General features: G+C 66.1%; 59 protein-coding genes. 20 read left to right on the plus strand and 39 right to left on the minus strand.

Going from position 1 to position 52,669, the window contains the following annotated elements; translation table 11 throughout:
• From ACFYOW_RS32525 to ACFYOW_RS32535, 3 genes are all read right to left on the minus strand, one after another.
• Positions 1-196 (minus strand): DUF397 domain-containing protein (locus ACFYOW_RS32525; RefSeq protein ID WP_387293904.1); only part of this gene is annotated, 196 nt, incomplete at its 3' end.
• Between the two features lie 17 nt (positions 197-213).
• A complete protein-coding gene (locus ACFYOW_RS32530; protein WP_387293905.1) occupies positions 214-417 on the minus strand; it encodes a DUF397 domain-containing protein in 204 nt (67 codons plus the stop codon).
• Complete coding sequence (locus ACFYOW_RS32535) at positions 414-1,292, minus strand: helix-turn-helix domain-containing protein (protein ID WP_387293906.1); 879 nt, start codon at positions 1,290-1,292, stop codon at positions 414-416. The genes ACFYOW_RS32530 and ACFYOW_RS32535 overlap by 4 nt, the downstream gene beginning before the upstream one ends.
• Before the next feature lie 358 nt (positions 1,293-1,650).
• Between ACFYOW_RS32535 and ACFYOW_RS32540 the strand changes: the two genes are divergently transcribed.
• The 4 genes from ACFYOW_RS32540 to ACFYOW_RS32555 are packed head-to-tail and all read left to right on the plus strand — an operon-like array spanning position 1,651 to position 4,701.
• The gene (locus ACFYOW_RS32540) at positions 1,651-2,025 is read left to right on the plus strand and encodes a hypothetical protein (RefSeq protein ID WP_387293907.1); all 375 of its coding nucleotides are present in this window, start codon (positions 1,651-1,653) and stop codon (positions 2,023-2,025) included.
• Positions 2,022-2,654 carry a DUF3558 domain-containing protein gene (locus tag ACFYOW_RS32545; RefSeq protein WP_387293908.1) on the plus strand — a complete coding sequence of 211 codons (633 nt, stop codon included), beginning with the start codon at positions 2,022-2,024 and terminating at the stop codon, positions 2,652-2,654. The genes ACFYOW_RS32540 and ACFYOW_RS32545 overlap by 4 nt, the downstream gene beginning before the upstream one ends.
• Before the next feature lie 2 nt (positions 2,655-2,656).
• Entirely contained in the window at positions 2,657-3,994 is a 1,338-nt protein-coding gene (locus ACFYOW_RS32550) for a hypothetical protein (protein WP_387293909.1), read from the plus strand.
• Positions 3,991-4,701 (plus strand): ESX secretion-associated protein EspG, encoded by a 711-nt coding sequence (locus tag ACFYOW_RS32555; RefSeq protein WP_387293910.1) that lies wholly within the window; start codon positions 3,991-3,993, stop codon positions 4,699-4,701. The genes ACFYOW_RS32550 and ACFYOW_RS32555 overlap by 4 nt, the downstream gene beginning before the upstream one ends.
• 325 nt (positions 4,702-5,026) lie before the next feature.
• On the opposite strand, the gene ACFYOW_RS32560 is transcribed toward ACFYOW_RS32555, so the two are convergent.
• From ACFYOW_RS32560 to ACFYOW_RS32575, 4 genes are all read right to left on the minus strand, one after another.
• Positions 5,027-5,791 carry a hypothetical protein gene (locus tag ACFYOW_RS32560; RefSeq protein WP_387293911.1) on the minus strand — a complete coding sequence of 255 codons (765 nt, stop codon included), beginning with the start codon at positions 5,789-5,791 and terminating at the stop codon, positions 5,027-5,029.
• Entirely contained in the window at positions 5,788-6,336 is a 549-nt protein-coding gene (locus ACFYOW_RS32565; protein ID WP_387293912.1) for a hypothetical protein, read from the minus strand. Before ACFYOW_RS32565 ends, ACFYOW_RS32560 begins: the two co-directional genes overlap by 4 nt.
• Before the next feature lie 492 nt (positions 6,337-6,828).
• Positions 6,829-7,617: a hypothetical protein gene (locus ACFYOW_RS32570; RefSeq protein WP_387293913.1), complete on the minus strand. Its 789-nt coding sequence runs from the start codon at positions 7,615-7,617 to the stop codon at positions 6,829-6,831.
• Between the two features lie 40 nt (positions 7,618-7,657).
• A complete protein-coding gene (locus ACFYOW_RS32575) occupies positions 7,658-8,950 on the minus strand; it encodes a D-alanyl-D-alanine carboxypeptidase family protein (RefSeq protein ID WP_387293914.1) in 1,293 nt (430 codons plus the stop codon).
• 127 nt (positions 8,951-9,077) lie between these two features.
• Here ACFYOW_RS32575 and ACFYOW_RS32580 point away from each other — a divergent pair, with 127 nt between their 5' ends.
• Positions 9,078-10,622: an MFS transporter gene (locus ACFYOW_RS32580; protein WP_387293915.1), complete on the plus strand. Its 1,545-nt coding sequence runs from the start codon at positions 9,078-9,080 to the stop codon at positions 10,620-10,622.
• The gene (locus ACFYOW_RS32585) at positions 10,612-11,217 is read left to right on the plus strand and encodes a TetR family transcriptional regulator (protein ID WP_387293916.1); all 606 of its coding nucleotides are present in this window, start codon (positions 10,612-10,614) and stop codon (positions 11,215-11,217) included. The genes ACFYOW_RS32580 and ACFYOW_RS32585 overlap by 11 nt, the downstream gene beginning before the upstream one ends.
• Positions 11,218-11,238: 21 nt before the next feature.
• Here ACFYOW_RS32585 and ACFYOW_RS32590 read toward each other — a convergent pair whose 3' ends face one another.
• From ACFYOW_RS32590 to ACFYOW_RS32600, 3 genes are all read right to left on the minus strand, one after another.
• A complete protein-coding gene (locus ACFYOW_RS32590; RefSeq protein ID WP_387293917.1) occupies positions 11,239-11,910 on the minus strand; it encodes an ester cyclase in 672 nt (223 codons plus the stop codon).
• 131 nt (positions 11,911-12,041) lie between these two features.
• Positions 12,042-12,935 (minus strand): phenylalanine 4-monooxygenase, encoded by an 894-nt coding sequence (locus ACFYOW_RS32595; protein WP_387293918.1) that lies wholly within the window; start codon positions 12,933-12,935, stop codon positions 12,042-12,044.
• A gap of 127 nt (positions 12,936-13,062) precedes the next feature.
• The gene (locus ACFYOW_RS32600) at positions 13,063-13,623 is read right to left on the minus strand and encodes a DUF4396 domain-containing protein (RefSeq protein ID WP_387293919.1); all 561 of its coding nucleotides are present in this window, start codon (positions 13,621-13,623) and stop codon (positions 13,063-13,065) included.
• Positions 13,624-13,741: 118 nt separating this feature from the next.
• Here ACFYOW_RS32600 and ACFYOW_RS32605 point away from each other — a divergent pair, with 118 nt between their 5' ends.
• The gene (locus ACFYOW_RS32605) at positions 13,742-13,945 is read left to right on the plus strand and encodes a type II toxin-antitoxin system VapB family antitoxin (protein WP_063038892.1); all 204 of its coding nucleotides are present in this window, start codon (positions 13,742-13,744) and stop codon (positions 13,943-13,945) included.
• 6 nt (positions 13,946-13,951) lie between these two features.
• On the opposite strand, the gene ACFYOW_RS32610 is transcribed toward ACFYOW_RS32605, so the two are convergent.
• On the minus strand, positions 13,952-15,469 hold the full coding sequence (locus ACFYOW_RS32610) for an alpha/beta hydrolase (RefSeq protein WP_387293920.1): 1,518 nt from the start codon (positions 15,467-15,469) through the stop codon (positions 13,952-13,954).
• 136 nt (positions 15,470-15,605) lie between these two features.
• Between ACFYOW_RS32610 and ACFYOW_RS32615 the strand changes: the two genes are divergently transcribed.
• Positions 15,606-16,289 (plus strand): RadC family protein, encoded by a 684-nt coding sequence (locus ACFYOW_RS32615; RefSeq protein ID WP_387293921.1) that lies wholly within the window; start codon positions 15,606-15,608, stop codon positions 16,287-16,289.
• A 5-nt stretch (positions 16,290-16,294) separates the two neighbouring features.
• Here the strand turns inward: ACFYOW_RS32615 and ACFYOW_RS32620 are convergent, their stop codons facing one another.
• The 7 genes from ACFYOW_RS32620 to ACFYOW_RS32650 form a co-directional block, all read right to left on the minus strand.
• Entirely contained in the window at positions 16,295-16,627 is a 333-nt protein-coding gene (locus tag ACFYOW_RS32620; RefSeq protein WP_387293922.1) for a GNAT family N-acetyltransferase, read from the minus strand.
• On the minus strand, positions 16,624-16,818 hold the full coding sequence (locus ACFYOW_RS32625) for a hypothetical protein (protein WP_387293923.1): 195 nt from the start codon (positions 16,816-16,818) through the stop codon (positions 16,624-16,626). The genes ACFYOW_RS32620 and ACFYOW_RS32625 overlap by 4 nt, the downstream gene beginning before the upstream one ends.
• Before the next feature lie 4 nt (positions 16,819-16,822).
• On the minus strand, positions 16,823-17,593 hold the full coding sequence (locus tag ACFYOW_RS32630; RefSeq protein ID WP_364346493.1) for a succinate dehydrogenase iron-sulfur subunit: 771 nt from the start codon (positions 17,591-17,593) through the stop codon (positions 16,823-16,825).
• The gene (gene sdhA, locus ACFYOW_RS32635; RefSeq protein WP_387294056.1) at positions 17,593-19,344 is read right to left on the minus strand and encodes a succinate dehydrogenase flavoprotein subunit; all 1,752 of its coding nucleotides are present in this window, start codon (positions 19,342-19,344) and stop codon (positions 17,593-17,595) included. The genes ACFYOW_RS32630 and sdhA overlap by 1 nt, the downstream gene beginning before the upstream one ends.
• Before the next feature lie 30 nt (positions 19,345-19,374).
• Positions 19,375-19,806 (minus strand): succinate dehydrogenase hydrophobic membrane anchor subunit, encoded by a 432-nt coding sequence (locus tag ACFYOW_RS32640; RefSeq protein ID WP_040686830.1) that lies wholly within the window; start codon positions 19,804-19,806, stop codon positions 19,375-19,377.
• An 84-nt stretch (positions 19,807-19,890) separates the two neighbouring features.
• Positions 19,891-20,289 (minus strand): succinate dehydrogenase, cytochrome b556 subunit, encoded by a 399-nt coding sequence (gene sdhC, locus ACFYOW_RS32645; RefSeq protein ID WP_387293924.1) that lies wholly within the window; start codon positions 20,287-20,289, stop codon positions 19,891-19,893.
• A gap of 556 nt (positions 20,290-20,845) precedes the next feature.
• Positions 20,846-21,211: a hypothetical protein gene (locus tag ACFYOW_RS32650; protein ID WP_387293925.1), complete on the minus strand. Its 366-nt coding sequence runs from the start codon at positions 21,209-21,211 to the stop codon at positions 20,846-20,848.
• 419 nt (positions 21,212-21,630) lie between these two features.
• Here ACFYOW_RS32650 and ACFYOW_RS32655 point away from each other — a divergent pair, with 419 nt between their 5' ends.
• Positions 21,631-22,026, plus strand: coding sequence for a cytidine deaminase (locus ACFYOW_RS32655; RefSeq protein ID WP_169814453.1), 396 nt, complete (start codon positions 21,631-21,633; stop codon positions 22,024-22,026).
• Positions 22,027-22,033: 7 nt separating this feature from the next.
• Here the strand turns inward: ACFYOW_RS32655 and ACFYOW_RS32660 are convergent, their stop codons facing one another.
• The 3 genes from ACFYOW_RS32660 to ACFYOW_RS32670 are packed head-to-tail and all read right to left on the minus strand — an operon-like array spanning position 22,034 to position 22,829.
• Positions 22,034-22,303 carry a hypothetical protein gene (locus tag ACFYOW_RS32660; protein ID WP_387293926.1) on the minus strand — a complete coding sequence of 90 codons (270 nt, stop codon included), beginning with the start codon at positions 22,301-22,303 and terminating at the stop codon, positions 22,034-22,036.
• A gap of 8 nt (positions 22,304-22,311) precedes the next feature.
• Positions 22,312-22,554, minus strand: a complete 243-nt coding sequence (locus tag ACFYOW_RS32665; RefSeq protein WP_387293927.1) for a hypothetical protein — start codon at positions 22,552-22,554, stop codon at positions 22,312-22,314.
• Positions 22,555-22,589: 35 nt separating this feature from the next.
• Positions 22,590-22,829 (minus strand): hypothetical protein, encoded by a 240-nt coding sequence (locus tag ACFYOW_RS32670; RefSeq protein WP_387293928.1) that lies wholly within the window; start codon positions 22,827-22,829, stop codon positions 22,590-22,592.
• Between the two features lie 95 nt (positions 22,830-22,924).
• Between ACFYOW_RS32670 and ACFYOW_RS32675 the strand changes: the two genes are divergently transcribed.
• Together ACFYOW_RS32675 and ACFYOW_RS32680 are read left to right on the plus strand one after the other, a co-directional pair.
• Positions 22,925-24,211, plus strand: a complete 1,287-nt coding sequence (locus ACFYOW_RS32675; RefSeq protein WP_387293929.1) for a thymidine phosphorylase — start codon at positions 22,925-22,927, stop codon at positions 24,209-24,211.
• Positions 24,212-24,716: 505 nt separating this feature from the next.
• Complete coding sequence (locus tag ACFYOW_RS32680; protein WP_387293930.1) at positions 24,717-25,814, plus strand: adenosine deaminase; 1,098 nt, start codon at positions 24,717-24,719, stop codon at positions 25,812-25,814.
• Positions 25,815-25,817: 3 nt separating this feature from the next.
• On the opposite strand, the gene ACFYOW_RS32685 is transcribed toward ACFYOW_RS32680, so the two are convergent.
• From ACFYOW_RS32685 to ACFYOW_RS32705, 5 genes are all read right to left on the minus strand, one after another.
• Positions 25,818-27,089 (minus strand): primosomal protein, encoded by a 1,272-nt coding sequence (locus ACFYOW_RS32685; protein WP_387293931.1) that lies wholly within the window; start codon positions 27,087-27,089, stop codon positions 25,818-25,820.
• A gap of 26 nt (positions 27,090-27,115) precedes the next feature.
• Positions 27,116-27,463: a YbaB/EbfC family nucleoid-associated protein gene (locus ACFYOW_RS32690; protein ID WP_387293932.1), complete on the minus strand. Its 348-nt coding sequence runs from the start codon at positions 27,461-27,463 to the stop codon at positions 27,116-27,118.
• A gap of 158 nt (positions 27,464-27,621) precedes the next feature.
• Positions 27,622-27,972, minus strand: coding sequence for a hypothetical protein (locus tag ACFYOW_RS32695; RefSeq protein ID WP_040686879.1), 351 nt, complete (start codon positions 27,970-27,972; stop codon positions 27,622-27,624).
• 20 nt (positions 27,973-27,992) lie between these two features.
• Complete coding sequence (locus ACFYOW_RS32700; protein WP_387293933.1) at positions 27,993-29,117, minus strand: C40 family peptidase; 1,125 nt, start codon at positions 29,115-29,117, stop codon at positions 27,993-27,995.
• Positions 29,118-29,121: 4 nt separating this feature from the next.
• A complete protein-coding gene (locus tag ACFYOW_RS32705; RefSeq protein WP_387293934.1) occupies positions 29,122-29,430 on the minus strand; it encodes a hypothetical protein in 309 nt (102 codons plus the stop codon).
• 154 nt (positions 29,431-29,584) lie between these two features.
• Between ACFYOW_RS32705 and upp the strand changes: the two genes are divergently transcribed.
• Positions 29,585-30,208 carry a uracil phosphoribosyltransferase gene (gene upp, locus ACFYOW_RS32710; RefSeq protein ID WP_387293935.1) on the plus strand — a complete coding sequence of 208 codons (624 nt, stop codon included), beginning with the start codon at positions 29,585-29,587 and terminating at the stop codon, positions 30,206-30,208.
• Positions 30,209-30,360: 152 nt separating this feature from the next.
• On the opposite strand, the gene ACFYOW_RS32715 is transcribed toward upp, so the two are convergent.
• Together ACFYOW_RS32715 and ACFYOW_RS32720 are read right to left on the minus strand one after the other, a co-directional pair.
• Positions 30,361-31,860 (minus strand): phospho-sugar mutase, encoded by a 1,500-nt coding sequence (locus ACFYOW_RS32715; protein ID WP_387293936.1) that lies wholly within the window; start codon positions 31,858-31,860, stop codon positions 30,361-30,363.
• The gene (locus ACFYOW_RS32720; RefSeq protein WP_387293937.1) at positions 31,861-32,640 is read right to left on the minus strand and encodes a purine-nucleoside phosphorylase; all 780 of its coding nucleotides are present in this window, start codon (positions 32,638-32,640) and stop codon (positions 31,861-31,863) included.
• A gap of 482 nt (positions 32,641-33,122) precedes the next feature.
• Between ACFYOW_RS32720 and ACFYOW_RS32725 the strand changes: the two genes are divergently transcribed.
• From ACFYOW_RS32725 to ACFYOW_RS32735, 3 genes are all read left to right on the plus strand, one after another.
• A complete protein-coding gene (locus tag ACFYOW_RS32725; RefSeq protein WP_063038816.1) occupies positions 33,123-33,827 on the plus strand; it encodes an enoyl-CoA hydratase-related protein in 705 nt (234 codons plus the stop codon).
• Between the two features lie 93 nt (positions 33,828-33,920).
• Positions 33,921-35,150, plus strand: coding sequence for a M20 family metallopeptidase (locus tag ACFYOW_RS32730; protein WP_387293938.1), 1,230 nt, complete (start codon positions 33,921-33,923; stop codon positions 35,148-35,150).
• Positions 35,151-35,209: 59 nt separating this feature from the next.
• Positions 35,210-36,409 (plus strand): M20 family metallopeptidase, encoded by a 1,200-nt coding sequence (locus tag ACFYOW_RS32735; RefSeq protein ID WP_063038876.1) that lies wholly within the window; start codon positions 35,210-35,212, stop codon positions 36,407-36,409.
• Positions 36,410-36,462: 53 nt separating this feature from the next.
• On the opposite strand, the gene ACFYOW_RS32740 is transcribed toward ACFYOW_RS32735, so the two are convergent.
• Positions 36,463-36,942: a gamma-glutamylcyclotransferase gene (locus ACFYOW_RS32740; RefSeq protein WP_387293939.1), complete on the minus strand. Its 480-nt coding sequence runs from the start codon at positions 36,940-36,942 to the stop codon at positions 36,463-36,465.
• A 125-nt stretch (positions 36,943-37,067) separates the two neighbouring features.
• On the opposite strand from ACFYOW_RS32740, the gene ACFYOW_RS32745 reads away from it, so the two are divergent.
• The 4 genes from ACFYOW_RS32745 (at position 37,068) to ACFYOW_RS32760 (ending at position 42,161) form a co-directional block, all read left to right on the plus strand.
• On the plus strand, positions 37,068-38,471 hold the full coding sequence (locus ACFYOW_RS32745) for an NAD(P)H-quinone dehydrogenase (protein ID WP_063038809.1): 1,404 nt from the start codon (positions 37,068-37,070) through the stop codon (positions 38,469-38,471).
• 302 nt (positions 38,472-38,773) lie between these two features.
• Positions 38,774-39,760: a hypothetical protein gene (locus ACFYOW_RS32750; RefSeq protein ID WP_387293940.1), complete on the plus strand. Its 987-nt coding sequence runs from the start codon at positions 38,774-38,776 to the stop codon at positions 39,758-39,760.
• Between the two features lie 73 nt (positions 39,761-39,833).
• The gene (locus ACFYOW_RS32755; RefSeq protein WP_387293941.1) at positions 39,834-40,904 is read left to right on the plus strand and encodes a hypothetical protein; all 1,071 of its coding nucleotides are present in this window, start codon (positions 39,834-39,836) and stop codon (positions 40,902-40,904) included.
• Between the two features lie 81 nt (positions 40,905-40,985).
• Positions 40,986-42,161 carry a PLP-dependent aminotransferase family protein gene (locus ACFYOW_RS32760; protein WP_387293942.1) on the plus strand — a complete coding sequence of 392 codons (1,176 nt, stop codon included), beginning with the start codon at positions 40,986-40,988 and terminating at the stop codon, positions 42,159-42,161.
• A 3-nt stretch (positions 42,162-42,164) separates the two neighbouring features.
• Here ACFYOW_RS32760 and glpK read toward each other — a convergent pair whose 3' ends face one another.
• Positions 42,165-43,664, minus strand: a complete 1,500-nt coding sequence (gene glpK / locus ACFYOW_RS32765; protein ID WP_387293943.1) for a glycerol kinase GlpK — start codon at positions 43,662-43,664, stop codon at positions 42,165-42,167.
• A 279-nt stretch (positions 43,665-43,943) separates the two neighbouring features.
• On the opposite strand from glpK, the gene ACFYOW_RS32770 reads away from it, so the two are divergent.
• Positions 43,944-45,677, plus strand: coding sequence for a glycerol-3-phosphate dehydrogenase/oxidase (locus ACFYOW_RS32770; RefSeq protein ID WP_387293944.1), 1,734 nt, complete (start codon positions 43,944-43,946; stop codon positions 45,675-45,677).
• Positions 45,678-45,680: 3 nt separating this feature from the next.
• On the opposite strand, the gene ACFYOW_RS32775 is transcribed toward ACFYOW_RS32770, so the two are convergent.
• From ACFYOW_RS32775 to ACFYOW_RS32815, 9 genes are all read right to left on the minus strand, one after another.
• On the minus strand, positions 45,681-46,949 hold the full coding sequence (locus tag ACFYOW_RS32775) for a sensor histidine kinase (RefSeq protein WP_387293945.1): 1,269 nt from the start codon (positions 46,947-46,949) through the stop codon (positions 45,681-45,683).
• Positions 46,946-47,620: a response regulator transcription factor gene (locus ACFYOW_RS32780; protein WP_387293946.1), complete on the minus strand. Its 675-nt coding sequence runs from the start codon at positions 47,618-47,620 to the stop codon at positions 46,946-46,948. The genes ACFYOW_RS32775 and ACFYOW_RS32780 overlap by 4 nt, the downstream gene beginning before the upstream one ends.
• Before the next feature lie 54 nt (positions 47,621-47,674).
• Positions 47,675-47,893: a hypothetical protein gene (locus ACFYOW_RS32785; protein ID WP_387293947.1), complete on the minus strand. Its 219-nt coding sequence runs from the start codon at positions 47,891-47,893 to the stop codon at positions 47,675-47,677.
• 92 nt (positions 47,894-47,985) lie between these two features.
• Complete coding sequence (locus ACFYOW_RS32790; RefSeq protein ID WP_387294057.1) at positions 47,986-48,567, minus strand: TetR/AcrR family transcriptional regulator; 582 nt, start codon at positions 48,565-48,567, stop codon at positions 47,986-47,988.
• Between the two features lie 62 nt (positions 48,568-48,629).
• A complete protein-coding gene (locus tag ACFYOW_RS32795; protein WP_387294058.1) occupies positions 48,630-49,994 on the minus strand; it encodes an FAD-dependent oxidoreductase in 1,365 nt (454 codons plus the stop codon).
• Between the two features lie 66 nt (positions 49,995-50,060).
• Entirely contained in the window at positions 50,061-50,894 is an 834-nt protein-coding gene (locus ACFYOW_RS32800; RefSeq protein WP_387293948.1) for an MBL fold metallo-hydrolase, read from the minus strand.
• A complete protein-coding gene (locus ACFYOW_RS32805) occupies positions 50,894-51,460 on the minus strand; it encodes a TetR/AcrR family transcriptional regulator (protein ID WP_387293949.1) in 567 nt (188 codons plus the stop codon). The genes ACFYOW_RS32800 and ACFYOW_RS32805 overlap by 1 nt, the downstream gene beginning before the upstream one ends.
• An 87-nt stretch (positions 51,461-51,547) precedes the next feature.
• A complete protein-coding gene (locus tag ACFYOW_RS32810) occupies positions 51,548-52,354 on the minus strand; it encodes a DNA-formamidopyrimidine glycosylase family protein (protein WP_387293950.1) in 807 nt (268 codons plus the stop codon).
• Between the two features lie 30 nt (positions 52,355-52,384).
• The coding region (locus ACFYOW_RS32815) for a hypothetical protein (protein WP_387293951.1) at positions 52,385-52,669 on the minus strand (285 nt) is incomplete at its 5' end.

Genomic DNA, 52,669 nt, shown 5'->3' on the forward strand with positions numbered 1-52,669 from the left:
GGTCGAAGTCGCCGCGGGTTGTTGCGGCGGTGAAGGCTGACCATTCGGCTGGGGTGAATACGAGTGCGGGGCCGGATGGGTTCTTCGAATCGCGAACGCCGACAAGGCAGTTGGGGAGGAAGGGGACTTCGATGCAGTTCGAGTGGGCACCGCTGTGACTGCTCTTGAACCGCTTCGCGTTCGCGTGGTTCGCCATGAGGTGCCCCTCTGGGGTCAGCGGTCGAAGTCGCCGCGGGTTGTTGCGGCGGTGAAGGCTGACCATTCGGCTGGGGTGAATACGAGTGCGGGGCCGGATGGGTTCTTCGAATCGCGAATGCCGACAAGGGTGTTCGGGAGGAAGGCGACTTCGACGCAGTTCGAGCTGCCACCGCTCCGGCTGCTCTTGAACCAGTCGGCACCGGCCAGATCGATGTTCATGTGTACTCCTTCGCCACCCGTCTGAGCAGAGCACGGCTGGCGTCGGCGTCCATCGCACTGCGCCGCAGGCTCTCGTACGCCTCATGGTACCGCCGGACGGTAGCCGGTTTCGCAAGATACAAATCCCCCGCGAAATTCTCGGTGAAGACCACCGGCGGCTCGAGCACTTGGCCGTGTCTGTCCGTGCCGAACTCCAGGATGACGAACGGGCCGGCGGCGTCCCCGAGCGGAAATCCAGCGCTGAACGGGAGAATCCGAAGGCTGATGTTGGGTCGAGTGCCTATATCGCACAGGTACTTCAGTTGGGTCGCCATGACCTTCGGCCCGCCGACCATCCCACGCAGGACCGACTCGCGCAGGACCACTTCTAGCGTCGCGGGTTGATGCTTGCGGGTGATTCTCAGCTGCCGCCGCATCCGCAACTGCACCCGACGCACGTGCTCCTCGGCACTGTCGTCCGGATAGACGGATCGGATGAGAACACTGGCGTACGCCGGTGTCTGCAACAATCCCGGCACCAGTTCGGATTCATAGGTGGTCAACCGCTGCGCAGATGCCTCCAACCCCACGAAGAAGTCGAAGTTCCCCGGCATGAGATCACCGTACTCGCGCCACCAACTCTCCTCATTGCCTTGTGCCGCAAGCACTTTCATCGCCGCAGTGTGGTCGGGGTCGAAGCCGTAGATCGTGCACAGCGCCGCCAGGTCCACCTCGCGCAGTTGCGCCACGGTGCCCTTCTCGATGCGCTGCAACGTGCTACCGCTGCGTTCGATCAACGCTGCCGCCTGCGCCAGCGTGAATCCGCACCCCTCCCTGCCGTCCCGCAGGTACTTCCCCAGCTGCCGCCGTGCCAGCGTCGATCCATCCTCCGACATGTCCCGCCTCCCATCAGGTTTCACTGTTCGCAACAGGAGAGCACACCGCCATCCCATGTGGAGGCCACATCGTGAATGATCATGCAATCGGGGCATAACCCCAGGAAGGATTGCATCCGGTGACGCTTTCGCGAATCAGATCAACGGCGGCGTATTTCTGTCCGGCGGGTCCGCTCGACCCGGCACGAGCCCCGCCCCGCGCGCTGCTCGGTATGAGTGTCCGCGTCAGGTGCAGCGGATCGGCCTGAACCCGCAGGATCGAAACCAATCGAGAACGTCTTTGCGGCCCAACGGAACCGATTGACCGTTTCACGCGTCCAGTACAGTAAGCGGACGAACAGCGAGGGAGGGATAGCCGATGGAAGTGGGGCAATCGGCCGCAAATGCGCTGTATCAGCAAGCCACCGGGGGAACATTTCGGATGGAGGCCGACGCCGCACGGCGGTGCGCTGAGGTCTACACAAGGTTGGTCGAAACCACACTGGAACCACAGATCAAGCGATCAGCCAACCTGCAGCGGCTGACCGGCTTCGGCGGGTTCGATTCCGCCAAGCAGCTTCAGGATGGATTTTCCGGCAAAGCAGTGCAGATGACCGATGCTCTCACTGGAATGAAAGAGGCGGCATTGAAGATGGCGGCGGCCTACCTGCGAGCCGGTCAGTTGGTGGAGGAAGCCGACGCCATTTACGCGAGATCGATCACCACCGGTACTTCAGGAGTGCAGTCGTCATGATCGGAATCCGCAAAACCTTGCTGGCGCTATTGGCGGTGACCGTCACACCACTCGCCGCGAGCTGCTCATCCAACAGCGACACCACGCACCCAGTTGACTCTGGTCAAACCACCACGTCATCCACAGGCCCACAATCAGTCCGGCCGACGCTCACTAACCCCAAGCTCCAGCCGCCGTCGCAGGACAACAAGTACACCACCAGCACTGGACGCCCCAAGGTGGTCTTCGACCCGTGCACCTGGATCAGCGACGACACATTCCGACGAGCGGGATTCGATCCAGCTACTCGACAGCGACTGGACGACCTCGTGGCAGAGTACAGCTTCCTGACCTGCACTATCTCTTCCCCGACGCGAAATCTGGCTTTGAACTCCGGAAACGCTACCTGGGAGGAAGACCTGGCGAAGGTCGGCTCCTACAGCGAGCCGACAACTGTAAACGGTCGCCAAGCCCTGCTGGTTCGTGATCCCCAAGTGCGTCGCGCCTGCCAGGTCGATGTCCGAACCAAGGTCGGGTTCTTGCAGATGGCGGTCGATCTGACCGACCGCGCCCCGCAAACCCTCAACCCCTGCGACGGCATCACCGACATCGCCTCCACCATCGAACCGGAGATCGGTAAGGACAACTGACGATGACCGGCCTCGACATCAACGATGTTCCTTCGGCGCTCGGTGCATTCGATTCGAGCCGCAAGCCCGATACCACTCAGCCGAGCACGCTCGCGCGTAGTCAGCAGCAGGGTGCGGAGCAGTACGGGACGAAACTCGCTGCCGACGGCCAGGATCCGGCGTACATCACCCGGATGGAGCAGTTCGAGGGCCATACCCATGAGGAGATCTACACCAACGCCCAGCTGATGAGTCCGGGCATCATGCATCAGCAGGCCGATACCTGGATCAGCATCGCTACCGCGCTGAGCGGTGGGCTGTTCGGCGCGAATCTCGCGATTCAGAAGGCATTGGCCTCGGGCATCGAGGGGGCCATGGCCGATGCGGCTCTTGCTGCGGCGCAGACGTTCTATCGGCAGGCAAGTGATGTCGAGCAGGTGATCAATGCCTGCGGGCACCGGATCAAGGGCGTGGCGTCCGCCGCCGAAGTGGTGAAGATGACGGTGCCGCCACCGTCCGCGGCGCAGGGGAGCAGGGGTTCGGCGACCTCGCTGGACCCCGCGCAGGTCATTATTTCCGCGGTCGGCGCGGGACTGGTCGGGGACGGTGACAGCCAGGAGGTCGCCTATCAGCGCGGCATCGAGGCGCTGCATCGCACGGCGATCGACACCATGAACAACAACTACAAACCGTCTTACGGCCCCGCCGGATCAGGAGTTCCGACATTTGTGCCGGTCACGTCGCCGGGCGGCGGAGGCAATGAGGGTGTTACCGGGCCGGGCGGCGGTAGCGGGGGCGGCAATGGCGGCGGCACCACCGGATCCGGCACCGGAAACACCGGCGGTAACAACGGCGAGTCGAACGGGTCGGGGACATCGGGGACCGATCAGGGCACGGTGAACCCCTCGGGTCTCGACTCGAATTCCACTGCCGGACAACAGACCCAGTCCCCGACGACGGCCGCGAGCACCGCCACCTCGCCCGCCGCGACGACCACCACTCAGACGACCTCGGGACATACAGGCGGCTTCGGCGCATCCGGATCGGGCGGTACATCCGGACCCGGCAGCAGCACCACACCGAGTCCAGGTCGCAGTGTCACCGGTCTGCCTACGACCGGAAACTCCGGCACGGCAACGGTTTCCACTGTCGCGACCAGCGCGGCCAGCACCGGCCGCAACGGTATGTCGGGCATGTCGCCCGGCGCGGGACGCAAATCGGGGGAGGACGAGTCGAGCCGCAAGGTTCCCGACTACCTGATCGGCCAGTACGAAGAACTGGTCGGCCCGGACGATCCAGCGGTTCCCCCGTCGATCGGGGCCGACGCGCCCTCGGCCCACCCGAGCGGTGAGCGCGGGTGAAGTTCGAGTTCACGCCCGATGAGTTCATGCACATCTGGCGCGAGACGCGGTCGGATCGCTACCCCTTTCCGTTGCGCCTGATCGCCTCGGTGCGCTGGGAGGACGAATTCGACCAGCTCACCCGCGAATTGGACCGCCGCATGCCGCTGCACGCCAACCCTGACCTCTCTGCCGCCTTGCGCGTGGCAGCAGATCCGCGAATCGCATTGACACTCACCGGAACTCGGCGACGTCCGCTGCGCGCATTCGGCGCGATCGACGCCGACATCGGCGTCACCCTGGTGCAACGGCCAGGCCCCACCCCCGATTTCGGCGGCAATGTAGTGCTCGAGGTCGGTACCGCCGCGATCGTGCCCGCCGTATTCACAGCAGTGCTCGGCGACGTGCCACCCGGCCGTCATCCGGCCGTGGCCGAGGATGCCCAACGCCTGGTCGAAAACCTCGAGTCCTGGACCGGCCTCGAAGAAACAGCATCCGACCGCATCTACCGCCTGCTGCGCGCTGCGCGCTCCGGTTCCGGAACCGTGGAAATCCTTCGCGGCCTGCGCGATTCCCGCCCCGCCCCACCCGAATACCTGAACTGGTTCGACATCGAAGGCGACGGCCGCTACCACTACCGCCACCAATACAACGAATTCCACATAATCCCCTGCGACCAGTCTGCAATCCGCCGCGAAATCACCCGCCTGGCACAACCCATCCCCTGATCCGTCGCTCCCGCGCCGACGGTCGCTTCCAGGTTCGATTGCCCGATGCTGGTTGCCAAAGAATCTGGGCAGCTCGAGCAAGGCCGTCAATTCGAGACTTTTCGCACGTCCGCGCAGAAGCCGAGGCTCGATCTCGGCCGTCTGCCGGGGCCGGTCGACGCGGAACAGCGACGCTGATATCAGAATGGCCTGGCTGGAGGTCTCCGCTCGAGCGAAGCGGTGCTCGCCTCATCGGGGACCGGCCAGTGGCAAATGCCGACGGTGCAATCTGCGGGCCTACGCGATATCCGTCTCGGCCGTCGCGGATGGCCGAGACGACCGATTCCTATTGCGTGTCAGGCTCTTTGTCCAGCGAAGGACGATAGCGCGGATCTTGTTCTATCGCTGCCCGGAAGCGGGGGTGAGCTTGGACGAAGGCGAACCTTTCGTCATAGATGGGGCGGTACGTCACCCGCTGGGCACTCTTGCCGAACAGGTGCATGGCCACCACCAGCCCCAGCGGAATCGAACCCGGGAAGAGCGCGAGTACCAGCGGGATGACCAGAGGATCGACATGCGCCACACTGACTATCACCACAGCGACGAGATTGGCGACCATCAGCCATAGCAGCGAGCGGGCGGCCCAGCGGTATCGCCCGGAGGTGCGGACGCATCGGTCACAGACGGGCCACTCGCCGACGAGGATCGTCGAAACTGGTGCGACCGGCACCACGCCTCCGGTGAACAAGTTCTTGCCGAGGTCTCGTTCTCTGGCTGTGCGATGAAACCGAGGATGTAGATCCGTGTCGTAGAAGCGGGCCCGCACGTGGTTTCGCGACACCGCCGGAAGACCGTGCCCGGGACACAAATCGGGCAGAGGTTGCGCAATTTCCAGTTCGAGTGGTTCGACGCGTAGCCGCCGGGGCGTTTTCCGCCAGAGCGAACCGGTATTCGGCAAAGGGTCCTGACACCGACGCAGCCGGATCGTCACGTCGTCCTCGTGCGTGTACGGCCGCTGATACACCAGTGGATTCGGTGGTAGTGGGGTCGCCTCGAAGCCGTCACCGCTGTTGGGGCGGTAATAGTCACCGGCCAGGCGAGGTAGCCTCACTCGAGCCACCCGCGTTGGTTGCGGTCCTGAAAGTACAGATCGTCGTCGTCCAGGTCGTCGGGTGTGACGATCCGATCACGGTTGGGCTTCCGAGTTCCTGGAATCACATGGCTCGCAGGGTGGTTACCGCTACTTCCGACCTCGGAGGCCGACGTCGACGGTGTTCCCTGGGGAGCGCTGGTCGGCGATTGCTCGGGCGACGAACTCGGGGATGGCTCTGCGGGGGGCGAAGTTTCGGGATCCTGGTTCCGGTAGCTTTCGAGGATCGCGTTTCCCAGTTCGGCCTTTCGCTGGATTTCCTCGGGCGATGTCGCCGCGAAATCCTCTAGCGCCTTGGGGATGACCGCGTCGCCGAGACGCGCGAACGACTCGCTGTGCACGAGATCGCGGATGGTGCCCTTCCCTTGCAGGATCTCCTGCATTTGCGCCTTCAGATCCGGGGCGAGGCCCGGGCTGCCGACAATGATGTTCAGAGCCTTCGCAAGGTGACGTGACATGCCGACATCGCCGCCGGCGAGATCCAGCATCGGTTCCTCGCGATTCATCAGTTCACCCTCGTTTCCGGCTGGGGCGGCATGTCGGACGCGCGTCTACTTGGCCGATCGGTGCGAGAACTCGACCTCGCGGTAGGGAGGTGAGACCCTGGCCGGATTCCGGTGCCAGGGTGCACTTCTCGGGGCAGTGGGGGTAGCAGCCGTCGGCAGTAGAGCGTGGAAGCCGTGGATTTCGGCGCAGAGCCCTACCACCTCGCGTGCCGACCCGCCAACCGTCGAGTCGCCAGTCCACCCTGCCATCGCGGTCGCCCCCCTAGTGAATCGCCGTAAGAATACTTCACGTCGAGCATCCGGCCCAGGTTCCGGACGAGGCCCACCACCCGCGGCGCAGCGGGTGAACTGGCGGAGAACTGTCGCGGCACAAGGCCGTTGGCGGCGGAAAGTCGTTCGGCAGGTAGGTGTTCGGTGGATAGGGAGATGAGGGCTGTTGGGTGCCAGCCGGTTCGCAACTGTAGGGGGCCGCGCTCGCTCGCGGCACCGGTGTCAGCGTGGGTGGGGCGGAAAATGATGTGGCGGCTGGTTGTCGTGCGGGCGGTAGCCCTGCGGCGGAATGTAATTCGGCGAGTAGGCGGGTCCGGAATCCGGTTGCGGCTGGTAGCCGTTGGATGCGGCAGGATTCGGGGGATATTGCGGTGGATACTGTTGGGCGCCTGCCGGATGCGGGATCGGCTTGTGACTTCGCGGCGGGTTCGCCGGTGCGGGACCGTAAACCGGGTACGCGTTCGGCGGTGGCCCATAGCCGGGATAAGCTCGCGGATCAATCTGCGGCTGTGCGGATCCGGATCGCAATGCCCGCACATCGGGCCGCTGCACTGTGACTCGGGCGGGTTCGTGGAGGTCGTAGTCCGGCAGGTCGTTGTCGTCGAAGAAGCAGAAGGCGGTGGCGAATCCGCGCCAGAAGTAGCCGCGGACCAGGTTGCCGAAGGTCGGCCAGCGGCCGTCCTCTCCCCGGATTACCACCAAGCCGAGCAGCGCTTTGCCGATGGTGGCGTGGATGATGCGCTGCACGATGACCGTGTGTACGAACGACAACACCGCGTAGGTCACCATGAAGATGAGGACGACCCACCCGAGCCCCGAGACGGCGGTGTTCGCTACCGCGCCCGCCAATCCGGCATGTAGCGCGATATCGAAGAACGCCGCCGTATTGCCGCGCAGTTCGCGCGGCGAAGGGTAGCGGGGATCATTCTTGTCACCGTGGTACTGCGGCGCGCGTGGCGGGGCCTCCGGAAAGTCGTTGACTCGCTGCACTCCTCGACCGACGATCCCCATATCGACGATCTTGGCATACCTCTGCCGCGAAGCAACTGGTCTATCGGTGACGGCTCATGCGCCGGGCTCTGAGGAGAAGTGCGAGAGCCAGGATGACGCCGCCTATCAGCAATAGCGTGCGGGTGCCCGAGTGGTTGTCGGATTCATCGGTGGGCTGGGCTTCGTGGTCGATGTCTTTCGGAGGCGGAGAGGCAAGTCCCGCAGTGCCTTTCGTGGATGCGGACTTGGTTTCCGGGAGCTTGCCGACGCTGGAGTTCTTCGGCAGGGCGAAACCGTAGTCGAGCAGGCGCGCGGCCTGTTCCCACGGACGTATCGGCAGCACATCGGCTTTCAGTAGGGTCACGACGAGTCTGCGGCCGTCGCGATGGGCAGCGGCGACGAAGGTCTGCCTGGCGTCGTCGGTGTAACCGGTCTTGCCGCCGAGCGCACCGTCGTAGTCGTAGAGCAGGTGGTTGTCGTTGGCGATGGGGAACCCTGGATGGTCTTTGTCGTCAGGGTTTTTCGGATCCTTGGGGTAGCCGGGAAAATCGATTTGCTCGGTGTGGATGAATTCGGCGAACAAGGGAATCGTCATGGCCTCGCGGAACAGCACCGACAGGTCGTAGGCCGAGGTGCTCATGCCGGGGCCGTCCAGGCCGGACGGGCTGGCGGTGCGAGTATCCAAGGCGTACAACGACTGTGCCAGCTCGTTCATCTTCTGCACCGTGGCGGCGTCGCCGCCGAGCTGGGTGGCGATGGCATGCGCGGCATCGTTGCCCGACGCCATGATCAGCGCCTGCATGAGCTGTCGATTGGTGTAGCGGCCGCCGGGACCGATGCCGACGCGGGTGCCGTCGGCGTTCGCGTCGTCCTGGGTTCCGGTGACGGTCTTGTTCAGGTCGAGGCTGCGCAGCGCGACGGTCGCGAGCAGCACCTTGATCGTGCTGGCGGGCCGGTAGCGCCCGTGCGGGTCCTTGGCGGCGAGCACCTCACCGGTATCGAGGTCCGAAATCTGCCAGGCCGTGGCGGAAATCTCCTGCGGCATCGGCGGTGCGCCGCGCGGGATGACGACGCCGCATTCACCCAGGCGTGAGCCGCCGACCGGTGGAATCGGCACGGCCAGCGGGGTCGGCGACGGCTGTCCGGGTTCGGGGACCTCGGATTCGTCGATCGGATTGGGCGGCTTCGTCTTCTGCGGGCAGCTGTCGGTATTCGGGGTGCTGAACGGCGTCGTCGTGGTGGTCGTCGGCGTCGCGTGCGAAACGGTCGCGGCAGGGCCCCAGGTCGCGGCCGAAATGGCCAGTGCAGAACCGAGGCAGAGTGCGACGAGGAGGCGAAGATCCCGGGTGCTCATCGGCTGCGAGCCTACTGACCGGCCGCGCGGTGGGCCGTCATGAGACACGGATGCGCCAAGTATTGACAGGAACTACTAAATGGGAGCTACTATCAAAAAGTTGTAACTATCATTTTCTGGAGGGGCTATGCAGACAGACTCGACTCGCCGCTGGTTGGCGCTGGGGGCGCTGGCCTTGGCAATGCTGACCATCGGCCTGGATATGACCGTGCTGACCGTGGCGCTGCCCACCCTCGCCGTCGACCTGAACGCGAACACCGGCGCGCTGCAGTGGTTCAGCACCGCGTACACACTGGCGCTCGCGGCCGTGATGCTGCCCGCGGGCGCGCTCGGCGACCGCTACGGCCGCAAAAAGCTGCTGCTCGGCGCGCTGGTGCTGTTCGGAGCGGCATCGCTGGCCTGCGCCTTCGCCACAACCGCCGGTCAACTCATCGCGGCCCGCGTGGTACTCGGCATCGCGGCGGCAGTCATGATCCCGCTGTCTATGGCGGTGCTGCCGGTGCTGTTCCCGGATTCGGCGCAGCGGGCCAAGGCTATGAACATCTGGGTCACCTCGACCGCACTCGGCCTGCCGCTCGGTCCGATCCTCGGCGGCTGGCTGATCGATAACTTCTGGTGGGGTTCGGTATTCCTGATCAATGTCCCGATGGTGGTGCTCGGCGTGCTGGCCATCGCGGTCCTGGTGCCGGAGTCGCGGAACCCGGATCAGCGGCCGATGGATCTGCCGGGCGTCGCGCTGTCGATTCTCGGAATGGTCGGCGTCACCTATGGATTCATCCGGCTCGGCGACAAGGGTTGGGGTAATGGGCTCGGTTGGGGTGCGCTGCTCGGCGGCGTCACGGCCGTCGCGGTATTCATCGCGTGGCAGCGGCGAGCGAGCTTCCCGCTGGTCGACCTGGGCCTGTTCGGCAGCCCCGGCTTTCGCTGGGGCGCGGCGTTCACCGTGATCATCACGTTCGGCTTGTTCGGCCTGTTCTTCACCGTGCCGCAGTACTTCCAGGCGGTCCTCGGCGCGGATGCGCTCGGCAGCGGCGTGCGCCTGCTGCCGTTGATCGGCGGACTGCTGATCGGATCGCGGCTGGGTGATCGCTTGCAGCCGAAACTGGGACCGGCGCTGATGGTGGGACTCGGCCTGACGGTGCTCGCGGTCGGCATGGGCTTGGGTGGGCTGACCGAAGTGGGGACCTCGTACTGGTTCGTGGCCGTATGGGTCGGGTTGACCGGCGCGGGGATGGGCCTCGGACTGCCGGCGGGCATGGCGGTCGCGTTGGACAATCTCGAGGTGGCCCGTGCGGGTGTCGGCTCGGCACTGGTGCAGGCGCTGCGTCAGGCGGCGGGCACCATCGCGGTGGCGGTGCTCGGCACCGTCCTGGCTACCGTGTACCGCGGCGATCTCGGTGCATTGAATGTCGATCCGATTCGCGACAGCGTGAATGCCGGTGTGGCAGTTGCGAAGTCGACCGGCAATGCGGCCATGCTGGAGCAGGTGCAGTCGGCGTTCGTCGGCGGGATGAGCGCGATGCTGTGGGTGTGCGCGGCTCTCTGCGCGGTGGCGGTGCCGCTCGCACTGCGGGTGCTGCCGGGGCGGTCCACGACCGCACCGCAACACGAGGAGGCGATACCGGCCGCGCTGGTGCCGGTCGATGGGCCAGAATCGACACATGTCGGTTGAGCTGCCCGCGGACGGGACGGCCGCGCAGAGCCTGCGCGAGCGGAAGAAGGAACGGACCCGCCGGACGATTCGCGAAGTAGCGTTCCGGCTGTTCCGTGAGCAGGGCTACACCGAGACCACCATCGAGCAGATCGCCGCGGCGGCCGAGGTATCGCCCAGCACCTTCTTCCGCTATTTTCCGACCAAGGAACAGCTGGTGCTCGCCGACGATCTCGATCCACTGATGATCGATGCGATACGGGCCCAGCCTCACGACATCGCGCCGTTGACCGCATTTCGCAATGCGACGGCGGAGGTATTCGCGAACCTGCCCGCCGCCGAGCTGGCATTCGAGCAGGAACGTCAGGCGCTGCTGTATCACGTGCCCGAACTGCGCGCGGCCATCGGATTGGAACTGCAACGCGGCATCGACCTGTTGGCGGGTCTGCTCGCCGAGCATATGGGTCGGGATGTGGACGATTTCGAGATACGCGTGACCGCGGGTGCCATGGCCGGAATCGCACTCGGTATCGCGAAGCTCTCCCCGCTCAATGCCGAGAACCTCAATCGCGCAATGGATTTCCTGGAGGCGGGGTTACCGCTCGGCAAGCAGTAGTGCTGCCGAGCGGCCGAAATCCTAGGCGGACTTGGTAACCGGGCACCCGTGTGCCAATGGGCCGAGCAGTTTGTTGTTGTCGTAGAAGTGCTCGAGTTCGAGAATGCGCAGGTCGTCGCTGACCCTGGCGATCGTCACGCCGAACATCTCGATCAATGCGCCGGTGGGCTGGTTGCCCTTGTATTCGCCGTCGTAGCGGCCCCAGTGCCGCCAGCGGAAGGTGACCGCGGGCGGTCCCGCCAGCACCTCGAGCACCTCCCAGAAGAAGCCGTTCGGGAAGGCGGTGTGGAAGGTCTCGTGGGAGGACTCGAAGGTCTCCTGCTCGACCTCGTAGTACGGGTTATCGCCGATCAGGATGTTGTAGCTGCCGATCCTGGCGAATTCCTCGGCGTCCTGCCACGGCCCGCCGTTGACCCGCCCCCGGTAGTGCTCGGCCACCAGCGAAACCCAGGTCGCCGGATCCTTCTTGTGCGAGACCTCCATTTCGAAGACCCGCACCAGGTCTTCGACGACGGCCTCGAGCGAGCCCGCCGCGTGGTCGGTGGTGCGCTCGCGCGGCACGGTTTGCCTGGTCAGGTGGTAATCGGGCGCGCCGTTGCGCCAGTCCTCGGCCGGCGTCGCGGCGACCACCGCGTCCCGGCCCTGTAGCCACAGCGGCGTCTCGGTTGTGGAATCTGTTGTATCAGCTGTCATCTCGGCTCGCGCCCCTTCGAAGAGATCGGACGCGAGGCAGGCTAACAGTCGGTCGGTCGGTTGTCGCGGCAGGTCTGAATTTGCCGAACGCTATGTCTCCCAGCAACTTTCGAGTTTTAAACAATGATGTGTCACATTCTACCCGCCGTGTGCAGTACGCGGTGCGGTGAATCGTCGTCCATGCTGGCGAAGAAGCCGCCGATCACATCCTCGATCTCCGAAATCGACTGTGCGCAATACAGAATCGGTTGGTAGTGCGTGATGTCGTAGACGGCGGTGCCCATCGTCGCCACGTCCAGCGGTCGCAGCTCGGCGTGCTGGAACTCCTCGATCTCGCCGTAGGAGGACAGCAATCCGGCTCCATAGCAACGGATTCGGCCGTTCTCCCGGACCACGCCGAACTCCATGGAGAACCAGAAGACATCGGCGAGGAACTTGAGCGCCGTATCGGTGGTCAGCCGGGCGACGGCCGCGCCGACCGCCTCGTAGATGGCGGCGAAGCGCGGGCTGGCTATCTGATTGGCGTGCCCAATGATCTCGTGGATGGCGTCGGGTTCCGGGGTGTACAGCGGGGCCGAATGGTGCCGGATGTACTGGGTGGAGTGGAAGGTGCGGTCGGCGAAGGAACCGAAGAACTCGCGCAGCGGCACCAGCCCGGCGGCGGGCACATACCGGAATCCGGTCAGCGGGACCAGTGCCGCGGAGACCTCGTCGAGCTGTGGAATGTGATCGCTCGGCAAGTCGAGCCGGGCCGCGGCCGCGAGCACCTCGGTGGCGGCGTACTTTTGGTGTTTGCGTGCGAGTTCGGCCGACACGATGCGCCACACCTGTTGTTCCTCATCGGTGTAGTCGATCTGTGGCACGGGTTTACTCGGTGCGTAATCCAGCGCGAGCGCGGCGATCGCATTGCGGCGGGCGCGGTAATCGGGATCGTGCACGCCGGGGTGCTCGTCGCTCAGGTGCACCATGACATCGCCATCGCCGGATCGGGTCACCGGCGAGTACAGCCGAGCTTCGGTGAACATACGTCGATGCAAGCACCGCGGGGTCTTTGCGACAACAAAAGCCCGCCCAGCTGGTCAAACTGTATAGCTGGGCGGGCTTCTTCGCGTTATTACCGGCAGCAGACCGGTTCCTGCGGCGGCGAGCTGATCAGTGGTGACCGTGCAATTCGTGCACCACCGCGTGGCCCTTGCCGCGGCCGATCATCCATTTGTTGACCGGCGTGGTGAGGATGAAGGCCACCACCAGGGAGAAGGCGAGCGTCGCCCAGAACATGACCGTGTCCAGGTGTGCGTCCATGGCGCCGGGCACGGCGAGGATGGCGGCATTGTCGACGATTTCCATGACCGCGATCGAGACCGTATCGGCGGCCAGCGCGGTGGTGATGGCGGCGGCCAGCGGCAGACCCGCCTTCAGTACGCCGCGCATGGTCAGCGCGTAGCCGAAGAAGAAGGCGAGCACGATCGCCAGGACCATGGTCGCGGTGTTGTTCCAGCCGAGTGCCGTGCCGATCACCATGCCGAGGATTTCGCCGATCGCGCAGCCGGTGAGGCAGTGCAGAGTGGCCTGGGCGGCCATCTGCCAGGACGCCGGAATCCGATGCTCGGTGTTTGCGTGCTGAGTATGCCCGGCGGCTGCCGCATGCGCGGAATGTGCTGTATGCCCGGCATGTTCGTGGTTTTCGACGGGCGTTCCGTGCTCATGCTCCATGCCGGGAACTATACCCCCGTAGGGTAACAAGTCAAATGCGAATTCCGATGTTGTGCCCGATTTGCCAGACATGAGCGGACCGGATAAAGCAATATGGCGAATGTACGAAGGAGGGCGCATGAAATCCGTGCGGATCGATCTCGACCAGAAACTGCTCGCCGCCGCGGCCGCCATCATGGGCACGTCGACGAGCAGCGCCACCATCAACGAGGCGCTGCGCCGAATCGTTGTGCACGAGCGGCAACTTCACCAACTGCAGCGATTGGCTGCCGGTGTGCTGTCACCCCTGCCCGGACCCGAGATCGCGGTTGCCGACGGCTGATCTCGCTCACCGCGTCGGGCAGCGCAGCCCTTCCTGGGGCGGGGTCAGCTCGATCAGGTACTTCAGGACCGGTACGTCGACGCATTCGACGCCGTCCAGGAACGAACCATGTTGGATGCCTTCATAAGTGACCAACGTGGCGCCCAGCGCGCGGGCGAGATTCGTCGCGCCCTGGTACGGCGTGACCGGATCGCCGGTGGATGAGACGACCACCAACTTCGGCAGGCCGGTTACCGTTGGGGTATGCGGGCGGCTGGTCGGTGGAACGGGCCAGAAGGTGCAGGCGTCGAACGGAACCCAATCGGCCGCGCGGCCGCTGTCGAACGCCGGGGCAGCGGCGCGGACCCGCCGGTCCAGTTCGAGCGCGCTCGCTCGATCGGTGATCCGCCGGTCGTCGAGGCAGCTCACGGCGGTCTTGTATCCGGTGTCCACCGACTCGGGCGCGAGATAGCTGTCGGCCAGGGCGAGCAGGATATCGCCGTGGCCCTTGGTCAGTTCGGTGAGGCCCCGGGTCAGCACCGGCCAGGCTTTCGAGGTGTACATGGTCGAGATCACCCCGGTCGTGGCGTCCGAATAGCCGAGGCCGCGACCGTCGTTCGTGGTGGCGGGGCGGTCGGCCAGCGGCCGCAGCAATGCCGCCAAGTGCTCGGACGCCTTGGCCGGATCGGTGCCGATCGGACAGTCCGGCGCTTTGACGCAGTCGGCGGCGTACGCGTCGAAAGCCCGTTGCATACCGGCATAGACGATCACCGGATCGGCGATATTGGTGGCCGGATCGGCCGCGCCGTCCAAGACCATGGCACGCACCCGATCCGGGAACATCTCCGCATAGGTCGTGCCGAGTCGCGTGCCGTAGGAAACGCCGAAGTAGGTCAGCTTCTCCTCACCGAGTGCCCCTCGGACGATGTCGAGGTCGGCGGCTGACTCGGAAGTTCCGACATGTGACAGCAACGCTAATCCGCTGCGCTGCACGCATTTCGCGGCCAGATCCATACTGTCGTGTTCGGCCTGCGACATCCAGAAGGGCAGGTATTCCCCTGCCAGACCGGCACGTTCGGCCGCCAGCTCCTCGGGCGTACTGCAAACGAGCTTCGGCGTCGACGCGCCGAGTCCGCGCAGATCGATGCCGATCACATCGAAGCGTTGCGCAAGCGGTGTCCGCGCGAGGTCGGCGGGCAGCGTCAGGCCGATACCGCCGGGGCCGCCCGGGTTGGTGAGGATCGAGGCGACCTTCTGTCCGCGTGCGCGCAACCGCGAGATCGCGAGGCGGGCGGTTTTGCCATCGGGCTCGGCGTAATCGATGGGAACAGTGACGCGGGCGCATTCGAGTCCGATGCGGTTCGCGCCGTTCTCGAAACCGTCGCACGAACCCCATACCAGCGTTTGGTGGTAGTACTTGCCGATGCCCGGGGTGTTGTCGAGGTGCGGGCTCTGCTCGGGTTGGGCCTGCGCACTGCAGGCGGCCGCGAGAAAGACTGCGGCGAGTCCGATGTGACGCGCATTCCGCCTGCGCCAGTTGAACATTCGACCCCTATGGTTGGACCTGCGCACTCAGTCTGCCCGACCCGGTCGCGGTGCGCAGACCATGGTCGCCACCGCATCCGGCCTGTCGGTGGGTGCTGGCATGATGCGGAGATCGCATCGCATTCGAGGGGGATTGATGTCGGTACCCATCGCCAAACTGCCATCCGGTCAACGTCCACGCGAACGGCTGCTCACGCTCGGCCCGCACGCGCTCAGCGACAGCGAATTGCTCGCCGTGCTGCTGCGCCAAGGTCGCCGCGGTGAAAGCGCACTGGATATGGCCGCCGAACTGATCGCCGAGCACGGCGGCATCGCCGGTCTGGCGGCCGCGCGGCCGGAGGAATTATCGCGGCGCGCGGGTGTGGGGGAGGCCAAGGCGGCGGCCATCATCGCCGCTTTCCACCTCGGCACCAGGGCGCGCAACAGTCCGGAGACCGCCCCACGCCTGGACGGCGCCGCCGACGTCGTGCGGGTGGCGCTGCCGCTGTTCGCGGGCGCCCGCGTCGAACGGCTGCTGGTGCTGGTGTGCGATGCGCAGAATCGCTTGCGGCACAAGGTATTCGTCGCCGAGGGGGCGATCGATCAGGTAGCCGTCCCGGTCCGTGAAATCCTGAATACCGTGCTGCGTCACGACGGTCGCGCCTTCGCGGTCGTGCACAATCACCCCTCCGGCGACCCGGTCCCCAGCTTCGACGACCGTCGCGCGACCACGCTGCTCATGGAATCCGCCCGCACCGTCGGCCTGCGCTTCCTGGACCACGTGGTGATCGCGGGGGACGGGTGGGCCAGTGCCACACCGCTGCATCGGTCCGGTGGGTGATGCGGTCAGCGGGGCAGTGCCGGAATGCGATGCAGCAATGCGGGTGTCGGCTCGTCGACACTCGCCGCGAAGTCGTCGTGTCTGGTGACCCACCGCACCACGAACGGGCACACCGGCACGATCCGGCGGCCGCTCGCCACCGTGTCCGCCATCGCGTCGTGGATCAGAACGCTGCCCAATCCCCGGCCGCCGAACGCCGGATCGACCTCGGTCGCATAGAACACACGGTGCGCGCCGTCATCGAAATACAGTTCCTCGCCGACGGTCGTGCCATCGAGCCGGATCTCGTACGCATTGCGCGCGGGAACGCCGACTACCTGTACTTTCTCTTCACTCATGCCCCCTGGAACGCATCCGTACCGCCGTTTATTGCGCAGACGACAAAGGCAGCTGGTGACTGGATGCAGATGTATTCGATATGAGCGAACGGCCTTTGGTGGGCACGGCCGATGAGCGCACGAATGGCGAAGGCCGCCTGCATCCGAAGATGTAGGCGGCCTTCGTTTTTCGTGCCGGTGAGGTTGGTCAAGGAGTCAGCGGGCGAACAGCAGTGCGCGCTTGACTTCCTGGATGGCCTTGGTGACCTCGATGCCGCGGGGGCAGGCGTCGGTGCAGTTGAAGGTGGTGCGGCAGCGCCAGACACCTTCGACGTCGTTGAGGATGTCGAGGCGTTCGCGGGCGCCTTCGTCGCGGCTGTCGAAGATGAAGCGGTGTGCGTTCACGATCGCGGCCGGGCCGAAGTAGCTGCCGTCGCTCCAGTACACGGGGCAGGACGTGGTGCAGCAGGCGCACAGGATGCACTTGGTGGTGTCGTCGAACCGGGCGCGGTCGGCCTGGCTCTGGATGCGCTCGCGGGTGGGCTCGTTACCCGAGGTGATCAGGTAGGGCTTCACGGCACGGAACGCGTCGAAGAACGGCTCCATGTTGACCACGAGGTCCTTCTCCACGGGCAGGCCGCGGATCGGCTCGACGGTGATGGTGAGGGACTTGCCGCTCTTGGGCAGCATGTCCTTCATCAGCACCTTGCAGGCCAGCCGGTTCACACCGTTGATCCGCATGGCGTCCGAACCGCAGACACCGTGCGCGCAGGAGCGCCGGAAGGTGAGCGTGCCGTCCAGGTAGGACTTGATGTAGATGAGCACGTTCAGGAAGCGGTCGGTCGGCAGCACCGGCACCTGGAAGGTCTCCCAGTGCGCGCCCTTGTCGTCCTCCGGGTTGAACCGGGCGACCTTGACGTCGACCATGACCGAGCCCTCGGGCACCGGTGCGGCCTTCTGCGGGGGTGTTTCGAGTACGGCAGTCATCAGTACTTACGCTCCATCGGCTCGTAGCGGGTCTGCACCACCGGCTTGAAGTCGAGGCGGATATCGGAGATGAGCTCCGCGCCCTCCTTGTAGGCCATCGTGTGCCGCATGAAGTTGACGTCGTCGCGGTCCGGGTAGTCCTCGCGGGCGTGGCCGCCGCGCGATTCCTTGCGGTTGAGCGCGCCCACCACGGTGACCTCGGCCAGCTCGAGCAGGAAGCCCAGCTCGACGGCCTCGAGCAGGTCGCTGTTGTAGCGCTTGCCCTTGTCCTGCACCGTGATTCGGGTGTAGCGCTCCTTGAGCGCGTGGATATCGGTGAGCGCCTGCTTGAGGGTGTCCTCGGTGCGGAAGACCGCGGCGTTCATATCCATCGTGTACTGCAGTTCGGTGCGGATATCCGCGACGCGCTCGTTGCCGTGCTCCGACAGCAGCATGGCCAGCCAGTTCTGCACCATCTGCGCCGGGTTCTCCGGCATCTCGACGAACTCGGTGCGCTGGGCGTACTCCGCGGCGGCGATGCCGGAGCGGCGGCCGAAGACATTGATGTCGAGCAGCGAGTTGGTGCCGAGACGGTTGGAGCCGTGCACCGAGACGCACGCGCACTCGCCGGCGGCGTACAGACCGGGCACCACATCGGTGTTGTTGCGCAGCACCTCGCCGCGGATCCGGGTCGGGATGCCACCCATCACGTAGTGACAGGTCGGCATGACCGGCACCAGTTCCTTCACCGGGTCCACACCCAGGTAGGTGCGCGCGAATTCGGTGATGTCGGGCAGCTTTTCCTCGAGCACATCCTCGCCGAGGTGGGTCACGTCGATGTAGACGTAGTCCTTGTTCGGTCCGGCGCCGCGGCCCTCGAGCACCTCGAGCACCATCGAGCGGGCGACGATGTCACGGGGCGCGAGGTCCTTGATGGTGGGGGCGTAGCGCTCCATGAAGCGCTCACCGCTGGCGTTGCGCAGGATGCCGCCCTCACCGCGGACGGCCTCCGAGATCAGAATGCCCAGGCCGGCCAGGCCTGTCGGGTGGAACTGGTGGAATTCCATGTCCTCCAGCGGCAGACCCTTGCGGAACACGATCGCCATACCGTCACCGGTCAGCGTGTGCGCGTTCGAGGTGGTCTTGTACATCCGGCCGGAACCGCCAGTGGCGAAGATGATCGACTTCGCGTGGAAGACGTGCAGTTCGCCGGTGGCCAGCTCGTAGGCGACCACACCGGTCGCGACCGGACCGCGCTCGGACTCGGACATGACCAGGTCGAGCACATAGAACTCGTTGAAGAACTCCACGTCGTGCTTGACGCAGTTCTGGTAAAGCGTCTGCAGGATCATGTGGCCGGTGCGGTCGGCGGCGTAGCACGCGCGGCGGACCGGGGCCTTACCGTGATCGCGGGTGTGACCACCGAAGCGCCGCTGGTCGATCTTGCCCTCGGGCGTGCGGTTGAACGGCAGACCCATCTTCTCCAGGTCCATCACCGCGTCGATGGCCTCCTTGGCCATGATCTCCGCGGCGTCCTGGTCGACCAGGTAGTCACCACCCTTGACGGTGTCGAAGGTGTGCCATTCCCAGTTGTCTTCTTCGACATTGGCCAGCGCGGCGCACATGCCACCCTGTGCAGCACCGGTGTGGCTGCGGGTCGGGTAGAGCTTCGTCAGAACGGCGGTGCGGGCCCGGGGACCGGCCTCGATCGCCGCGCGCATACCGGCGCCACCGGCACCGACGATGACGACGTCGTAGCGGTGCTCCTGAATCCGGGATTCACTCATCGAGTTCGCCTGTTCCTAACTGATGTTGGGGTCGAAGGTGAAGATGACGTAGGTGCCGACGCCCACGATCAGAATCATCGAAATGGCCAGCAGGGTGTTCAGCCAGAACCGGGTCGAGTCCTTGCGCGAGTAGTCCGCGATCACCGTGCGCAGGCCGTTGCCGCCGTGCAGCTGGGCCAGCCAGAGCATGCTCAGATCCCAGAACTGCCAGAACGGGCTGGACCAGCGGCCGGCCACGAAGGCGAAGTTCAGCCGCTTCACGCCGCCGTCGAGCAGCAGCATGATCGTCATGTGGCCGAGGACCAGCACGATCAGCAGCAGGCCGGAGAAGCGCATGAACAGCCACGCGTACTTCTCGAAGTTGTTGTTGGAGCGGGCACGCGGCGAGCGGGGGAGGTCCAGGCTCGCGGGCCGGTCATACGACTTACCGAGAACAGGTGCGCTCATGCCTGCGCCTCGCTGACGCTCGGCTCCGGCATGACCGCACTGGCGGCTGTGTTCATCATTCGTTCGCTTCGCTCACTCATGGGATCAGTGCTCCGTGAACAGGTAGAAGAACTGGCGGCCGACGGCCGGAACCACCAGCAGGAACCAGATGGCGAGAATCACCCAGAGCATCGTCTTCTGGTACTTCGGGCCCTTACCCCAGAAGTCGACCAGGATCACGCGTACGCCGTTGAGCGCGTGGAACAGCACGCAGACGACAAGGCCCATCTCCATCAGCGCGACGATGGGGTTCTTGTAGGTCTCGATGGCGTGGTTGTAGGTATCGGGGCTGACCCGAACGAGTGCGGTGTCCAAGACGTGCACGAAGAGGAAGAAGAAGATGGTGACACCGGTGATCCGGTGCAGCGCCCACGACCACATTCCGGGGTCGCCTCGGTACAGCGTCTTCCGCTTCGGCTGTGCCGGAGCTTCTATCGTGGTCATAGAGTGCGGTGCCTCCAACGTCGTTGATGGACCCGGTTGCAAGTCCGAGGCAGGCGACGTGGATGTAAATGCCCAGGTGGCTGCGCTTTGCTGCTCCAAATAGCTCGCGCGGGGCCCGCCGCCGGGAACCTGAACCGATCTGTTCTGGACTCTAATCCCCTCGCAATCGCGGAACTAATTCGGTAGGCCGTGCGTTGCGCTACAGTCGAGCGAGTTAGGTTTACCTTTCTTGATGTGTAAACGGTTGCGCCGTGGCCCCTGCGCGGGCAAGTGTGGCTAGGCCCCGGAGGGGCTGCCGATATCGGAATTCGACTGAAGAATCTTGCGCGACAAGGCAATTCAAGTTATGTGCATTGTCTATGTGTCGAACTCACGGTTTCCGGTCGGCGCCGGGGCTCTCAGTTCGACGGGCTGAATTGTGAGCGTCGGCAATGTGGAAAATGTCTCATTCGACGGGCGATAACCTACTGATCGGTAACAGAAAACTATCGCAGATTCCGGTCGGCGACAGCTGAATTTCGCTACGACGGCCATCGACGTCGTTCCAGCAACCGCGTCATGAGTTCGCGATCCGCAGGACGCCCGCGCCCGTGACGGCGACCAGAATCGTGTGTTCGGCGGTGGGGGAACCCGAAGCCGTCTGCGACCAGCGATAGCGCACCTGAGGCTCGATGAACGCGCGGTCGCTGCCCGCATCGCAGAGCAGCACCGCGCGATTGATCGGAAAGCGGTCGATCACCCGCTGCAGTTCGGACTGCGTTCCCGTGTTGGCCGGGATATATCCCGACAGATCGACCGGATGTGGCCGCGAGTACCGCGACCAGCGGCGCCACGTCCTCCGGAGCATCGCGCAGCGTGCCGTCGGGTCCTCGGTCTGCACGCCGAACAACAGGACCGCAATGATCAGGCCGATCGGAATCACGACCCCACCGCACCCGCCGAAGCGCCACCTGACGGTGTCCCCGTATCGCTCCCAGTTCGTTCAGATGCGCCTCGAGCGGCGGCCCCGACAGTGCGGCGCGGTCGGGATGACTGTCGACCTTGCGACGCACCCGATGCGCGGTGTACCAGGCATGCCAGTTGCGCGCCCCTTCGTAGCCGCGCTCCCACAACCCGAACCCGCGCATGGCCGCTGGAAACAGCACGAGCTGATGCCACTGCGACAGGGACACATCGGGAATACCGCCGCGGTGCAGTGGGTCCGGTGCGACCGGGATCTGGTCAGGTCCACGCTCAGGCGTGGGTCGAGCCGGACGACATCGGGCCCGGACGGGAGAATTCGACCAGCCGAGCCGTCAGCCATACCGAAACCGACCCTCGACCACGGAAGGTAGCGAACACGTGGATATCGACTGGAAATTATTGCGGACCAGCGCATATGAGGTGATGCAGCGGGCGTACGCGCCGTATTCTCGATTCCCGGTCGGGGCGGCCGGGCTGGTCGACGGCCGAGTGGTCGTCGGGTGCAATGTGGAAAATGTTTCCTACGGATTGGGCCTGTGCGCCGAATGCGTACTGATCGGGAACCTGTTCGCGGGCGGTGGTGGCCGGTTGCTCGCACTCTCGGTCACCGATTCCCGCGGCGAAATCCTGATGCCCTGCGGGCGTTGCCGACAGCTGCTCTACGAGCACGGCGGGGCCGATCTTCTGGTGGACCACAAGACCGGACCCGTGCCGCTTCGAACCCTGCTCCCCGACGCCTTCGGACCCGACGATCTGGACGCGGGGCAGACCTAGGTCGCTCTCAGTGATCCTCTTCGAACGATGCGTCGATTTCGCCGTCGGAAGGCATCTCGACGTCGGTGAGCTGAATCGGCGCTAGCCCGATCCGCTCCATCATCAGCGCGATGCCCGCTCCGATTGTGCTCGTCTGCACCGCTAGCCTGCGCGTGAAGATCTTCAACCCCCGAACGTCTCTGGACGGACCATAGAGCGCGTCGCCGTGGCTGTCTTCGATCTCGTCGACTCGAGATTCGAGCCGTGCCAAGCGGCGGTCGATGGGTGCGGATGTCATGGTCGCCCTCAGCAGTCTTCGTCGAGGACGGCGTCGACCTCGTCGTCGGTAGGCATGCAGATCGCTGGTGTGTCGACCGGACTGATTCCGAGGTGTTCGGCAATGAGCTTCACGTTCTGCCCCACGCCGTTTGCGTGTGCGGTGACACGTCTGGCCCAGATCTCGAGTCCCGTGACTCGTCGCGTGAGTCCGAGCTGGGATTCACCGTAGCCTTCCTCGATATCGGTGACTCGTGCTTCGAGATTCGTCATGCAGCGGTCGATATGTGCGGATGTCATGGTCGTGCTCAGCAGTCTTCTTCGAGAACGGCGTCGATCTCGGCTTCGGTTGTCGCCGTGATCTGCGAGATTTCGGCGGTGGGGACGCCGAGGTGTTCGAGGATGCGGCAGAAGCTTCGTCTTTGGACGATTTCGATTGCGGTGACTCGTCGCGTGAGCTTCAACTGGGATTCGCCGAAGCCCTCTTCGGCCTCGCGGATGCGGGCCTCGAGATCCGTCACGCGGCGGTCCAGGTGTGCGTGCGTCATTGCTCCCCCAACGTCGACTCGATGATGCGCAGAGGCTATCGGAGGGCACCGACAAGTCCCAGGGGGCGAGCGCGTCACGTGCCAGACTTGCCGGTGTGACGGCAGTGGACGCGGTTTCGATCATTACGGCCAAGCGGGACGGCGGGGAGCTGTCGGATGCGCAGATCGATTGGGTGGTGGATGGATTCACCAAAGGGGCGGTGGCCGACGAGCAGATGGCGGCGTTGGCGATGGCCATCGTGTGGCGGGGGATGACGCGTCGGGAGACCGCGCGATGGACGAATGCCATGATCGCGTCGGGGCGTCGGATGGACTTCACCGATCTGCCGCGGCCGACAGTGGACAAGCATTCGACCGGCGGGGTGGGGGACAAGATCACGTTGCCGCTGGCTCCGTTGGTCGCGGCGTGCGGGGCCGCTGTGCCGCAGCTTTCCGGGCGCGGGTTGGGGCATACCGGCGGAACATTGGACAAGCTGGAGGCGATCCCGGGGTGGCGGGCCGACGTGCCGGTGGCGCGGATGCGCGAGATCCTGTCCGATCCCGGCATCGGCGCGGTGGTGTGCGCGGCCGGCGCCGATCTCGCCCCCGCCGATAAGCGGCTGTACGCGTTGCGCGATGTCACCGGGACCGTCGAATCCATACCGCTGATCGCCAGCTCGATCATGAGCAAAAAGATCGCCGAAGGGACCGCCGCGCTCGTACTCGATGTGAAGGTCGGCTCCGGAGCCTTCCTGAAAACCCTGGACGGCGCGCGCGAATTGGCAACGGCCATGGTCGAACTCGGCACCGATGCCGGGGTGCGGACGGTCGCATTGCTGACCGCGATGGACACTCCGCTCGGACGCACCGCTGGCAATGCACTCGAGGTCGCCGAATCCGTAGAGGTGCTCGCGGGCGGTGGCCCCGCCGACATCGTCGAGCTGACGCTCACCCTCGCCCGCGAGATGGTCGCCCAGGCCGGACTCGATATCGACCCGGCCGACGCCCTCGCCGATGGTCGCGCAATGGACCATTGGCGCGCCATGGTTCAGGCCCAAGGCGGCGATCCGGACGCGCCTCTGCCGCGCGCGAAGCACACCGAAATCATTCGGGCCGAACGAGACGGTGTGCTCACCCGCCTCGATGCGATGGCCGTCGGCGTCGCGACCTGGCGACTCGGCGCGGGGCGAGCCCGCCAGGGCGACCCCGTCCAATTCGGCGCGGGCATCGAAATGCACGCCAAACCAGGCGATTTCGTAACTACAGGCGAGCCCCTGCTCACCCTGCACACCGACACACCGGAGGCCTTCCCCGGCGCCCTTGCCGCCCTCGAAAACTCGTTCACCATCGGAACCGCGCCCCCACCGCAAGCCCCCTTGATCCTGGACCGCATCGCCCCCTGACCCACACCGCGCCCGATTTCGCCTGACACACGATTTTCTAGCGGGTGAATTCGGATGGTGCGCATAAATCCACCCGGCCTGCACAAGATCGCCTGGCCGCGCGACCTCACCTGCTCCGCATGAACTCGCGCTGCCACGCAAGGACTCGTATTGCCCGCACACGAATTCACCCGGCCCCGCATGAGCTCGCTCGTCGCGGGCCGATCGACCGGCAACCCGCATGCGTGGCGCGCCAATTCTGTGCGTCGGTGTGTGCCGTCCGCTCATCGAACGACTGCGATACGTTCGAGTCCGAATGCGAGCCGAGCGCACCGAGTTGGGGGCAAAAGGTTTGCGGCAAGCAGGCAGGAAACCGACCGCTACGTTAATTCTTGGCTGGTTAAAGGGGCTTTCCGGTACTCGAGGTCCTGCTCGAGCAGGGACGTTGCGGGTTATGTCTCGGGTGGGGTTGGCGGAGAGCGCAATCACAGCCGCATGAACGGGTCCGTGCGGCTAACGTGTGGTCATGACAGGACCGATGCCTTTGACCCTTGCCTCGATCCGCCAAGCTCCCAAGGCGCTGCTGCACGATCATCTCGACGGTGGTCTGCGGCCCGCGACGGTTTTGGAGCTCGCCGCCGATTGCGGTTATGACGACCTACCCGCCGACAATGAGACCGAACTGGCGGCGTGGTTCCGCGATGCGGCCGACAGCGGCTCGCTCGAGCTCTATCTGGAGACCTTCGCGCACACCGTCGCGGTAATGCAGACCCCCGAGGGCCTGCGCCGCGTGGCTCGGGAATGCGCGGAAGACCTCGCCGCCGACGGCGTGGTCTATGCCGAAGTGCGCTTCGCTCCCGAACAGCATCTCGAGCGCGGCCTGACCCTGGACGAGGTGGTCGAGCACACCCTCGCCGGATTCCGCGAGGGTGCGGCGGCCGCGGCCGAGGCCGGTCGCCCGATCGTGGTGATCTGCCTGCTCACCGCAATGCGGCATGCGGCGCGTTCGCGCGAGATCGCCGAACTCGCGGTGCGGTGGCGCGACCGTGGCGTCGGCGGTTTCGATATCGCGGGCGCGGAAGCGGGCTTCCCGCCCAGCCGTCACCTGGACGCCTTCGAATACATGCGAGCCAATAGCGCGCATTTCACCATTCACGCAGGTGAGGCGTTCGGGCTGCCGTCCATCCACGAGGCGCTGGCGTTCTGCGGCTGCGATCGGCTCGGCCACGGTGTGCGGATCACCGACGACATCACCGTTCCCGGCGCGATCGAGGACGCGCAACTCGGACTGGTCGCGAACTACGTGCGGGATACGCGAATTCCGCTCGAGCTCTGTCCCTCGTCGAATGTGCAGACCGGCGCGGTCCCCTCACTCGACAAGCATCCGTTCGACCTGCTGGCGCGGCTGCGCTTTCGCGTCACCGTGAACACCGACAACCGCCTGATGAGCGACACCAGCATGAGCCAGGAAATGCTCAAGCTGGTCGACACCTTCGGCTACGGCTGGAGCGACCTCGAACGCTTCACCATCAATGCGATGAAGTCCGCGTTCATCCCGTTCCCCGAGCGTCTGCGCATCATCGACGACATCATCAAGCCGGGTTACGCCGTCCTGCTCGGCTAGTCCCTACTTCTCCTGCGTGAGCCTGGACTCGAAGTTGCGCTCCAGGTCCCGCCAGCTCTGGGCCTCCGCGGTGAACGGCGGGTTCGGGGCCAGGCGGGTCGGGTCCGGGTTCAGCAGGTAGGAGACGTACCAGCCGAGCGGGGTGGACTGCGCCAGCGCCTGCTCCACCGTGTCGTCGTCGGCGTAATCGGCTGCGTCGGTGAACAATTCGACCGCCAGATCGAGCTGTTCGATATCGACCGCCTCGGGGCCCTCGCTCAGATCGTCGGCGAGACCGGGCAGCACGTAGACGTTCTCATCGGTCACCTCGACCTCGAGCGAACCGTCGACGGCGGCGGTCTGCACATCGGTGTAGGTGCTCACCCGCGCGAGCTCGTGCTCATGGTCATCGGCCAGGTAGCGGGCCAGCGCACGCTCGGAGCCGAATACGGTGATGGAGCCGTCCTTGCCGAGGAAGATCGGCTCGTCGTCGAGGTAGCAGCGCAGCGTGAAGTAGGTGCCGTCGGAGGTGACGATCTTGACCGGGTCGATGCCGACCTCGTGCCAGAACGACTCGTCTTCTTCTTCCTCCTCGTCTTCTTCCTCGTCCTCGTCGTCCGCATCGAGGTCGACGGATTCGAACTCCTCGTCCTCCTCGCTGTCGGCCGCGTCATCGGCGTCTACTACGTTCTCCTCCGCGGCGAGCAGTTCGGCCTCCGCGACCGCGACGGCTTCGGCATCGACCTCGGGGGTCTGCACCACGGAGTCGATTGCGTCGAGGACATCGTCCCAGCCCTTGGCGATGGCGGCGCCGATCTGATCCCACAGCTCCTCGCCGTCGCGCCCGACGAAGGCGCTCACGCCGCTGGCCAGCGCGCCGACCACCGGATGGGAGCCGAAGAACTTGGTCACCGTCTCCAGCTCGCACACCTCACCGATGTTGCGCACCATGCTGAGCGTGTCGTCGAGTTCGGCGATGGTGTCCACATCGGGATCGCTAGCGACCAGCTCCGGGACCCCGACCAGATCGAAGGTGAAGTTCTCCTCCGGCTCCAGTTCGACCGCCGACAGCCCGGCCACGACCTTCCACGCCGGATGGTCCACGAGATCGTTATCGGAGTTGGTCCGGATGAATGCGGCCAGCTCCGCAACGGTCTCGAAACCGTACAGCGAGTCCTCGTGTCCGAGGAACGCCTCCCACTCGTCATCACCGTCGCGCCAGCGCGGTGCCCACAGGGTGACGAGATCGCCGTCGGTCAGGCCGAGCTCGATCGGGACGATGTCTCCAGAAGCCATGTGCGGAAGCCTATCGACCTTCCGAGTCAGTGACTATCCGGCCCGCCCCCAACGCTTCCCGGGGCACCCTCCGGCGACACCGCGAACGACTCGTTCAGTGTCGCAACGACCTTCGATCGCTGCTTGCCGGCGTCCTCGGCGGCCTGGCGACAGGCCCATACGATCAGCTGGCCGACCTCGGCGGGCGGCAGTGAGGTGACCGACTCCGACAGGCTCAGCGCGACCAGGGCGCCGTCGCTGTTCACCTCGACGCTGACCATGCCGTCCTCGGTCCGGAACCGGCCGTGCACCTGCTCGAGGCCGTACAGCGCGGCCTCGAGCGCTTCCAGTTTCGCCGTCGCGTTGGCGACCAACGCGTCCACCTCAGCACTCATACCTGCGCCTCGCTGGCGCTCGGCTCCGGCATGAGCGCGAGGGCGCATGTGCTCATGATTCGTTCGCTCCGCTCACTCATGTGCCTGCACCTCGCTGGCGCCCGGCTCCGGCATGACTGCGATCGCAGCTGTGCTCATTGTTCGTTCACTTTGCTCGCTCAAACCGGCCTCATCCAGCTCGTCGGTCCCGTGTCCGCGTCATCGATCCGGTCCAGTTCGTCCACCGCGGCCTGGCGGGTCGGCAGGCCGAGCTTGTCCAGGATGTCGGCGGGCATACCCGCCTCGGCGAGCAGCTCGCGGCGGCGGGCTCGGGCGGCGACGGTGGAGCGCTTGGTCAGTCGCAGGATCTCGTCGGCCAGAGTCTGTGCGCCGTAACGGTATTCGCTGCGTTCGAACTTGATCTCGATCGGCATGCCCTGGTCGGTGGCCCGGACCGAGATGGTGCCCGATCGATTGGTGCTCGACGCCACCGTGACATTGGGTATCGGTGGGGTCTGGGGCTGGGACATTATTCGTTCGCTCCGCTCACTTATGAGGTCGGCCGGTAGAAGCCATAGAAGTTCATACCCATGTTGTCGGTCCGAACCGAGCTGATCTGGACCGGATTACCGGCCTCGACGAACTGCCCGTTGCCGACCACCATCGCGACGTGGCCATCCCACACTGCCAGATCTCCCGGCATCAGATCGCCCGGCGAAACCTGCATATGGCCGTTGCCCTGTTCCTGCGCCAGCCGGGGCAGGTCGACACCGGCCTCGCCGTACGCGTACTTGGTGAGACCACTGCAGTCCAGTCCGGAACCGGGCGTATTGCCGCCCCACACATAGGGCGTGCCGACCGCACCGATGGCCGCCTTGACCGCCGTCGCCGCCTTCTCGTTCGGGGCTTCCACGACGCTGCCGTCCGGCAGGGTGATCTTCACGCCCTTACCTGAGGCCGACGACTGTCCGGTCCCGGTCGTGGTGCTGGTACTCGGTTTGGAACTGGACGCCGTGCTCGCGGTCGTCGTGCTGGCTTTGCTCGCGGTGCTCATCAGGCTGCTGAGCACGCCCCCGGCACCGCTCGCGACACTGCTCACCGTCGATGACAATTGCGAGGCACCCTGGGTGGCGGTGCCGACCGTGCCTGCGACATTGGACAGCGACGGCGTCGACGGCGCGGGAGTCAGCTCGTTCATCGACGCGGTCTGGGTATCGAGTTCGTTGCGTACGCGGCCGACCACATTCAGCCCTTGACCGATGTGGTCGATCGCGGAGCCGACGAGCACAGTCAGGCCCTCGGGGGTGGCCAGCGCCGGACCGAGACTGGTGGCCTGGTTCACGAACGACTGGACGATCCCGTTCAGCTCCTTCTGGCCCGTTTCGACCTGCGCGGCAGCCTGATTCACGACGGTAGCCATATCATTGCCGCGGTCGGAAATGGTGGCGGCCGAGGTCTGCACCCGCAGCGCCTTCGCCGTAACGGCATCGGCCGCCGCACCGTCCCATGCGTTGTTCACCTGGTTGATGCTGTTACGGCCGACCGCGTGGACTTGGTCGACGGCGGTCGAGGTGGAGGTCAGTGCGTCGGCGGGCCCGCCGGTGGGCAGGACGCCGGTACCGAAGCTGGAGAGCAGGTCGAGCAGTGGCTGGACGAGGGCGCTGACATCGATCACGGCGTCACCCGTCCAGTCCGGTGGCATTCAGCCCGGCGGCATTGTTCAGGTCGGTTTCCTCGAGGACGACGGCCGAAGAAGCTGCCGCACCACCCATACTCGCGAGCACCGCCGACAACTGACCGATCGAGGCGACATGCCCGGCATGGGCCGCAGCGTAGGCGGCCATGAAATCGCCGCCGATCAAGCCCATTATGGGGCCGAGGAGAGTGGGATCGGCGGCCGCGGCGCTCACTCCGGCGGCGGCGAGATCACCCGACATGGCCGCGGCCGTCGCGCTGTAGGCGGTTATGCCCTCGGTGTCGGCCGACATCTTTCGCATAGTGCTTCCCCCATCTGTTTGTTCCCAGGCAGAGTACGTCATCCACCTAGTTCGACGTGCTGCCTTACCGATCGGTTCCAGCCGTTCGAAAAAAATTCGGGTGGAGGTTTGCCGCCGAACTCGTCTTCGACCTTATCGTTCCAACATGCGCACGCACACCGTGGACCATCCACTCGCCGCCGCCCTGCTGACCACGATGCGCGATGCGGGCACGGGCAATCCGGCCTTCCGCGCCGCACTGCGTGATCTCACCGGAATCCTGATCTACGAGGCGCTGCGCGACGCGCCGGTGATCCACTTCCCGATCACCACACCGGTATCCGACACCGAGGGGACGCGATTGGCGCAGCCGCCGCTGCTGGTTCCGGTGCTACGCGCCGGACTCGGCATGGTCGACGCGGCCGCCGAACTCATTCCGGACGCCCGGGTCGGTTTCGTCGGCATCGCCCGCGACGAAACCACCCATCAGCCGGTGCCGTACATGGAATCGCTGCCCGCCGACCTGTCCGAGATGCCGGTCTTCGTACTCGACCCGATGCTCGCCACCGGCGGTTCGATGCGCCACACCCTGCAACTGCTCGCCGCCCGCGGTGCCACCGACATCACCGCGGTCTGTGTGGTGGCGGCCCCCGAAGGCATTGCCGCCCTTGCCGATTCAGGCCTCCCCGTGCGCTTGGTCACCGCGGTCGTCGACTCGGGCCTCAACTCCGACGCCTACATCGTCCCCGGCCTCGGCGACGCGGGCGACCGCCAATTCGGCCCCCGCTGACCCCCCGCCCCACCGAGGGTAGTCAAATGGCTGCCGAAAACCCCACCCACAACCACCATTCGACTACCCTCGACAAACTCTCGAGAACGCAACCACAGCCGGTCGCTGAGCTGGAAGTCGCAGGCTGCCCGCCTGAATGCGCCACCCGTGAGCTATTTCGCGAGCCGCCCGCAGTATGCCCGCAACTCGGCAAGCCGCCGCTCACCCGAGGTTCGCGCGGCGGCGAGTGTATCCCGCGCCGCGACCGGCTCGACCACCTCCAGGTAGCACTTGAGTTTCGGCTCCGTGCCGGACGGCCGGACCACGATCCGGGAGTTGGCGCCCTCGAAAATCAGTGCGTCGGTGCGCATTCGGCCGCGCACCTGGAGAAGATCGGTGTATTCGACCGGCTCGCCCGCGATTTCGTCGGGCGGGGCGGCGCGCAGGCGGTTCACCAGGTCCGCGGCGGCGGCCGGATCGGGTAGGCGCAGCGAAACCTGGTCGGTGGCGTGCAGGCCGAATTCGACCGCGTAGTCGTCGAGTTCGTCGGCGAGGGTGCGGCCCGCGGTCTTCAGCCGGGCGACGAGATCGGCGGCCAGCACGGCTGCGGAGATGCCGTCCTTGTCACGGACCGCGGCCGGGTCGGCGCAGTGACCGATGGCCTCCTCATAGGCGTAGACCAGACCGTCGCCCGCGCGGGCCAGCCATTTGAAGCCGGTCAGCGTTTCCGCGTATCGCGCGCCGCGGGCGGCGGCGAGCTTCGAGAGCAGTCGCGACGACACGATGGTGGTCGCCACCAATGAATCCGGGGGCGCGGTCCGCAGCACGTAATCGCCGAGCAGCACACCGGTTTCGTCGCCGCGCAGCATGCGCCAGCCGCCGTCGTCCGGAATTCCGATGGCGCAGCGATCGGCGTCCGGGTCGAGGGCGATGGCGAGGTCCGCGCCGATCCGGGTGGCGGTGGCGAGCAGAAGGTCGGTGGCACCGGGCTCTTCGGGATTCGGGAAGGCGACGGTGGGAAAGTCGGCATCGGGCGCGAATTGCGCACCGACGACGTGCACATGCTTGAATCCCGCCGCGGTGAGGGCAGCCACCGCCGTATCGCCGCCGACCCCGTGCAGCGGTGTCAACACGATCCGGACATCGGAGCGCTCGCCGGGACCGCCGATCAACTCCGGCAGTTGGGCCACCCGATCGATATAGCGGCGCACCAGGTCATCGGCGGCCGGTGTGACCGGTGTGCGAGGGATCGGCCCGGTGACGGCCTTGATGCAGCGCTCGATCTCGGTGTCGGCCGGTGCGATCAGCTGCGAACCGCCGTCCAGGTACACCTTGTAGCCGTTGTCCGTCGCCGGATTGTGCGATGCGGTGATCTGTACTCCGGCAACGGCTCCCAGCTCACGCACCGCGTAGGCGACGATCGGGGTGGGCAGCGGCCGCGGCAGCAACGTCACCGGAAAGCCAGCGGCGGCAAAGATTTCCGCGGTCGCGATGGCGAATTCGGCGGAGCCGTGCCTGGCGTCGCGCCCGACGACCACCGCGCCGCCGCCGAGACAGCGGCCGCGCAACCAGTCCACGAGTCCGGCGGTCGTCCGGCTCACCGTGTCCAGGTTCATGCCGTCGGGCCCGTCCTGCAGCGGGCCGCGGAGCCCGGCGGTGCCGAAGCGCAGCATCTACAGCCGTTCCAGTACGCCGCGCAGCAATTTGCCGAGACGCGGTGCGGCCGCATGCCCTTCGGCGAGTACCTCGGCATGCGAGAGGTGCGCGCCCGTGACGCCCGCGGCGAGGTTGGTGACCAACGAAATACCGAGCACTCGGGCGCCGAGCGCACGTGCCGCGATCACCTCGAGCACCGTCGACATGCCGACCAGATCCGCGCCGATGGTGCGCAGCATTCGGATCTCGGCCGGGGTCTCGTATTGCGGTCCGGTCAGGCCCGCGTACACGCCCTCGGTCAGGCTCGGGTCGATTTCCCTTGCCAGCGCACGCAATTCGGGGTCCCACGCGTCCACGAGATCGACGAAGGTCGCGCCGGCCAGCGGCGTGCGGCCGGTGAGATTGAGATGGTCGCTGATCAGCACCGGCTCACCGACGCGCAGTCCGTCCCGGATCCCGCCCGCCGCATTGGTGAGCACCACGGTTTCCACGCCCGCCGCGATCGCCGCGCTCACCGGGTGCACGACATCGCTCGGCTGATATCCCTCGTACAGATGCTGACGCCCCATCAGCAGCAGCACGGGCGTGTTGTCGACGGCGACCGAATGCACCATCCCGACATGCCCCTGCGCACTCGGCGTCCCGAATCCCGGCAGCTCCGGCATCGGCACCGACGCCAAAGGCGTCCCGATCTCTGCGGCCGCCTCCTGCCAGCCCGATCCCAGCACCACCGCAACCCGGTGCCGTTCCACTCCCGTACGTTCGGCAATCGCCCTCGCGGCCTGTTCGGCAAGCATGCCGTCACGGTATCTGATTTACCGCGCCCGCGGCGCGGCGTGTTCGCGGACCCCTGGTGTCTCGCGGCCGACCCTTTCGAGCAACCCGCGAGCAGTCGCCAACTGACGCTCGTAAGACTTTCGACAAATCTCGAGACGCAACCACAGTCAGCCGCCCACGCTGGAAGCCGCCGGCCTGCCCACCTGGCTGCGGGAGGTAAGCCGGTACGGCAGACGACGTGCTCAGCGTTGTTCCCGGCAAACCAGGGGCGGCAAACCATCCCTAGGCCACCGCCCGCGAGAAGTCGGTGCCCGACCACAGGACCCATCGCAGCCCAATCAACTCACACTCAGCGCGACCATGGACGGCGGCCCATTTCAAGATCAGGTGGAATTCATGGCGGCATCGCCCGAGAACCCTCCGCCACCTGATCTTGATCTACCCGCCGAGTGTTAGCTACCGGGGAGTACGGGTTCTGCCGTGTACCCGTTACGCTGCACGCATGCCGTATCTGGAACGTGAAGGGGATGTGTTCGTCGTCTACCTCGGGAGCGAGGGGCAGACGGACAGCGAGAACCGTTTCCATCCGGATTGGATCGATGCATTCCACGGGCTGTTGGACCAGGTCGAGGCGTCCGAAGGGCCGGCGGCGCTGGTGACCACGGCGAGTGGGAAGTTCTACAGCAACGGCCTCGATACCGATTGGCTTTTCGGCAACCTGGACAAGATGCACGGCTACCTCGACCGCGTGCACAGCATCTACACCCGCCTGCTGACCTTCCCGCTGCCCACAGTCGCCGCCGTCAACGGTCATGCCTTCGGCGCGGGCGCCATGCTCGCCACCTCGCACGATTTCCGGGTGATGCGTGCCGACCGCGGCTTCTGGTGTCTGCCGGAGGTGCATCTCGGCATGCCGTTCACGGTCGGCATGAACGCGCTGCTCACCGAGCGTCTCACCAATCAGGTCTGCGTTCAGGCCATGACCGCCGGTCACCGCTTCGCCGCCGACGAGGCCATTTCCGCCGGAATTGTCGACGCAAAGGCGGATGCTGATGTGTTGCTGAAGTCCGCGATCGAGCGTGCGGGCGCCCTCGCGGCAAATCGCAAACCCAATCTGCCGGTGATCAAGCGGTCGCTGCACGCCAAGGCGCTCGCCGGGCTCGCGACCCCAACCACCCCGGAGAATCTGGCGTTCGCCCCGGGATAACCGCAAGCTGATCACAAACCTTGCGCCGCACGGCGGCATCGCCCCGCGGCGCAGGGTGCGCCCGATCGTCGGCGCAGTGCCAGACTGTGTGCCATGCCACCACCGCGCAGCGGGCACCCCGAATCACGCACGGACCAGCACGCGCACCCGGGTGCGGCGGCGGAGGCCGCGATCTTGGCCGCAGCGCCCGAACTGGTCGCGCTATCGCATTCGATCCACGCCGAACCGGAGCTGGCGTTCGAGGAAACCCGCAGCGTCGCCAAGACCATCGCGCCGCTGGCCGAGCGCGGTTTCGCCGTCGAGACCGGCATCGCCGACTTGCCGACAGCATTCCGCGCGACCTATGGATCCGGCGAGCTCACCGTGGGTATCTGCGCCGAATACGACGCACTGCCCGAGATCGGGCACGCCTGCGGGCACAACATCATCGCGGCTTCCGCGGTCGGCGCGGGGCTCGGCCTCGCCGAGGTGGCCGACGCGCTCGGCATCACCGTCGTCGTCTTCGGAACACCTGCCGAGGAGAGCGGCGGCGGCAAGGTGCTGATGCTCGAGCGCGGCGTCTTCGACGATGTCGCGATGGCGATGATGGTGCACCCCGGTCCCATCGATATCGTCGACGCGCGCTCGCTGGCGCTGGCGGATCTGTCGGTGGTCTTCCACGGCCACGAGGCGCATGCCAGCGCCGCCCCGGAATTGGGCCGCAATGCGGGCGACGCGGTGACCGTCACGCAGGTTGCTCTCGGATTGCTGCGTCAGCATCTACGACCCGGACAGCAACTGCACGGTATAGTCAGCGACGGTGGCGTAGCCCCCAACATCGTTCCCGGACGTGCGGAACTGCTGTATTACCTACGCGCAGTCGACTCCGCATCCCTCGACGATCTGATGCGACGAGCGTCGGCTTGTTTCGAGGCGGGTGCGCTGGCAACCGGCTGCACTCACGAAATCCGGACGGTTGCGCCGACATATACCGAGCTGACGCCCGATTCGGGATTACTGTTTGCCTATCGCGAGCAGATCGTGGACTTGGGCCGGGTGCCGATCGCACCGGAACTCGAGGCGCAGCGGCCGCTCGGGAGTACGGATATGGGCAACGTCACCAACGTCATACCGGGCATACATCCGGTCATCGGCATAGATGCCGGTGGGGCGGTGACGCATCAGCCCGGCTTCGCCGCGGCGAGCGTCAACGCCTCGGCCGATCGTGCGGTAACCGACGGTGCGATCGCGCTCGCGCGTACCGCTATCGCCGTAGCTCGCGATCAAGTACATAGGGACAGGTTGTTGCAACGGCTCGTTCAACGACAGGAGGACATTCGGTGAGCATTACCGGCCGTTCCGCGGCGCACGCGACACGCTCCGGGACGGTGACGCGCGCGACCATGGGGGGCCAGGGGAGCGCCGCACAATCGGATATCGCGGAAGTCGGCCCGGATGCGGTCGATTCCTGGCTGGCCGAGCACACGGTCGATCTCGTCCAGTGGCGCCGGCACATCCACGCGAACCCGGAGCTCTCCCGCACCGAATTCGCCACCACCGAGTTCGTCTCGGCCTGGCTGACCAAGGCGGGATTGACGCCGCAGAAGATGCCCAACGGCACCGGAGTGCTCTGTGACATCGGTCCGGTGGACGCACCGCGCATCGGGCTGCGCGCCGATATGGACGCGCTCCCACTGCAGGAATTCACCGGACTCAGCTTCGCCTCGACCGTGCCCGGCGTCTCGCACGCCTGTGGGCACGACGCGCACACCACGATCCTGCTCGGCACCGCGCTCGCGCTGGCCGATCAGGAACTGCCGGTCGGTGTGCGATTCGTCTTCCAGCCCGCCGAAGAGGTGATGCCGGGTGGTGCCATCGATATGGTCGCCGCCGGGGCGATGGAGGGCGTCGACCGGATCTTCGCACTGCATTGCGATCCGCGCCTCGAGGTCGGCCGGGTCGGTATCCGGGTCGGCGCGATCACCTCGGCGGCCGACACCATCGAATTGGTTCTCGATTCGCCGGGCGGGCACACTTCGCGTCCGCATCTGACCAGCGACCTGGTCTACGCCATCGGCACCGTGATCACCGGCCTGCCCGGTCTGCTCAGCCGCCGCATCGACCCGCGCACCAGCACGGTGATGGTCTGGGGTGCGGTCAGCGCGGGCAAGGCACCCAATGCGATACCGCAGACCGGCATGCTCACCGGCACCGTCCGCACCGGCGATCACGCGACCTGGTCGCTGCTGGAGCCGATGGTGCGCGAGATCGTGGACGGCCTGCTCGCCCCGACCGGGGTGCGCTACCAGTTGAACTACCGCCGCGGCGTACCGCCGGTGGTCAATGACGAGCACTCGACCAGGATGTTCGAGGACGCGATCCGCATGCTCGGCCCGGACGCACTCGCCGACACCTTGCAGTCCGGTGGCGGTGAGGATTTCTCCTGGTACCAGGAGGAGGTGCCGGGCGCGATGGCCCGCCTCGGCGTTTGGTCCGGGCACGGCGAACAGCTGGACCTGCACCAGCCGACCTTCGATCTCGACGAGCGCGCGCTGGCTGTCGGTGTCCGGGTGCTCAGCAATATCGTGTTGAACGCGAGCTGACGAAGACAAGGAAGCGGCCGACCTCGAAAAGGGTCGGCCGCTTCCGCGTTTGTTCAGCTACCGAAGAATCCGGGTCCGACGTTCTTGCTGTTGCGCGTGCGCAGCGCGTGCACGTATTCCGCTGGCGCTCCTGCCTTTTCGGCCGCATCGGCCATCACGCCGATATAGCGCGCCGATGGCAGCCCGCCCTCGTACGCATCGAGTACGTACAGCCAGGCCAGGATGGGTTCGGAACCGCTGCCCGCGCTCGGCGTCACGCGCAGCCGGATCTTGTGGTGGATGCCGAAATCGGAACCCTCCCAGCGGTCGAGGCGCTCCTCGTCCTCGGGGGACACGTCGTAGAGCACCACGAACACCCGCGAGCCTGGCTCCTCGACGACAGTGGCCAGCGGCCCCTCCCAGCCGATGTCGTCACCGCTGAAGGTGAGGCGCCAGCCCTCCAACCAGCCCGTCCCGTACATGGGGGAGTGCGGACAGCGCTCGAGCATCTGGGACGAGTCCATGTTGGACCCGTAGGCGGCGTAGATCGGCACGACGCAAGGGTATCCAATAACCTGCGCGCATCGTCTCTATCCCGGCGAGATGACCGTGTGTTCGCCAGCTAACGTTGTTTACCGGCACCGGAGATCCCGGTCGAACAGCTCCAGCGGAGGTATCCATGACCCGCATAGCGATCATCGGTGGCGGACCGGCCGGTTATGAAGCGGCATTGGTGGCGGCCCAACACGGGGCCACGGTCACCCTGATCGACAGCGACGGCATCGGCGGGGCGTGCGTCCTGTGGGACTGCGTGCCGTCGAAGACCTTTATTGCCTCGACGGGCGTGCGCACCGATCTGCGTCGCGCCCGTGACCTGGGCATTACCCTCGATCCGAGCCAGGCCCAGATCGAATTGGGCGAGGTGAACGCGCGTGTGAAGGCGCTGGCGCTGGCCCAGTCCTCCGATATCCGATCCAAGGTGCAGGCCGCGGGCGTGACCGTGCTGGCCGGACGCGGACAGCTCAGCGATCCGGCCACCGGCATGGCCGCGCACCGGGTGCGCGCGCTGCTGGCCGATGGCACCGAGGAGGCCGTCGAGGCCGAAGTGGTGTTGATCGCCACCGGTGCGAGCCCGCGCGTGTTGCCCGGCGCCGAGCCCGACGGCGAGCGCATCCTGAACTGGCGTCAGCTTTACGACCTGGAAGAACTCCCGGAGACCCTGGTCGTGGTCGGCTCCGGTGTGACCGGCGCCGAATTCGTCTCCGCATATACCGAAATGGGTGTGCGGGTGAAATTGGTCTCGAGCCGCGACCGGGTGCTGCCCGGTGAGGACGCGGATGCCGCGCTCGTGCTCGAGGACGCGCTCGCCGAACGCGGTGTCGAACTGGTCAAGCACGCGCGCGCCGATGCGGTGGAGCGCACCGCCGAGGGGATCGTGGTCAAGCTCTCGGACGGCCGCACCGTCACGGGTACGCATGCGCTGATGACCGTCGGCTCGATCCCCAATACCGACGACCTCGGCCTGGAACGGGTCGGCATCGAACTCGACCGCGGTGGCTACCTGCGGGTGGACCGGGTGTCGCGCACTTCGGTGCCCGGTATCTATGCGGCGGGCGACTGCACCGGCCTGCTGCCGCTGGCCTCGGTGGCCGCCATGCAGGGCCGCATCGCGATGTATCACGCGCTGGGTGAGGGCGTCAGCCCGATCCGGCTGAAGACGGTCGCCTCGGCCGTATTCACCCGGCCGGAGATCGCGACCGTCGGCGTGAGCCAGACGGCCATCGATAACGGCGAGGTGCCCGCGCGCACGGTCATGCTGCCGCTGAATACCAACCCGCGCGCCAAGATGTCGGGTCTGCGCAGGGGTTTCGTCAAGATCTTCTGTCGGCCCGCGACCGGTGTGGTCATCGGCGGTGTGGTCGTCGCCCCGATCGCCTCGGAGCTGATCCTGCCGATCGCGCTGGCGGTCCAGAACAATCTGACGGTCAACGATCTCGCCCAGACCTTCTCGGTGTACCCGTCGCTCACGGGCTCGGTCACCGAGGCGGCCCGGCTGCTGATGCGTCACGACGACCTGGATTAACGCCACTGAATCCAGCCGCCCCGAGACTTACTGTCTTGTGGCGTTTTTCATCGCGTTGCCAGTAAGGCGCGCATGTGGTTCACTTCCCGCAGAGATGCGATCGGCGGGCGATCGCGAGGGTTCTGTGTGGGGGGATCGATCCTTTCCAGCGGGAACGGCGAACGGCCGCTTGGTCGTTCGGCGGTCCTCATTCGTGGACCAAGCGTCTCACCAGGGATAACTGCGTGTGACCCACTCGGTCGCACACGGGAAAGGGATTGCGAAAAGTGAAACATCGTAAGCCGAGTCGGGCGCAGCGAGCGATGGCGAGCACATCGTTGCCACTGGCCACTGCGGCGGCCGTGGCCACGCTCTTCGCGGCGCCGGCGGGGGCAGTTCCGGATCAGCCGAGTACACCGACCTCGCCGGCGCCCGCGCCCGCCGATCCGGGCAGCACCACGCCGACGGATCAGGGCCAGCCGGAGACCACCAAGCCGGATCCGGGTAAGCCGGACACCAAGCCGTCGCCGACGCCGAGCCAGCCGGGTGTCACCACGCCGGATCCGAACCAGGTCATGCCGAATCAGCCCAAGGATCCGAAGCTGTCGACGCCGACCCAGCCGGGTGTCACCACCCCGCGCGTCGCGCCGCTGCCGGTTCCGGGCCAGACCGGCCCCGCGATCCCCGCCGTGGTACCGGAGACGGCCCCCGGTGCGGAGGCGCCGAAGCCCGCGCAGCCCGGTACCACCGCGCCGGGTGCGACCACCCCGAGCGGTCCGAGCGCCCGGACCCCGCAGCAGCCGGATACCGACACGCTGGTGCAGCAGCCGCGCTGGGAGGCTCCGCGCTTCCAGCAGGCGCCTGCCGCGCCGGTCGTCGAGATGGACGGGCCGCACCAGGAGATCGGCGCCAATATCGACGGCGGCTCGCTGGCTCCCGGCTACGTGGCCAACACCCACCACTTCAACAATGCCGCGGGCTACGTCGGCACCATCGGGTACCGCACCCCGACCGGTCAGGGCGAGGCCGGTGTGTCGGTCGAATACATCGGCGCCAACACCGTCAAGGTCACCTCCTACACCGGTGGTGAGGGTCTGGCCGACAACAAGACCGAGGTCGTCCTCGACACCACCCAGGCCAACATGGCCAAGGCCGCTGTCGAGCACTGGATTCGGGAACAGCCGGGCGGCGCGGCTGCCCTCGAGGCCGCCGCGCAAGTTAAACTTCCGGTGCCGCCAGGCGAACTGGCTCCGCAGACGGTCAACGTTGCCGGGGTCACCACCCAGTGGGGTGGGTCACTCCAGTACTGACACGAGCTGATTCGACGGGTGGGGCGGTCGTTCTCGACCGCCCCACACGTGTGTCCTGGGGAAAGGATTTGGTGTGGGCTCCGAGGGTGATGGCAGGGACAACGAATCCGACCGGACCGGGTCGGAATTCGGACCCCCGTTGGACGATTTCGGCCCGCCGGTCTCCGAATTCGGGCCGCCGGTCCGCGAATTCGGGCCACCGACGGGTGAACAGGTCCGACCGCAGTGGTCGGTGCCCGAGCCCGGCACCGATCATCCCGAGCTGATCTGGCGTCCCGCCGACGAACCGCCGACGGTGCCGCCGCCACCCCCGCAGTACCGCGCGCCGGATACGACGGTGTTCGGCGATGCACCGCCACCACCACCGCCGACCCGGCGACCGGAGCCGCCGACGCGCCGACCCGAGTCGTCGGTCGAACCGGATCCCAACGAGGCCACCGTCCGGCATGCGACCCCCGCGGCAGGCCAGCGCGATACCTGGTGGAACAGCCCCACCGAATCCGGCGGAATACCGAAGCCGCCGTCCGAGCCGTCGGGTTTGTCCTGGGCCGACGATCCGATTGCCAAACGGCTTGCGCCGAAGCTGATCTCGGACACCATCACCGCGACCCCGACCCGGCACCGTTCGCGCGGTCGATGGATAGCGCTCGGTGTGCTCGCCGCGATCGTGGTGGTCTTGGCGCTGGTGGTGACCTTCGTCGCGGTCAGCCGCGACGACAACGGCAGTCCGAAGGCGGCGCCACCCGCACCGCCGAGCACCTCCGCCGCGCTGAGCTGCCCCGCGAGCAAAGACGGCAAGGTGACCCGCGGCAACGGGCAGGGCGACACCTCGACCGGTGCAGGTGCGATCCTCGGCTTCCAGTACGAGTTCTACGTCGACCGCAACGGTGAGCGGGCGCGCAGATTCGTCGCGCCGGATGCCGAGAATGTGTCGACGGCCGAGGTCATCCAGCAGGCCATCAATGACCAGATTCCGATGGGTACCACGCACTGCCTGCGGATTGCCGAGTCGGCGGCGGACACGTTCGAGGTGGACCTGACCGAACATCGCCCCGACGGCACGACCAATGTCTACCGGCAGACCATCATCACGGTGGTCCGGGACGGCAAGACCGTGATCTTCGCCATCCGGGAGCGCGCCTGAGCTCTCAGATCATGGGATGAATATTTCACAATTTGGTAGCGGTATGGGACAGTGGGGTTTCGCGTCCCCTCGGAGGTTTCCATGTCGCCGATCAATCCACCGCTCGCAACCAAACTGGGCGGACTGAAGAGTTCGGCGATTCGTGACCTGCTCGAGCTGACCACGCGCGAAGAGGTGATCAGCCTCGCGGGCGGTTTGCCGGATGCGGAGTTGATGCCCCGGGAGCGGCTCGTCGCAGCGGCCGATGCGGCGCTGAGCGGTTCCGCGGTGTTGCAGTACACCGGGTCGCGCGGGTGGCCTCCGCTGCGCGATGTGCTGCGCGGGCGGGAGTCTGCGAAACTCGGCCGCGCGGTCGGGCTCGACGAGGTGTTCGTGACGCATGGTTCGCAGCAAGCGCTCTCGCTGCTCGCCGAGGTGCTGCTGGATCCGGGCGCGCTGGTGGTAGTCGAGGATCCGGCGTATGTCGGTGCGCTGCAAGTGTTCCGCGCCGCCGGTGCGCGAATTGTGGCGGTGCCCTTGGATTCCGAGGGCATGCGGCTGGATGTGCTGAAGGAACTGCTGGCACGCGGCGAGCGTCCGACGGTCGTGCACACGGTGAGCAATTTCCACAATCCAGGCGGCGTCACGATGAGTCCGCCGCGTCGTCGTGAATTGGCCGAACTCGCCGATACCTACGGCTTCTGGGTGATCGAGGACGATCCGTACGGTGAGCTCTGGTTCGACCGGCCCTCGCCCGATCCCGTGGCAACCTACTCCCGCAATGTGATTCGGCTGTCCAGTGCTTCGAAGATCCTCGCGCCCGCGCTGCGGGTCGGCTGGATGGTGGCGCAGGAGCGGATCTGTCGCGCGGTCGAATTGCTGAAACAAGGCGCGGACCTGTGCGGCTCGGCGCTGACCCACCAGATCGCCGCCGATCTGCTCACCGACGAAACCTGGCTGACCGGCCACGTCGAGACCGTCCGCAGCGCGTACGGCGACCGTGCCAAGGCGCTCGTGCACGCCGTGCGCGCCCGCTTCGGCGACCGCGTCACCTGCACCGACGCCGCCGGTGGCATGTTCGTGTGGGCCGATTTCACCGACGGCACCGATACCGATCGGCTGCTGCCCCGAGCCCTGGAGCACGGCGTCGCCTTCGTGCCCGGTTCGGCCTTCGCCGTCGACACCGACTACCGCCACTCCATGCGCATGTGCTTCACCACTTCGGACGCGGCGACCTTGGCGGAGGCGATCGACCGGCTGGCTCGCGCGGCCGAATAGCCGTCAATCCACCCAGTTGTAGGTGCGCTCCACGGCCTTGTTCCAGGCGACGAGGTGGGTTTCGCGATCCGTCGCCGACATCGCGGGCTGCCAGGTCTTGTCCGCGGCCCAGTTGGCGCGGATGTCATCGGTGCTCTCCCACAGGCCGACGGCGAGCCCGGCCGCATACGCCGCACCCAGTGCGGTGGTTTCGTTGACGACCGGGCGCACCACCGGCACATCGAGGATGTCGGACTGGAACTGCATGAGCAGATCGTTGCCGACCATGCCGCCGTCGACCTTGAGGGTGGTCAGTTCCAGCCGCAGCTGCTGGGATTCGGCATCGGCGCGCATTGCGTCCATGACCTCGCGCGTCTGAAATGCGGTGGACTCCAATACCGCTCGCGCCAGATGTGCCTTGTCGACGAAGCGGGTCAGGCCCGCGATGACGCCGCGGGCATCCGGGCGCCAGCGCGGCGCGAAGAGGCCGGAGAACGCGGGGACGATGTATGCACCGCCATTGTCCTCGACGCTGCGCGCCAGCGGTTCGATCTCGTCGGCGGTGGAAATGATGCCGAGATTGTCCCGGAACCATTGCACCAGTGAGCCGGTCACCGCGATGGATCCCTCCAATGCGTATACCGGCGCCTGGCCGCCGAGCTGGTAACAGACCGTGGTGAGCAGGCCGTGCTTGCTGAATACCGGCGTCGTTCCGGTATTGAGCAGCATGAAATTGCCCGTGCCATAGGTGTTCTTGGCCTCGCCGGGGGACAGGCAGGCCTGGCCGAAGGTCGCCGCCTGTTGGTCGCCGAGAATGCCCGCGACGGGTATGCCCGCCAACGGACCGGAGCCGATCTCCGCGTAGATCTCCGACGAGCTGCGAATCTCGGGCAGCATCGATCGCGGTATCCCGAATTCCGCGCAGATCTGCGAATCCCATTGCAGCGTACGCAGATCCATCAGCATGGTGCGCGACGCATTGGTCACATCGGTGATGTGCTGACCGGTGAGCTTCCACAGCACCCAGCTGTCGATGGTGCCGAAACACAGCTCACCGGCCTCGGCCCTGGCTCGGGCGCCCTCGACATTGTCCAGAATCCAGCGCAGTTTCGGACCGGCGAAGTAGGTGGACAGCGGCAGACCGGTTCGGTCCTGGTAGCGCGTCGCGCCGTATTCGCCGCCCAGTTCGGTGACCAGACGGTCGGTGCGGGTGTCCTGCCAGACGATCGCGTGATGAATCGGCTTGCCGCTGGCCCGATCCCACACCACCGTCGTCTCGCGCTGATTGGTGACGCCGACCGCATTGATCTCATCGGCGGCGACACCGGTGCTCCGCAGTACCTCGCCGAGGACGAATTCGGTATTGCGCCAAATGGTTTCCGGATCGTGCTCGACCCAGCCCGGCCGCGGAAAGATCTGTTCGTGCTCGCGCTGCGCAACACCGACGACACGGCCCTGCCGGTCGAAGATGATGCACCTACTGGAGGTCGTGCCCTGATCAATGGCGGCCACATAGCGACGCATTCGTGCAGGCTACTAAAAGCAGCGTGGCCCGCGGCGGAAACGGCGGAGCGCGCCGGGCATCACCTCGCGACCAGGACTAGTGTTGGGATCGGTTACCGGCGAGTAGCGCGGGTTATCGGCCGCGGGCGACACGGCTTCGGCCCCGGCAGGGGATCGTCGCCGATTCCTTTAGCCTGTACAACAGAAGACCACCCCCCGACTGAGCAGCTCGATCGTGTGCCCGAAGGACCACAAACGTCGTCTGAACCCCGACGCCGGGGTCGGCTGGAGGAGTCGCACATGACCAACAAACCGGAATCGCAGTTCCTCGGCCCCGAGCAGCGCGTGACGGCGTGGGAGCGCTTCGGTAAGGATCATTTCGACGTGGTCGTCGTGGGTGGTGGCGTGGTCGGCTCTGGTATCGCGCTCGACGCGGCCACGCGCGGTCTGAAGGTCGCGCTGGTCGAGGCGCGCGATCTTGCCTCCGGCACGTCGAGTCGCTCGTCGAAGATGTTCCACGGCGGACTGCGCTACCTCGAGCAACTGGAGTTCGGGCTGGTCCGCGAGGCGCTGCGGGAACGCGAACTCGCACTCGCCCGGCTCGCACCGCATCTGGTGAAGCCGCTGCGCTTCCTCTACCCGCTGACCCGTCGCGGCTGGGAACGCCCGTATGTCGCCGCAGGCCTGGTGCTCTACGACACCATGGGCGGCGCGAAATCCGTTCCCGGCCAACATCATCTATCCCGGGCCGGCGCACTGCGACTGGCGCCGGGTTTGCGCCCCACTTCACTGATCGGTGGCGTCAGCTACTACGACACCGTCGTCGACGATGCCCGCCACACCATGACAGTCGCCCGTACCGCCGCGCACTACGGCGCGGTGATCCGCACCTCAACCCAGGTCGTCGGCTTTCTGCGCGAGGCGGACCGGGTCGTCGGGGTGAAGGTGCGCGACAGCGAGGACGGTCGCACCGGCGAAATCCGCGCCCACGTGGTGATCAATGCGACCGGCGTGTGGACCGACGAGGTCCAGGCGCTTTCGCATAATCGCGGCCGCTTCCACGTGCGTGCGTCCAAGGGCGTGCACATCGTGGTGCCGCGCGACCGCATAGTCAGCGATGCCGCGATCATCCTGCGCACCGCGAGCTCGGTGCTGTTCGTCATCCCGTGGGGCGCGCACTGGATCATCGGCACCACCGATACCGATTGGAATCTGGATCTCGCCCATCCGGCGGCGACCAAGGCCGATATCGATTATCTGTTGGATCGGGTCAACCAGGTGCTGGTCACCCCGCTCACGCCCGCCGATATCGACGGTGTCTACGCTGGTCTGCGGCCTTTGCTTGCGGGAGAGAGCGATTCGACTTCCAAACTTTCGCGGGAACATGCCGTCGCCCGGGTTGCGCCGGGGCTTGTCGGCATCGCGGGCGGTAAGTACACCACCTACCGGGTGATGGCCTATGACGCGGTCGACGAAGCGGCACAGGATATTCCGGCGCGTGTCTCACCGTCCATAACCGAGAAGGTTCCGCTGCTCGGCGCGGACGGCTACTTCGCGCTGATCAATCAGACGGTGCAACTCGCCGAGGCCTACGGCGTGCATCCGTATCGGATCAAGCATCTGCTCGATCGCTACGGTTCGCTCATCGACGAAGTCATGGCCATGGCCGACGGCAAACCCGAACTGCTGCAACCGATTATGGACGCACCGTCGTATCTGCAGGTGGAAGCCGTTTACGCGGCTGCCGCGGAGGGTGCGCTGCACCTGGACGACATTCTGGCCCGCCGGACCAGAATCTCCATCGAATACTCGCACCGCGGCGCGAACTGCGCCGAACAGGTGGCCCATCTGGTCGCGCCGATACTCGGCTGGGACGACGACGAAATCGACTGGGAGGTAAGCACTTACCAAGCACGCGTCGAGGCGGAGATCCGCTCCCAGACCCAGCCGGACGACCCCTCCGCCGATGCGCTGCGCATCGCAGCCCCCGAACCGCGTGCGGAGATCCTGGAACCGGTCCCGTTGGACAGCTGAGAACTAGACCGCCGGCGGCGGCAGCACAATCGAGGCGATGGTGCCGCCACCCGCAGCGGGTTCCATAGTCGCTGTGCCGCCGTGCAATTCGGCAATCCACGCCACCAGCGCCAGCCCGATTCCACTGCCACGCCCACCGCTCACCCCGCGCGCGAACGGACTGCTCGACAACTGCGGGGTCAAACCCGCCCCATGGTCACGCACGCTGACCCGGCCGTCGGCCACATGCACCTCCACGGGCGCACCGCGATTGACCGCCCCGTGTGTGATCGCATTCTCGATGAGATTGCGCACCGCAAGGCTCAGCAGATTCGGATCACCGATCACCACACTGGGATTCGCCTGCAGCACGATATTGTCCTGCGGGAATTCCTCGACCACCGATTCGGCGAGCTGATCGAGCAGCAACTGCACCCTTTCCATGGTGGTGACGCCCGCCTGCATTCGCGCACGCGCCAACAATCCCGAGACGATCCGCTCCATCCGGCTGCCCAATGCCCTGGCATCGACCAACGCCCGCTCGACCTCGTGCGGATTGCGACGGCGGGGTGCGGTGACCAAACCGAGAGTCGTGAGCGGCGTGCGCAATTCGTGTGCGGCATCCCCGAGAAACCGCTCCTGCTCTTCGAGCAGCACAATGGCCTGCCGCATGCTCCGGCCCGAGAGCAGATGTCCGGCCACCGCGGACAGCGCGACCAGCGTGAGCCCGCCGACGACGAGCCCCCAGATCAGCAGCGCTCGATCACGGTCGAACGCACCGGGATTCGTGCCCGCGATGACCACCGCCTTGGTCTCGGAGTTCTCCCAGGTGATGGGTGTCGCCGCGATGCGGACCGGGCGGCCCGCACCGTCGTATCCGTCGCGGAAGACGGTCTCCCCGGCCAGATCGGCGTCATCGGCGAGTCCCGCGACGCCGTCGTCCTTGGGCAGCCAGGAGCGCAGATGCGCGAAATTCTCCTGCCACCTGCCATTCGCAGGGGCGCTGAGCACCACCACCGCGACTTCGCCGTTGGCCAGGGCATCGTTGTCGAGCTGGCTCACGTCGATGGTTTCCTCGCCCTCGGGCAGGTTGACGGCGCGGAACAGTCCGCTCACCACCCGATCGAGGGAATCGTCGACCGCGGCCTCCCGCGAGCGGGTATCGATGGTCGCCGCGACGATGCCGAGAATGATCAGGCAGGTCGCGGTGATGGCGGTGATCAGTGCGGTGAGCAGCCAGCGGGTGCGGCGCAGGCGGGCCACGGCGGGGCGGGCATCCGCCGTGGAAATCAAGGTGCGAATGGGTCACTTCCGATCATGAAACCGGCGCCGCGGACGGTCTCGATCACCGGCGGTGCGCCGAGTTTGCGCCGCAGCTGCGCTATGACGGCGTCGACGACATTCGATGCGGGTTCGGCCATTTCGTCCCAGCAGCATTCGATGAGTTCCGAACGCGATACGACGCTGCCCGCGCGAGTGGCGAGCAGTTCGAGTACGGCGAATTCCTTCGGAGTCAGCGAGCGCAGAATGCCCGCACGCTGCACCCGGCGGCGCGGCAGGTCGATATCGATATCGCCGAGCACGATCCGGGCCGGCGCCGGATGTTCGCGCCGCCGCGACAGCGCACGCACCCGTGCGGCGAGTTCCGGCAGTGCGAACGGTTTGACCAGGTAGTCGTCGGCACCGTGCTCGAATCCGGCAATCCGATCGGCCAATGCGTCGCGGGCGGTGAGCATCAGGACCGGCACCCGCTGACCCCGTGCGCGGTGCGCCGCGACCAGCTGCAGACCGTCGCCGTCGGGCAGGCCGCGATCCACGACGAGCACGTCGTAGCCATTGACGGAGATCTTGAAGTCGGCATCCGCGAGGTCGGGGGCGAGGTCCACCGCGAAACCGGCCGAGCGCAGTCCCGCGGCGACTTCCATGCCGAGACCTTCGTCGTCCTCGATCACCAGCACTCGCACGAGGTCAGAGAATAAGGTATTTCACACCTGGTGCGCATACTGGTGTCCGAGTGCTCAGTAGGTGTACAGATCCCAGCCGTCGGCGACCTCGCGGCACTCCCACTGGGTGCCACCGGTTTTCGGGGAGTTGCCGTCGGCGGCGCAGGCGTCGTAGGTCGCGTAGTTGCCGATGAACGGGGTGTGCATCGGGGTGGGTGCGGCCGACGCGGCACCGGCTGCGGCGACGGCACCGAGGGCGAACATTCCGGCGGCGATCGCGGTGCGGATCTTCATGGTTTTCCTCTCTGTCGCGCGGGTTGTTCCCGCGTCGGGACAAGAAAACCAATGCGTCCGTGAGAATTTCGTGATGACGCTGAAACCGCTGTTCAGTGCTCGTTTTTCGGGGTTTCGACTTGGGTGGCCCAGGCCAGGAGCGACCGAATGTAGCGCAGTACCAGCTCATCCGGGTACCGCTGTGGCTCGGCCAGATGCAGCCGGGCCAGTTCCTCCAATGCCGCGAGCATGATTCGCTCGGTCGCGCCATCCGGATCGACGGTGACCCCGGCATGGCGCGACAGATGCCGCGCGCCGATCGCCCGCGCGTAGGCCCGGCCGAGTTCGAGCCGGTCGCGCAGATCCGGCGGTCCGCCGTCGGATGGGCTGAGGATGATCCGCCAACTGGTCGGCGCGGCATGCAGATAGGCGAGAATGCCGCGGCCGATCCGATCCGCATCGTCATCGGTGTCGGACCAGTCGAGAGTGCCGATACCGGCCAGTGCGATGGCCGATTCGCGATCCACCAGCGCGGTCATCAATCCGGACAGATCGGTGAACTGCTGATACACCAGTGCCCGTGCGACCTCGCCCTCGCGTGCGACCCGTTCGATACTCACCGCGCCGAAGCCGTCGACGGCGACGATGTCGCGCGCCACATCGAGTAGCTGTGCGCGCCGGTCGGCCGCGGACATGCGGCGCTTGGGCGTGGGGCATGGCTTCGCAGTCGGGTGCTCAGACGTCGAGCGCTCCGTGGTCACGGCAAAGACGGTAGCGCAAGTAGCAGGTCCACCGCCTTGGCAGCGCTCTGCACCGCGCTCTCCATGGTGGCCGACCAGTCGGTCGCGGTCCAATCGCCCGCCAGCACCAGCGTCGGCACCGAGGTGCGCTGAGCCGGGCGCAGGCCGTGCGTGCCGAGCACCTGGGAGAAGGTCGCCTTCGGCATCCGAACGACGTGTCCCTGAACGACTTTCGCGTTTTCGGCGGCGGGGTAGTAGCGGCGCAGCAGGCGCATCTGCTCGTCGATGATCTGCTCGTTGGTCTTGTGGATCTGCTCGTACGCGCCGCTGGTGGTCAGGCAGTACAGCCAGGCCTGATCGGTGCTGCGCCCGGTCATCCGCTGCCGGTCGAAGACCTCGTCGATGACGCCGGTGCCGCCGATCAGCGCCTCGAATTCGGCCTCGGTGCCGAGCGGACGGTCCAAGTACAGGTTGGTGCTGACAATCGGTGTAACACCCAATTTATCTGCGGCGGCATAGATTTCGGAATGTTCGGGCAGATCGTCGAGCAGCCCGCCGATATTCGAATTCGGTACCGCGCAGACGACGGCATCGGCCGGGACGATCGAGCCGTCGGCGAGCGTCACCCCGGTCACCGCGCCATTGTCGATATTGATGCGGCGGGCCACCGCGCGCTGGCGGACCTCGACGCCAAATTTCTCGAAAACCCTTTGGGCCCCGGTGATATAGAGCGTATCGAGGTCGGTGGTCGGGTAGCCGATCGTGACCGCCCGCCGATGTTTCATCCCGAGCCGGATGCCGGTGGCCAGCAAATCGGCGAGGATCTTGGCCGATTCCTGCTGCACCGGTTCGGCCGCGAGACCGAGAGCGAGCCAGTCCCACAACGCTTCTCGCGCCCGAGCGGGCATGCCGACCCGGTTGAACCACTGTTCGGTGGTGAGGTCGGCAAGGTAGTCGGGCTGGTGCAGGCTCTGCCAGCCCAGGCGTGCCGTGGCACGGGCCGCACGCAGCCGATCGAGCAGGCTCGCGTCGGGATGTGCGCCGAACAGGGTGCGCCAGGCACCCCAGCCCTTCGTCACTATGGGGGTGCTGCGTCCGCCCGGCCAGCGCAGTGTGCCGCCTTGCGGAAAGGCGACGTACTGGCGGGTGCTGACGCTGTTCAGGTAGCGGAACAGATGGTCGTAACCGCTGGCGATCACATGCTGGCCGTTATCGGGAAGGTCATCGGCCGCTTCGACTTTCATCGCATGCGTCCGGCCGCCGAGTCGGCCGCGACGTTCCAGCAGGGTCACCTGCTTACCCGCCTCGGCCAACCAGACCGCGGACGCGAGCCCGGCCAGTCCACCCCCGATGACCACATACCGCCGCGGATCGTTCACGATGCACTCCCTACATTAACTTACATTCTGCAAGTTAATCGGGATTGCTTGGGCCGTCAAGGGTTTTGGCTATACGCCGATCTGCTCCATGGCATGGAATTCGATCGAACTGTGCGCGGAGAATACCGTGACCTCGTCGCCGTGGTCGCGCACCAGTTCGCGCAACCGCTGCTGATTCTCGATGCGGGCGGCGGGAAGTGTCTGCACATTCTTCTCGAACATGGCTGTTCCGAGCGGTTGTCGCGGACGAACCGGGTCGAGGACGCCGGGATGGAAGTAGGCGTCGCCCGCGGACAGCAGCCAGCCGTTCCCGGTGTCGACGGCGACGCCCGCATGGCCGCGGGTATGTCCGGCGAGCGGGATGATCAGGATTTCCGGTGGCAGGCCGGTCAATTCGCGCACCGCGTCGAAACTGAACCAGCTGTCACCGGTATCCGCGTACGACTCCCAGTGCGGACCGTGCCGGAACTGAGGTTCCTTGTAGCGCAAGCGTTCTTCGCGCGTATGTCCGCCTTGCAAGGCGCGCAGTTCCTCCGCGTATACGTGCACCCGCGCGTCCGGAAAGTCGGCGAGGCCGCCCGCATGGTCGAGATCGAGATGGGTGAGCACGATGTCGCGGACGTCCTCGCGCCGGTAACCCAGCGCTTCGATCTGGCGCACCGCGGTCTGCGCGAGATCGAGGACCGGATTGGTCAGCCGGAGGAAGCGGCGACCGAGCCATTCTTCGGGTCGGTGCACCGCCTGTTCGCCGACGCCGGTCTCCACCAGGACGAGTCCGGAGCCGAGTTCGAGCAGCAGGCAGTGGCAGACCATTTCGGCGCGGCGGAAGATGCTGCCGGTGCCGTCGAAGAGTCGGCCGCCGAGTGGGCGCATCGTGCCGCAATTGAGGTGGTGCACGCGCATCAGGAGAGCTCCCGTTCGAAGGTGGTACGCAGGTGGGCGGCGACCGCGCGCAGCGGCGCGACATCGCGTTTGGTCTTGGCGAGCATGAGGGCCCCCTCGATCGTGGCGAGGGCGACAGTCGAAAGTTCGATGGCGCGCTCCTGGTCGATTCCCTTGTCCCGCAGGTACTTTTCGATCGACTCGCGCCAGGATTCGAAACCGGTGACGCAGGCCTGTCTGATCGTTTCGCTTTCGCGCCCCGCGTCGAGTGCGATGGTCGCGATCGGGCAGCCGCGTTCGAAATCGGAATCGACGAGCAGTGCGGTGAGGACGTCGAAGACGGTGGCGATATCGCCGCCGTCGGCGAGGATGGCGTCGAGCTGGTCGCGCAGTTGCCTGCTCGATTGGGTGAGGGCCTCGGCGGCGAGCTGCTCTTTGCCGCCGGGGAAGTGGAAATAGAGCGAGCCCTTGGGTGCGCCGCCCGCGCTGACGAGTTGATTCAGGCCGGTGGCGTGATAGCCCTGGGTGTGGAAGAGATCGGCCGCGGCGTCGATGAAGCGTTGGCGGGAGTCGGTGCGAGGTGCCACGCCTTCACGGTACGTCAACTATGACGACCGGTCTAGTTAGTTCGGGAAACTGGCGGATATTCGAGGTGGTTGGGGTGGCCATCGCGGTCAGGCGGGTTCGGGCTGGCAGCGTGGGCAGAAGTAGATGCCGCGTTCGCGCTGGGTGATGCGGTCGGACTGGGGGTTTCGGGCCGTTCGGCCGGGTTGGGGTTCGGTCTCGCCGAGTAGATGGACGACCATGCGGGTGCCGCAGCGCTGGCACGGCCGCCGGGCGCGGCCGTAGGCAAGTGGCCGCCACGGTGGTTCGGTGGCGGCCTTGGTGAGTACGCGATGCGCCTCGTGCACGAGGGCGAGCAGGTCGGGCACGTCGCCGACCGGTGTGGCCGGGTGGACGCGGCGCAGGAAGCAGACCTCGCTGCGGAAGATATTGCCGATACCGGCCAGGTTGCGCTGGTCTAGTAGGGCGAGGCCGATCGGTTGCGCCGGATGCCGTGCCAGTCGTCGCACCGCCTCGGTCACATCCCAGTTCGCGCCGAGCAGGTCCGGCCCGAGATGGTCGGTGGCGGTGTGCTCGTCCGCGCGTCGCAGCACCTCGACGGTGCCGAGCGAAAAGCCCACCGCCTCGGTGTCATCGGTGCCGAGCACCAGCCGGGCGGTCACCGGCGGCCGCGTCCACCGTTCACCGGCGCAGTAGGTCCGCCATTCGCCCTCCATCTTCAAATGCGTGTGGACGCTGACCTCGTCGGTTCGGACGAACAAATGCTTGCCATAGCTGGCGACCCCCTCGACCCGCTGCCCGACCAGATCGACCGTCGCATAGCGCGGCACCCGAAAATCGCTGCGGATCAGTGTCTTTCCCTCCAGCGCGAGCCGCAGTCTGGCCGCGGTCAGGAATACAGTGTCGCCTTCAGGCATGGCTCGACCATAGGTTGATCCGGGCCGAGGTCATTGTCGGCTCCGTAGTTCGAGTCCGCTCTTCCCCGCGCGATTCCCGCTTTGCAGGGTGCGAGTGCCCGTTGCGATGACTGCCGGAGTGGTGTCGCCGTGCGCGGGTTCGTCGTAGCGGCGCGGCTTGCTCCGCAATCGCACGCGACGTGGGGTTACCGAGAATCCGGCCTCGCTTTGCGGCGTGCGTGTGGCCGCGGCTGCGGGTGTCGTGTCGTCGTGCGTGGCTCGGGTCACGGCTTGCTCCGTAGTCGGAGGCGGCGTGGGGTTACCGAGAATTCGGCC

Origin of the sequence: Nocardia sp. NPDC006982, from assembly GCF_042869435.1 — a bacterium.
Lineage (GTDB): Bacteria > Actinomycetota > Actinomycetes > Mycobacteriales > Mycobacteriaceae > Nocardia.

What these genes read in the sequence shown, in the direction of transcription:
- ACFYOW_RS32605 (WP_063038892.1), top strand. Translation starts at nt 13,742, where the DNA reads ATGAAATCCGTGCGGATCGATCTCGACCAGAAACTGCTCGCCGCCGCG.
- ACFYOW_RS32705 (WP_387293934.1), bottom strand. Translation starts at nt 29,430, where the DNA reads ATGTCGGCCGACACCGAGGGCATAACCGCCTACAGCGCGACGGCCGCG.
- ACFYOW_RS32770 (WP_387293944.1), top strand. Translation starts at nt 43,944, where the DNA reads ATGACCAACAAACCGGAATCGCAGTTCCTCGGCCCCGAGCAGCGCGTG.
- ACFYOW_RS32680 (WP_387293930.1), top strand. Translation starts at nt 24,717, where the DNA reads ATGACAGGACCGATGCCTTTGACCCTTGCCTCGATCCGCCAAGCTCCC.
- ACFYOW_RS32665 (WP_387293927.1), bottom strand. Translation starts at nt 22,554, where the DNA reads ATGACGAATCTCGAAGCACGAGTCACCGATATCGAGGAAGGCTACGGT.
- ACFYOW_RS32600 (WP_387293919.1), bottom strand. Translation starts at nt 13,623, where the DNA reads ATGGAGCATGAGCACGGAACGCCCGTCGAAAACCACGAACATGCCGGG.
- ACFYOW_RS32735 (WP_063038876.1), top strand. Translation starts at nt 35,210, where the DNA reads ATGGGGGGCCAGGGGAGCGCCGCACAATCGGATATCGCGGAAGTCGGC.
- ACFYOW_RS32590 (WP_387293917.1), bottom strand. Translation starts at nt 11,910, where the DNA reads ATGACAGCTGATACAACAGATTCCACAACCGAGACGCCGCTGTGGCTA.
- ACFYOW_RS32670 (WP_387293928.1), bottom strand. Translation starts at nt 22,829, where the DNA reads ATGACGCACGCACACCTGGACCGCCGCGTGACGGATCTCGAGGCCCGC.
- ACFYOW_RS32725 (WP_063038816.1), top strand. Translation starts at nt 33,123, where the DNA reads ATGCCGTATCTGGAACGTGAAGGGGATGTGTTCGTCGTCTACCTCGGG.
- ACFYOW_RS32720 (WP_387293937.1), bottom strand. Translation starts at nt 32,640, where the DNA reads ATGCTTGCCGAACAGGCCGCGAGGGCGATTGCCGAACGTACGGGAGTG.
- ACFYOW_RS32730 (WP_387293938.1), top strand. Translation starts at nt 33,921, where the DNA reads ATGCCACCACCGCGCAGCGGGCACCCCGAATCACGCACGGACCAGCAC.
- ACFYOW_RS32570 (WP_387293913.1), bottom strand. Translation starts at nt 7,617, where the DNA reads ATGGGGATCGTCGGTCGAGGAGTGCAGCGAGTCAACGACTTTCCGGAG.
- ACFYOW_RS32535 (WP_387293906.1), bottom strand. Translation starts at nt 1,292, where the DNA reads ATGTCGGAGGATGGATCGACGCTGGCACGGCGGCAGCTGGGGAAGTAC.
- ACFYOW_RS32800 (WP_387293948.1), bottom strand. Translation starts at nt 50,894, where the DNA reads ATGCGCGTGCACCACCTCAATTGCGGCACGATGCGCCCACTCGGCGGC.
- ACFYOW_RS32785 (WP_387293947.1), bottom strand. Translation starts at nt 47,893, where the DNA reads ATGAAGATCCGCACCGCGATCGCCGCCGGAATGTTCGCCCTCGGTGCC.
- ACFYOW_RS32565 (WP_387293912.1), bottom strand. Translation starts at nt 6,336, where the DNA reads ATGAATCGCGAGGAACCGATGCTGGATCTCGCCGGCGGCGATGTCGGC.
- ACFYOW_RS32745 (WP_063038809.1), top strand. Translation starts at nt 37,068, where the DNA reads ATGACCCGCATAGCGATCATCGGTGGCGGACCGGCCGGTTATGAAGCG.
- sdhC (WP_387293924.1), bottom strand. Translation starts at nt 20,289, where the DNA reads ATGACCACGATAGAAGCTCCGGCACAGCCGAAGCGGAAGACGCTGTAC.
- ACFYOW_RS32620 (WP_387293922.1), bottom strand. Translation starts at nt 16,627, where the DNA reads ATGAGTGAAGAGAAAGTACAGGTAGTCGGCGTTCCCGCGCGCAATGCG.
- ACFYOW_RS32685 (WP_387293931.1), bottom strand. Translation starts at nt 27,089, where the DNA reads ATGGCTTCTGGAGACATCGTCCCGATCGAGCTCGGCCTGACCGACGGC.
- ACFYOW_RS32690 (WP_387293932.1), bottom strand. Translation starts at nt 27,463, where the DNA reads ATGAGTGCTGAGGTGGACGCGTTGGTCGCCAACGCGACGGCGAAACTG.
- ACFYOW_RS32695 (WP_040686879.1), bottom strand. Translation starts at nt 27,972, where the DNA reads ATGTCCCAGCCCCAGACCCCACCGATACCCAATGTCACGGTGGCGTCG.
- ACFYOW_RS32580 (WP_387293915.1), top strand. Translation starts at nt 9,078, where the DNA reads ATGCAGACAGACTCGACTCGCCGCTGGTTGGCGCTGGGGGCGCTGGCC.
- ACFYOW_RS32640 (WP_040686830.1), bottom strand. Translation starts at nt 19,806, where the DNA reads ATGAGCGCACCTGTTCTCGGTAAGTCGTATGACCGGCCCGCGAGCCTG.
- ACFYOW_RS32575 (WP_387293914.1), bottom strand. Translation starts at nt 8,950, where the DNA reads ATGAGCACCCGGGATCTTCGCCTCCTCGTCGCACTCTGCCTCGGTTCT.
- ACFYOW_RS32790 (WP_387294057.1), bottom strand. Translation starts at nt 48,567, where the DNA reads ATGTCCGCGGCCGACCGGCGCGCACAGCTACTCGATGTGGCGCGCGAC.
- ACFYOW_RS32660 (WP_387293926.1), bottom strand. Translation starts at nt 22,303, where the DNA reads ATGACATCCGCACCCATCGACCGCCGCTTGGCACGGCTCGAATCTCGA.
- ACFYOW_RS32595 (WP_387293918.1), bottom strand. Translation starts at nt 12,935, where the DNA reads ATGTTCACCGAAGCTCGGCTGTACTCGCCGGTGACCCGATCCGGCGAT.
- ACFYOW_RS32610 (WP_387293920.1), bottom strand. Translation starts at nt 15,469, where the DNA reads ATGTTCAACTGGCGCAGGCGGAATGCGCGTCACATCGGACTCGCCGCA.
- ACFYOW_RS32545 (WP_387293908.1), top strand. Translation starts at nt 2,022, where the DNA reads ATGATCGGAATCCGCAAAACCTTGCTGGCGCTATTGGCGGTGACCGTC.
- upp (WP_387293935.1), top strand. Translation starts at nt 29,585, where the DNA reads ATGCGCACGCACACCGTGGACCATCCACTCGCCGCCGCCCTGCTGACC.
- ACFYOW_RS32760 (WP_387293942.1), top strand. Translation starts at nt 40,986, where the DNA reads ATGTCGCCGATCAATCCACCGCTCGCAACCAAACTGGGCGGACTGAAG.
- ACFYOW_RS32540 (WP_387293907.1), top strand. Translation starts at nt 1,651, where the DNA reads ATGGAAGTGGGGCAATCGGCCGCAAATGCGCTGTATCAGCAAGCCACC.
- ACFYOW_RS32550 (WP_387293909.1), top strand. Translation starts at nt 2,657, where the DNA reads ATGACCGGCCTCGACATCAACGATGTTCCTTCGGCGCTCGGTGCATTC.
- ACFYOW_RS32615 (WP_387293921.1), top strand. Translation starts at nt 15,606, where the DNA reads ATGTCGGTACCCATCGCCAAACTGCCATCCGGTCAACGTCCACGCGAA.
- ACFYOW_RS32810 (WP_387293950.1), bottom strand. Translation starts at nt 52,354, where the DNA reads ATGCCTGAAGGCGACACTGTATTCCTGACCGCGGCCAGACTGCGGCTC.
- ACFYOW_RS32585 (WP_387293916.1), top strand. Translation starts at nt 10,612, where the DNA reads ATGTCGGTTGAGCTGCCCGCGGACGGGACGGCCGCGCAGAGCCTGCGC.
- ACFYOW_RS32530 (WP_387293905.1), bottom strand. Translation starts at nt 417, where the DNA reads ATGAACATCGATCTGGCCGGTGCCGACTGGTTCAAGAGCAGCCGGAGC.
- ACFYOW_RS32630 (WP_364346493.1), bottom strand. Translation starts at nt 17,593, where the DNA reads ATGACTGCCGTACTCGAAACACCCCCGCAGAAGGCCGCACCGGTGCCC.
- ACFYOW_RS32750 (WP_387293940.1), top strand. Translation starts at nt 38,774, where the DNA reads ATGGCGAGCACATCGTTGCCACTGGCCACTGCGGCGGCCGTGGCCACG.
- ACFYOW_RS32715 (WP_387293936.1), bottom strand. Translation starts at nt 31,860, where the DNA reads ATGCTGCGCTTCGGCACCGCCGGGCTCCGCGGCCCGCTGCAGGACGGG.
- glpK (WP_387293943.1), bottom strand. Translation starts at nt 43,664, where the DNA reads ATGCGTCGCTATGTGGCCGCCATTGATCAGGGCACGACCTCCAGTAGG.